The 57,671-nt window shown below is 67.0% G+C and carries 49 protein-coding genes, 1 tRNA gene and 1 pseudogene (1 of these 51 running past the window's edge); 30 read left to right on the forward strand and 21 right to left on the reverse strand.

All coding sequences use genetic code 11. From position 1 onward, the window contains the following. The first annotated feature begins 148 nt into the window (after positions 1-148). The 10 genes from ACWDTI_RS25340 to ACWDTI_RS25385 all read left to right on the forward strand — a co-directional run bounded on the left by ACWDTI_RS25340 (position 149) and on the right by ACWDTI_RS25385 (position 9,064). Positions 149-505 carry a hypothetical protein gene (locus tag ACWDTI_RS25340; protein ID WP_449740899.1) on the forward strand — a complete coding sequence of 119 codons (357 nt, stop codon included), beginning with the start codon at positions 149-151 and terminating at the stop codon, positions 503-505. Position 506: 1 nt separating this feature from the next. Further along, on the forward strand, positions 507-728 hold the full coding sequence (locus tag ACWDTI_RS25345) for a hypothetical protein (RefSeq protein WP_449740900.1): 222 nt from the start codon (positions 507-509) through the stop codon (positions 726-728). Further along, positions 725-1,084, forward strand: a complete 360-nt coding sequence (locus tag ACWDTI_RS25350; RefSeq protein WP_449740901.1) for a hypothetical protein — start codon at positions 725-727, stop codon at positions 1,082-1,084. The genes ACWDTI_RS25345 and ACWDTI_RS25350 overlap by 4 nt, the downstream gene beginning before the upstream one ends. Positions 1,085-1,862: 778 nt before the next feature. Then, on the forward strand, positions 1,863-2,186 hold the full coding sequence (locus ACWDTI_RS25355; RefSeq protein ID WP_449740902.1) for a hypothetical protein: 324 nt from the start codon (positions 1,863-1,865) through the stop codon (positions 2,184-2,186). Further along, positions 2,183-3,118 carry a hypothetical protein gene (locus tag ACWDTI_RS25360; RefSeq protein WP_449740903.1) on the forward strand — a complete coding sequence of 312 codons (936 nt, stop codon included), beginning with the start codon at positions 2,183-2,185 and terminating at the stop codon, positions 3,116-3,118. Before ACWDTI_RS25355 ends, ACWDTI_RS25360 begins: the two co-directional genes overlap by 4 nt. Before the next feature lie 454 nt (positions 3,119-3,572). Continuing rightward, positions 3,573-5,831 (forward strand): bifunctional DNA primase/polymerase, encoded by a 2,259-nt coding sequence (locus ACWDTI_RS25365; protein ID WP_449740904.1) that lies wholly within the window; start codon positions 3,573-3,575, stop codon positions 5,829-5,831. Between the two features lie 584 nt (positions 5,832-6,415). Beyond that, a complete protein-coding gene (locus ACWDTI_RS25370; RefSeq protein ID WP_449740905.1) occupies positions 6,416-6,691 on the forward strand; it encodes a hypothetical protein in 276 nt (91 codons plus the stop codon). 238 nt (positions 6,692-6,929) lie between these two features. Continuing rightward, positions 6,930-7,565 (forward strand): recombinase family protein, encoded by a 636-nt coding sequence (locus ACWDTI_RS25375; protein ID WP_449740906.1) that lies wholly within the window; start codon positions 6,930-6,932, stop codon positions 7,563-7,565. 1 nt (position 7,566) lies between these two features. Continuing rightward, the gene (locus ACWDTI_RS25380; protein WP_449740907.1) at positions 7,567-8,409 is read left to right on the forward strand and encodes a tyrosine-type recombinase/integrase; all 843 of its coding nucleotides are present in this window, start codon (positions 7,567-7,569) and stop codon (positions 8,407-8,409) included. A gap of 94 nt (positions 8,410-8,503) precedes the next feature. Further along, complete coding sequence (locus ACWDTI_RS25385) at positions 8,504-9,064, forward strand: tyrosine-type recombinase/integrase (protein WP_449740908.1); 561 nt, start codon at positions 8,504-8,506, stop codon at positions 9,062-9,064. Here ACWDTI_RS25385 and ACWDTI_RS25390 read toward each other — a convergent pair. The 3 genes from ACWDTI_RS25390 to ACWDTI_RS25400 form a co-directional block, all read right to left on the reverse strand. Next, positions 9,061-9,384: a hypothetical protein gene (locus ACWDTI_RS25390; protein WP_449740909.1), complete on the reverse strand. Its 324-nt coding sequence runs from the start codon at positions 9,382-9,384 to the stop codon at positions 9,061-9,063. The two genes, ACWDTI_RS25385 and ACWDTI_RS25390, sit on opposite strands and share 4 nt — an antisense overlap. Positions 9,385-9,647: 263 nt before the next feature. Then, complete coding sequence (locus tag ACWDTI_RS25395) at positions 9,648-10,670, reverse strand: hypothetical protein (protein WP_449740910.1); 1,023 nt, start codon at positions 10,668-10,670, stop codon at positions 9,648-9,650. A gap of 164 nt (positions 10,671-10,834) precedes the next feature. Next, a tRNA-Gly gene (locus tag ACWDTI_RS25400) sits at positions 10,835-10,905 on the reverse strand. A gap of 122 nt (positions 10,906-11,027) precedes the next feature. Between ACWDTI_RS25400 and dcd the strand changes: the two genes are divergently transcribed. From dcd to ACWDTI_RS25415, 3 genes are all read left to right on the forward strand, one after another. Further along, the gene (gene dcd / locus ACWDTI_RS25405) at positions 11,028-11,621 is read left to right on the forward strand and encodes a dCTP deaminase (RefSeq protein ID WP_449740911.1); all 594 of its coding nucleotides are present in this window, start codon (positions 11,028-11,030) and stop codon (positions 11,619-11,621) included. 86 nt (positions 11,622-11,707) lie between these two features. Then, positions 11,708-13,090 (forward strand): UDP-glucose dehydrogenase family protein, encoded by a 1,383-nt coding sequence (locus ACWDTI_RS25410; RefSeq protein ID WP_449740912.1) that lies wholly within the window; start codon positions 11,708-11,710, stop codon positions 13,088-13,090. Positions 13,091-13,127: 37 nt separating this feature from the next. After that, positions 13,128-14,255: a hypothetical protein gene (locus tag ACWDTI_RS25415; protein WP_449740913.1), complete on the forward strand. Its 1,128-nt coding sequence runs from the start codon at positions 13,128-13,130 to the stop codon at positions 14,253-14,255. Here ACWDTI_RS25415 and ACWDTI_RS25420 read toward each other — a convergent pair. Both ACWDTI_RS25420 and ACWDTI_RS25425 read right to left on the reverse strand, forming a co-directional pair. Then, entirely contained in the window at positions 14,238-14,993 is a 756-nt protein-coding gene (locus tag ACWDTI_RS25420) for a MerR family transcriptional regulator (RefSeq protein WP_449740914.1), read from the reverse strand. The genes ACWDTI_RS25415 and ACWDTI_RS25420 overlap by 18 nt on opposite strands. Before the next feature lie 30 nt (positions 14,994-15,023). Beyond that, positions 15,024-15,617, reverse strand: coding sequence for a TetR/AcrR family transcriptional regulator (locus ACWDTI_RS25425; protein ID WP_449740915.1), 594 nt, complete (start codon positions 15,615-15,617; stop codon positions 15,024-15,026). Positions 15,618-15,698: 81 nt separating this feature from the next. Between ACWDTI_RS25425 and ACWDTI_RS25430 the strand changes: the two genes are divergently transcribed. Then, positions 15,699-17,312 carry an MFS transporter gene (locus ACWDTI_RS25430; RefSeq protein ID WP_449740916.1) on the forward strand — a complete coding sequence of 538 codons (1,614 nt, stop codon included), beginning with the start codon at positions 15,699-15,701 and terminating at the stop codon, positions 17,310-17,312. On the opposite strand, the pseudogene ACWDTI_RS25435 reads toward ACWDTI_RS25430, so the two are convergent. Beyond that, positions 17,281-18,093: pseudogene (locus ACWDTI_RS25435) on the reverse strand (alpha/beta fold hydrolase); the annotation flags it as partial. The gene ACWDTI_RS25430 and the pseudogene ACWDTI_RS25435 overlap by 32 nt on opposite strands. 312 nt (positions 18,094-18,405) lie before the next feature. Between ACWDTI_RS25435 and ACWDTI_RS25440 the strand changes: the two are divergent. Both ACWDTI_RS25440 and ACWDTI_RS25445 read left to right on the forward strand, forming a co-directional pair. Then, entirely contained in the window at positions 18,406-19,287 is an 882-nt protein-coding gene (locus ACWDTI_RS25440; RefSeq protein ID WP_449740917.1) for a metal-dependent hydrolase, read from the forward strand. An 8-nt stretch (positions 19,288-19,295) separates the two neighbouring features. Then, positions 19,296-20,393, forward strand: coding sequence for a PDR/VanB family oxidoreductase (locus tag ACWDTI_RS25445; protein ID WP_449740952.1), 1,098 nt, complete (start codon positions 19,296-19,298; stop codon positions 20,391-20,393). A 41-nt stretch (positions 20,394-20,434) separates the two neighbouring features. Here ACWDTI_RS25445 and ACWDTI_RS25450 read toward each other — a convergent pair whose 3' ends face one another. From ACWDTI_RS25450 to ACWDTI_RS25460, 3 genes are all read right to left on the reverse strand, one after another. After that, positions 20,435-21,688 (reverse strand): pyridoxal phosphate-dependent aminotransferase, encoded by a 1,254-nt coding sequence (locus ACWDTI_RS25450; RefSeq protein WP_449740918.1) that lies wholly within the window; start codon positions 21,686-21,688, stop codon positions 20,435-20,437. Positions 21,689-21,779: 91 nt separating this feature from the next. Then, positions 21,780-25,226, reverse strand: a complete 3,447-nt coding sequence (locus ACWDTI_RS25455; protein ID WP_449740919.1) for a heterodisulfide reductase-related iron-sulfur binding cluster — start codon at positions 25,224-25,226, stop codon at positions 21,780-21,782. A gap of 216 nt (positions 25,227-25,442) precedes the next feature. Beyond that, positions 25,443-26,852 carry a WS/DGAT/MGAT family O-acyltransferase gene (locus ACWDTI_RS25460; RefSeq protein ID WP_449740920.1) on the reverse strand — a complete coding sequence of 470 codons (1,410 nt, stop codon included), beginning with the start codon at positions 26,850-26,852 and terminating at the stop codon, positions 25,443-25,445. A 190-nt stretch (positions 26,853-27,042) separates the two neighbouring features. Here ACWDTI_RS25460 and ACWDTI_RS25465 point away from each other — a divergent pair, with 190 nt between their 5' ends. After that, the gene (locus tag ACWDTI_RS25465; protein WP_449740921.1) at positions 27,043-27,648 is read left to right on the forward strand and encodes a SanA/YdcF family protein; all 606 of its coding nucleotides are present in this window, start codon (positions 27,043-27,045) and stop codon (positions 27,646-27,648) included. Here the strand turns inward: ACWDTI_RS25465 and ACWDTI_RS25470 are convergent. The 3 genes from ACWDTI_RS25470 to ACWDTI_RS25480 all read right to left on the reverse strand — a co-directional run bounded on the left by ACWDTI_RS25470 (position 27,614) and on the right by ACWDTI_RS25480 (position 32,207). Continuing rightward, complete coding sequence (locus ACWDTI_RS25470; protein ID WP_449740922.1) at positions 27,614-28,831, reverse strand: acyltransferase; 1,218 nt, start codon at positions 28,829-28,831, stop codon at positions 27,614-27,616. The genes ACWDTI_RS25465 and ACWDTI_RS25470 overlap by 35 nt on opposite strands. Before the next feature lie 147 nt (positions 28,832-28,978). Further along, positions 28,979-31,141: an acyltransferase family protein gene (locus tag ACWDTI_RS25475; protein ID WP_449740923.1), complete on the reverse strand. Its 2,163-nt coding sequence runs from the start codon at positions 31,139-31,141 to the stop codon at positions 28,979-28,981. Between the two features lie 43 nt (positions 31,142-31,184). Then, positions 31,185-32,207: an alpha/beta hydrolase family protein gene (locus ACWDTI_RS25480; RefSeq protein WP_449740924.1), complete on the reverse strand. Its 1,023-nt coding sequence runs from the start codon at positions 32,205-32,207 to the stop codon at positions 31,185-31,187. Between the two features lie 91 nt (positions 32,208-32,298). Here ACWDTI_RS25480 and ACWDTI_RS25485 point away from each other — a divergent pair, with 91 nt between their 5' ends. Next, on the forward strand, positions 32,299-33,234 hold the full coding sequence (locus ACWDTI_RS25485) for an oxidoreductase (protein ID WP_449740925.1): 936 nt from the start codon (positions 32,299-32,301) through the stop codon (positions 33,232-33,234). 5 nt (positions 33,235-33,239) lie between these two features. On the opposite strand, the gene ACWDTI_RS25490 is transcribed toward ACWDTI_RS25485, so the two are convergent. Next, a complete protein-coding gene (locus ACWDTI_RS25490; RefSeq protein WP_449740926.1) occupies positions 33,240-34,073 on the reverse strand; it encodes a helix-turn-helix domain-containing protein in 834 nt (277 codons plus the stop codon). A gap of 135 nt (positions 34,074-34,208) precedes the next feature. Here ACWDTI_RS25490 and ACWDTI_RS25495 point away from each other — a divergent pair, with 135 nt between their 5' ends. After that, positions 34,209-34,955 (forward strand): SDR family oxidoreductase, encoded by a 747-nt coding sequence (locus ACWDTI_RS25495; RefSeq protein ID WP_449740927.1) that lies wholly within the window; start codon positions 34,209-34,211, stop codon positions 34,953-34,955. A gap of 9 nt (positions 34,956-34,964) precedes the next feature. On the opposite strand, the gene mgtA is transcribed toward ACWDTI_RS25495, so the two are convergent. Together mgtA and ACWDTI_RS25505 are read right to left on the reverse strand one after the other, a co-directional pair. Continuing rightward, a complete protein-coding gene (gene mgtA / locus ACWDTI_RS25500; RefSeq protein WP_449740928.1) occupies positions 34,965-37,550 on the reverse strand; it encodes a magnesium-translocating P-type ATPase in 2,586 nt (861 codons plus the stop codon). Between the two features lie 14 nt (positions 37,551-37,564). Beyond that, positions 37,565-38,008, reverse strand: coding sequence for a MarR family winged helix-turn-helix transcriptional regulator (locus ACWDTI_RS25505; protein WP_449740929.1), 444 nt, complete (start codon positions 38,006-38,008; stop codon positions 37,565-37,567). Positions 38,009-38,072: 64 nt separating this feature from the next. Between ACWDTI_RS25505 and ACWDTI_RS25510 the strand changes: the two genes are divergently transcribed. After that, complete coding sequence (locus tag ACWDTI_RS25510) at positions 38,073-39,380, forward strand: MFS transporter (protein ID WP_449740930.1); 1,308 nt, start codon at positions 38,073-38,075, stop codon at positions 39,378-39,380. Between the two features lie 9 nt (positions 39,381-39,389). Here ACWDTI_RS25510 and ACWDTI_RS25515 read toward each other — a convergent pair whose 3' ends face one another. Further along, positions 39,390-42,689 (reverse strand): BTAD domain-containing putative transcriptional regulator, encoded by a 3,300-nt coding sequence (locus ACWDTI_RS25515; protein ID WP_449740931.1) that lies wholly within the window; start codon positions 42,687-42,689, stop codon positions 39,390-39,392. A 174-nt stretch (positions 42,690-42,863) separates the two neighbouring features. Here ACWDTI_RS25515 and ACWDTI_RS25520 point away from each other — a divergent pair, with 174 nt between their 5' ends. Both ACWDTI_RS25520 and ACWDTI_RS25525 read left to right on the forward strand, forming a co-directional pair. Continuing rightward, the gene (locus ACWDTI_RS25520) at positions 42,864-44,327 is read left to right on the forward strand and encodes a catalase (RefSeq protein ID WP_449740932.1); all 1,464 of its coding nucleotides are present in this window, start codon (positions 42,864-42,866) and stop codon (positions 44,325-44,327) included. 1 nt (position 44,328) lies between these two features. After that, a complete protein-coding gene (locus ACWDTI_RS25525) occupies positions 44,329-44,808 on the forward strand; it encodes an SRPBCC family protein (protein WP_449740933.1) in 480 nt (159 codons plus the stop codon). Here the strand turns inward: ACWDTI_RS25525 and ACWDTI_RS25530 are convergent, their stop codons facing one another. After that, positions 44,809-46,584 carry a glycoside hydrolase family 15 protein gene (locus ACWDTI_RS25530; protein ID WP_449740934.1) on the reverse strand — a complete coding sequence of 592 codons (1,776 nt, stop codon included), beginning with the start codon at positions 46,582-46,584 and terminating at the stop codon, positions 44,809-44,811. It abuts the gene before it with no gap. A 35-nt stretch (positions 46,585-46,619) separates the two neighbouring features. Here ACWDTI_RS25530 and ACWDTI_RS25535 point away from each other — a divergent pair, with 35 nt between their 5' ends. Genes ACWDTI_RS25535 through ACWDTI_RS25555 form a run of 5 tightly spaced genes read left to right on the forward strand, consistent with a single transcriptional unit; the run spans position 46,620 to position 50,481 of the window. After that, on the forward strand, positions 46,620-47,984 hold the full coding sequence (locus tag ACWDTI_RS25535) for a glucose-6-phosphate dehydrogenase (RefSeq protein WP_449740935.1): 1,365 nt from the start codon (positions 46,620-46,622) through the stop codon (positions 47,982-47,984). Between the two features lie 15 nt (positions 47,985-47,999). Then, complete coding sequence (locus ACWDTI_RS25540; protein WP_449740936.1) at positions 48,000-49,448, forward strand: MFS transporter; 1,449 nt, start codon at positions 48,000-48,002, stop codon at positions 49,446-49,448. A 4-nt stretch (positions 49,449-49,452) separates the two neighbouring features. Then, complete coding sequence (locus tag ACWDTI_RS25545) at positions 49,453-49,809, forward strand: DUF2834 domain-containing protein (RefSeq protein WP_449740937.1); 357 nt, start codon at positions 49,453-49,455, stop codon at positions 49,807-49,809. Between the two features lie 31 nt (positions 49,810-49,840). Continuing rightward, positions 49,841-50,068 (forward strand): ribbon-helix-helix domain-containing protein, encoded by a 228-nt coding sequence (locus ACWDTI_RS25550; RefSeq protein ID WP_449740938.1) that lies wholly within the window; start codon positions 49,841-49,843, stop codon positions 50,066-50,068. Between the two features lie 8 nt (positions 50,069-50,076). Next, positions 50,077-50,481 (forward strand): type II toxin-antitoxin system VapC family toxin, encoded by a 405-nt coding sequence (locus tag ACWDTI_RS25555; RefSeq protein ID WP_449740953.1) that lies wholly within the window; start codon positions 50,077-50,079, stop codon positions 50,479-50,481. 19 nt (positions 50,482-50,500) lie between these two features. On the opposite strand, the gene ACWDTI_RS25560 is transcribed toward ACWDTI_RS25555, so the two are convergent. From ACWDTI_RS25560 to uxaC, 4 genes are all read right to left on the reverse strand, one after another. Then, on the reverse strand, positions 50,501-50,734 hold the full coding sequence (locus tag ACWDTI_RS25560) for a hypothetical protein (protein ID WP_449740939.1): 234 nt from the start codon (positions 50,732-50,734) through the stop codon (positions 50,501-50,503). Positions 50,735-50,755: 21 nt separating this feature from the next. Then, on the reverse strand, positions 50,756-51,994 hold the full coding sequence (locus ACWDTI_RS25565) for a S8 family serine peptidase (RefSeq protein WP_449740940.1): 1,239 nt from the start codon (positions 51,992-51,994) through the stop codon (positions 50,756-50,758). A gap of 138 nt (positions 51,995-52,132) precedes the next feature. After that, a complete protein-coding gene (locus tag ACWDTI_RS25570; RefSeq protein ID WP_449740941.1) occupies positions 52,133-53,563 on the reverse strand; it encodes a glycoside-pentoside-hexuronide (GPH):cation symporter in 1,431 nt (476 codons plus the stop codon). Between the two features lie 69 nt (positions 53,564-53,632). Beyond that, entirely contained in the window at positions 53,633-55,054 is a 1,422-nt protein-coding gene (gene uxaC / locus ACWDTI_RS25575) for a glucuronate isomerase (RefSeq protein ID WP_449740942.1), read from the reverse strand. A 272-nt stretch (positions 55,055-55,326) separates the two neighbouring features. On the opposite strand from uxaC, the gene ACWDTI_RS25580 reads away from it, so the two are divergent. The 3 genes in view from ACWDTI_RS25580 to ACWDTI_RS25590 are tightly spaced (at most 11 nt apart) and all read left to right on the forward strand, a layout consistent with a single transcriptional unit that may run on beyond the window. Beyond that, positions 55,327-56,346, forward strand: a complete 1,020-nt coding sequence (locus ACWDTI_RS25580) for a LacI family DNA-binding transcriptional regulator (RefSeq protein WP_449740943.1) — start codon at positions 55,327-55,329, stop codon at positions 56,344-56,346. Next, on the forward strand, positions 56,339-57,319 hold the full coding sequence (locus tag ACWDTI_RS25585) for a sugar kinase (RefSeq protein WP_449740944.1): 981 nt from the start codon (positions 56,339-56,341) through the stop codon (positions 57,317-57,319). The genes ACWDTI_RS25580 and ACWDTI_RS25585 overlap by 8 nt, the downstream gene beginning before the upstream one ends. A gap of 11 nt (positions 57,320-57,330) precedes the next feature. After that, a protein-coding gene (locus ACWDTI_RS25590; RefSeq protein WP_449740945.1) for a UxaA family hydrolase crosses the window boundary here: on the forward strand, positions 57,331-57,671 show its beginning. The gene runs 1,189 nt beyond the window's last position; only the first 341 of its 1,530 coding nucleotides appear in the window; its start codon is at positions 57,331-57,333; its stop codon lies beyond the right edge, outside the window.

Genomic DNA, 57,671 nt, shown 5'->3' on the forward strand with positions numbered 1-57,671 from the left:
GTTGATCCTGAACAAATCGGATCATGCCCTGTGAGACAGGCACTTTCGCGTATCAACACGACGCCACAGCAAATCAGCACGAAAAATTCAGGCTAACGGCATTGAAAGCAAGTACGACTTCATTCCCAGTGCAAGCGCCCCGGCGTATTTGACCGAGGAGAACGTCGTCGGGCAGGTCGCGCCGGGCGAGTTCGGGGGGCTGGAAGTGCTCGGCAGCTGGGGACCAGCGTGGATCGTCCCGTCGTACTACTTGCCGGTCGGCTACGTGGCCGTGGTGGCGACCGGCGGACCCAACGCCGCCATCAATCCCGTGGCGTTCCGCCAGCACGCCAACCCGAGCTACATCGGATTGCGGCTGATCCCAGGCAGAGACCAGCGGTACCCGCTGCAGGACAGCTTCTTCCAGAGGTCGTTTGGGACGGGCGTCCGCTATCGTGGCGCAGCTTGCGTGGTGCAGATCAAGGCGTCGGGCAGCTACACCCCGCCAACGTGGAGCTGGAACTGACGTGACCAGCCCCGAATGGCTGCAGGCCAACGCCCCCGACTACGGTCCCGACGCGGGCGAGATGAGCTGGGGGCGGGGCCTCACGCCGCCCGGTCTGGAGGACGCCCCGCCGAGCCAGGGCGGTCGATATGGCGGTAGGACGCCCAAGGCGATCGATCCCGACGGTCTCCGCGCCCTGGCCGACGAACTCGACGAGCGGCACTCGCGGGGCGGCGGAACGTGAGCCGCGCATATCGCCGCGACCGCCGAGGCCGCTTCGCCGCCACCCCCGGCCAGAAGGTGACCGCTGCGCTCGGCGAGGCGCAGGCCGCGTTGAACCGCGCCGAGCAGGGTGTCGAGGAGATCGCCGCGAGCAAGCGGGCCACGACCAAGCGAGATCGGCGCACCGTTCGCCGGTCGGCGCTCGCGGGCGCGGCCGTCGGAGCGGCGATCCCAGCCCCGGCGAGCGTGAAGGTCAGCGCGGCGACCACCAACGCATTCGTCGCGGGAACCAGCGCCGCCGGATACAAGATCGGCAAGGCGGTTGGCGCTGCGAAGATCAGCCGGCGATCTGCCGCAGGCACGCGGCTACGGCGTTGACGCACCACCCGGTCGCCGGTGCGCCCACGGCCCCGCGTCGTCGCCAGGGGCGACGGCCAGCCCGATCTAAATGGCCTCCAGGCCACACAACTACACAAGCCCGGCGGGTTGAGCGCCCAACCCGCCACCCAGCAGGGACGTCGACGTGTCCGTCCCGAGTACTCGCGGTAGACGTACCGCGCGGGCGACGAGCGAGACGGCTCCGCCGGTAACGAAGCCTCTCGCTCACCGAGGTCCCGCAAGGGACCGAGGAACCCGAAACCCCGTCGAGTACCTGCCCTGGCACTCGGCGGGGTTTCGGTCTGTTCGGACTCGGTCACTGACGCGGGAACGATGGCTGTGACTTCCGTCACACAAGTACGCGGGTGAATCGGTTTTGAGGAAACGCCGTTGACTTCGTTTTGCCCACGTTCGTAGACCGTGGGCATTCCAAAGCGGCTCAGCGTTGAGCTCTGCTCGGAAATTCAGTCCGGTGGGTTGCGACTAGCAACTGAGTTTCGTTCGCGCACTGAGGGTATGGCGGCAACGTGTGTTTGCGCACCCCCGGCCCCCGGCCTACTGTTAACGGTGCACCGGCCAAGCGGTGTGGTTCTACCCGGAATAGCTGGGTCCTCCCAGGACAACCGTGATATACGCGGACAACAACAGGACGACCACTTGGACAGATTGGCTCCGGATTTGACTCAGAGATTTCTGCGCGATTACGCACGGCGGCAATGAGATAGCCGTCTCACTCACTCGGCAGAGCCTCCCATCAGATCCGAAGAAAGGTTCGATCATGTCCCAAGTGCGGCCCGCGACTATCGCGGCCACTCCACCTTCCAATCCCCAACGCGGTCGCGACGAGCGACCTCGGCGTCGCGTCATTCGCCGCGACGAACTCAACGATCTACCGACGATCATCGGGCGCGAAGCCGCCGTCCGATTCTGCAATGACGTTCTGGACGTGCCGATTACGTCGACGCGGATGCGACGGGGGATGGAGCGCCGAGAGCTACCCGTCCACAAGATCGCCGCGATGAACGGGGTTTCCGAGCGGGCGCTCTACGACTGGATCATGGGTATGCAGCGGCCCGCGATCTCGCAGGGAGGTGCGGCATGAGTGACTCTGAACCAACCCAAGGGTCCAATCCTGAATGGCTGGAATCGTTTCCGGCTGCGACCGATCCGAACCCCCACGAACTCGCGTACGGCGATCCGGTAGTTGACGCAATCCGCACAACGATGGGGCCGGATCACTTTCTGGCAGATCTCGAGAACGAACTGCTAGACGTGACAGTGACCGGCCCTGAGCGCCACGGCGTGACGTTCACCCCGTGGGAGCGGATGCCGCAATGCGTTGCCGATGAGATCACGAAGCTGATCCACGATCCAGGCGAGTATCGATTCTCGTTCCCGGAAGTAGAAGGGCGGGACGGATTCTTGAATGCGGTGCCGCTGGACTACTTGCACAGCGACTTACCCGCGCGAGGGGTGCTTCCCGCGAAGCCGAATGGGGCTGAGTACACCGCCAACGAACTTCGCGATGAGTTGGTGAATCGGGGGCCGGTGTCTCGACCGGCCAGCAAGCGGGCGGCGCTGGCTCGTCGCGAACGTCAATACATCCAAGAAGAGCTTGGCACTGCGATGTTGGGCGGAGGCAAGCGAGTGATGCTGTACGGACGCAAGATTCCCGGCAGTCCTACGAACGTCGCACGTGAACTTGCTGATCGTTACGGTGACCGTCCATCGGATGAAGTGATGAACGGCTTGCTATTTGCAGCGTTCCCGGTCCCGGTCGGGTACACGGCTTTCCGTGTCACCCGCATGTTGGCCGAGGAGTTCGCGGAATGGGGTTGTTGGTGGTGCCGTGACGAACCTCGTTCAGACACCGGCTGGAACAAGCTCCCGGTGATGCTGGTCAGCACCGGCGGATCGCTGCGTTGCTTTGTGACTTGCCCCGTGTGCATGGATGAGATCGGTGACGGTCCGGACTACTACCAGCCTGACGGCTGGGACGCCCGCCATGGCTATCCGTGCGAGAGCCGGCGATGATCGCCGGGTTGTTCTGGGTCGCTATGGGGGTGCTGCTGGGCGGCGTAACCGGGCCGCTGGGATGCCTTTTGGAGTGGCCTGAGCGGGCCGCTGGCCGCCGAGATGATGCGGCGCGGGTAACGGGCGCTGCCACCCAAGGTCAACCGCTGCTAGGCGACGTGGAGATCGCCGGCGGACCGCAGGCGACGCGCCGAGCTCTACCCGGCGCGCCTCACTCTGCTGGTGCGGCAGACGTCAGCCGTAGCTGACCAGTTAATCATACGGGTTCTGTTGCGGGGCAACGTGACCCATCTCAACGAGAGACGCCGCCCGATCTGTGGCAGGCGGGCGGCGTCCTCATCAGCGACACTTCGAACACCCCCGAGAAGGGCACTCAATGACTAAGTATAGCGGCGTTCCTGAGGCCGAACTATCACCAAATAATCACGGCAAGAGTAGATTACGAGTTCCAAGAGTGAACGGTCTCATCCCCGTAGAATCGGCCTTGGCTTACGCGGAGGCGGGCTGGTTCGTGCTGCCGGTCGCGCCGGGGAGTAAGAACCCCGGGAGTGTGGTCGGAGACGATTGGCAGCACAAGTCCACTCGCGACACCGAGCAGATCCGCAAATGGTGGAGCAGGAATCCCGACTACGGGATTGCCCTGCACCCTGGCCGCAGTGGAGGTGTCGTATTCGACTTCGACAAGCCGAGCTTCGATGTGCTGCCGCCCGCGTGGGCGGAAGAGCTGCGTCAGGGCGTGTGGCAGAAGTCGAGAGCCGGCGAGACCGATCGCGGGCATTACGTGTTCGCCAACGGGGGCGTGGACTACTCGGACCGAGCGAAAGCGTGGGGTCCGTACGGGGAAATCCGGAGTAAGGGCGTAATCATGGTGGCCCCCACGCCTCACGTCAAAGGGGACGGCGAGTACACCTGGATGGGAGAAGGTGTTGTGCCGCAGCTGCCAGACGTTCTTGCGGAGATTCTTCGGCACGAACCGGAGCACGCGCCGGACAACGAAGCCCCGGCTCTGACCGAAGGGGAGCTGAAAGAATTTCTGCAGAACCCCGAGCACGACCATCGCAGACAATCCGGCCGGATTAGTGGGCCGCAGAACTGGTTCCGTGCGCAAGTTCACGGCGGTGCGAGCATTCACAACAGCATTGTCGACGTATTGTGCTGGGCGCTACGCGAAGTGCGAGCCGGGGCATATTCGGTTGAAGACGTGATCGGTATGTTCCAAGATGAGTTTCATTCCGCGTTCCGATCGGAGAGTCGTAGCGCCGCCGACCGGGACACGCCGGGAACGGGCGAGTTCTACGGAGCGTTGGCATGGGCTGCGGCGCAGGTGAAGGACGAAGATCCCGAGGCCCTGCGCCAACGCATGGACCGCGACAAACACATCGACGAAGATGTTTTCTGGTCGGCTCGGCCAGAGTTGGCTCAGCTGAGGGACTTTGCCCGGTCGCGTCGGGTGGGTCCATGGTCGATGTTTGGTTGCGTGCTTGCGCGGGCGGTCGCGGTGATTCCGCCGTCGGTGGTTTTCGAACCGCTGGTGGGTGGGCACGCCGGGCTGAACATCTTTTCGGCGATAGTCGCGCCGTCCGGTGGAGGCAAGGGAGCGTCGGAGGCTGCCGCTCGCGAGTTCTTGATCACCGATCCTGTGGTGTACAAGGCGACGTCGGGTAGCGGCGAAGGACTCACCCGCGAGTACGCGTACAAGAAGAAGTCCGAACAGGTGAACCTTCGCAACTCGGTTATGTTCAGCGTGCCCGAGATCGACACCCTGGCCGCGTTGCTGGCCCGCAGCGGGTCCACGTTGGGAGGTGTGCTGCGACAAGCCTGGATGAGCGAGATGCTCGGGTTCGGCTACAAGGCCGAAGAGAACCGCTACCGGATTGAAGAACACCGCTACCGCATGACGATGGTCGTCGGTGTGCAGCCGGGGCGGTCGCGCACGCTCTTTGACGACGCCGACGGAGGGACCCCGCAACGATTTCTGTGGTTTCCGGTCACTGACCTGTCGTGCCCATCGGAGCACACACCGGACAATCCCGGGCCGCTGAAGCTGCCCCGATGGCCGGGCGGGGTGTTGGTCACCGATGTACGCGAACACACCGAACGGGATGGCGACCAGGGTGAGACGGTGATCTCGTTCGACGTCCAGGAACTCGCACTTGACACCCCGGCCGACGTGGACGCCTTGCATGTGGTGCGTGTCCCGCAAGACGTCGTCGACCTCGTCGACGCTGAACGTAAAGCGAAGCTCGCCGGCGATTTCGGCATCGAACTCGACAGCCACGCCACCATGACCCGGCTGAAGATCGCCGGGGCGCTGATGTGGCTGAATGGCCGGACCGAGGCCGTCACAGATGAGGACTGGGAACTCGCGGGAATCGTTATGGCCCTGAGCAATCGCACCCGCGCGGAGACGCTGGGGGTGCTGCGTGATCGGGCTGACGAGGCAAACACTGCTAAAGGTCGGGCGGAGGGCAAGCGTGAGGTCGCCAAGGCGGAGGTGGTCGGCGCAGCGGAACTCGAACGCGCGGTCAAGAATGTGCGCAAGCACGTTCAGAATGCAGGTCGCATGACGCGGCGCGACGGCGTTAAGAAGCTGCGCCCCGAACTGCGAGACCACTACGACGAAGCCGTGGATCGCCTTGTGGCAGCAGGAGTCATCGGCAAGGCAGGAGGCAGTCAAGGCAGTTACAGCGTCGTCTGGAAGGAGGTGGAGTAGCGGTGTGCGCCGTTGCCCGTAGGTGGGGTACATGGGGTACGTGTACCCCACCTGCCGCACCCAAACCCAACCCGACGTTGAGTCGACAAACTGTAAAAGACCAGGTAGCAAGCAAATTGGTCCACTCGCGGGTGGGCGCGAGGCCAAAACAGGGCGCAGGCGGTGGGGTACACGTACCCCAGTACCCCACCTGGCTGCATCTGGTACCCCGCCCGTCCCTACGCAAGGAACGATATAGACGAGAACGATTCCAACGCAGAGGAATTGAATGTCCGAGAACGCACGCCTTGGCGACAGGAAGAACGCAGCCCCGCGAACGATTCCAACGGAGGAAGGAGAAAACTGTGCGGAGCGCGAATCGCAAAAGCGCATAGGTCTGGGAGTCGGCCAGAGAATTCTCGGCCCCGGAGCCATAATACAACGGTTGGTACAAACAGTTCTGGACGAGGTGGAGCGCCCGTCTGGCCCCGATGGTCGGAACTGACCCCGATAGACGACATTTGACCGTCCCGCGTCCGGGGAACCGGAGCGCTCCGCGCGAGGCCAGTACACCGCGGAATTGATTCGAAACAAAGGAGATTGGAATGAGTAAACGCGAGAATGATTCGGGCCGTGAGGAAGTGGACCCCAACGCGCAGTGGATCGTCGACGAGATCGCGGCGATCCAGGCCGAGGACGCCGCCACCGCCCGCGCCGAACGCGAGGAGCAAGCCGAGCGATCACAGCGGGACGCCGCCGAGCCGACGGCTGCGGCGTCGCCGTCGGGCTTCCTTGACCTCGCGGACGCGCTGGACGAAGTACGGCGTACGTCGCCCATGCCGCCCGCTGCGCGCCGCGCCCGGCCCCGGCGCTGGGGATAGCCCGTTGGACCGGCCCCAGTGCCATGCACGCAGGCCGGGAGGGCGCGGCCCGCACCAGTACGCCCACCACGCCGCGTCAACGGCACAGCGCCGCTGGCGTGGTGGCTCACCTGGCGAATGGTCAAGTAAGACAACAGCACTCGGCATCACGAAAGCGGGCGCGCCGGTAGTGTTGGGGGTGCAAGGGGCGCGGGCAGGGCCGCACCCCTCGGACCACCTAGCAAGGGAGACAAGGCAAGTGAGAGTCATCGGGTACGTGCGAGTGAGTACGAAGGATCAGGGCGACAGCGGCCTTGGATTGGAGGCGCAACGGGAGTCGTTGGCGCAGTGGTGTTCTGTGCACGGTCACGAGTTGCTGACGGTCACCACCGACGTGGTCAGCGGAGCCAAGTGCGATGCGATGTACGGGCGCGAGGTCGCCATCGCCGCAGTGGAGTCGGGCGTGGCGCAAGGTCTCCTGGTCCGCGCCCTGGATCGCGTAACTCGCGACCAGCTGGACGCTGCACAACTGATGAAGCGAGCCGGGGATTACGGCTGGCGGCTCCTGGACACCGAAGGTGCGGACAGCGGCGACCCAAGCCAGCGGCTCGTCGCGGACGTACGCCTGGCCGTGGCAGCCGAAGAGCGCCGCAAGATCGGCACTCGCACTCGCGAAGCCTTGGACGCCAAACGGCGTAAGGGGCAGCCGGGTCTCATCAGCAAGGCGACCGAGCGCCGAATTCAGGTGCTCGCGGCGCAGGGCCTCGGCGCAAAGGCCATCGCCGGCCGATTGACCGCGGAGGGAGTCCCGACGGCGACGGGCGGCGACACGTGGTCGTACTCCACCGTGCGGCGCGTACTCGCACGGCTCAACAGCAATGGAAAGGCGGCCTGACGTGGCCTACTTGCGTAGTCACTCCACGACCCAGAAGGCCAAGGGCCGCAATACAAAACGCCACGAAGTGGTGTGGCGCGAGGCGGTCACCGACGAGCGCGGCCTACCGATCCCGGTGAACCCTGACAACCCCGAAGGCCGCAAGAAGTACCGCAGTCGGCAGAAGTCATTCACGGATCGTAAAGCGGCAGAGGCTTTTCGCGACAAGCTCAACGCAGACAAGCATCAACCGGGCGGCGTCAGCATTCCCCGCGACCAGCTGTTCGCCTACGCGGCGGACGCATGGCTGGCGAGCCGGACTGATCTGAAGCCAAGGACCCGAGGCGAGTACGAGAACCTGCTCAGCCCGAAGACGCGCGCCAGGAAGGACGCGAACGGCAACAGCACCGCCCACCTGTCGATCATCGCCACCTTCGGAGGTAAGGCGGTCGGCAGCATCACCCGGCAGCAGATCGCGGAATGGGTGCAGGCGCTCACCGCTGCGGGCAAGTCACCGTCGACGGTCCGGCACGCCTACTTCGTCGTGAAGATGGTGCTGGAGCAGGCCGTGGTGGACGGACTACTGCGCGACAACCCAGCCGATCACGTCAAGCTGCCCAGCGAGCGCACGGCGACCAGCGGCACTCCAGGCGTCGTCGACGACCCCGACATGTTTCTCACGGCAGAGCAGGTGTCGGCTCTCGTGGCCGCTACGCCCTGGCCATACAACGTGCTGGTGCACGTGGCCGCGTGGAGCGGCCTCAGAGCCGCCGAGATAGGCGGCTTGCAGGTGGGCGACGTGGAGCTACCCGGCACGGCAGGTCAACCCCAACGCGAGGCCGAAGCCGGGCCTCCTGCGGGTTGACCGAACCCTCAGCCCGCGACCTACGGGCGGCTACGACACCCCCAAGACGCGAGGGAGCCGGCGACGAGTCCCGCTGACCCCGGCGACGGTGGACGTGCTGCGGGACTACGTGGCCCTCCATCTTCACGGCCCCGGCAAGCCCGAGCACGATCCGACAGCGCCGTTGTTCCCGGCGTTCCGGCTGTGCGCCGAGCGACCTACCGGCGTCGCGATTGACCCCCACCGGACATCTCCCGAGACGGCGGAAGCCAAGGCGCAGCGCAACGCCGACGCCCTGGCCTCGCTCACCGTGGACGAGGCCGAGCAGCGCCTCGACCTGGACTGGTCCAACCCGGTACGACACCAGAACTTCTACAAGGCGGTGTTCCGTCCGGCAGTGCTGCGCACCGCCCGGCACGCCACCGACCAGCGGGGAGGCCGAGCGCTACCGCCCGCGCTGAAGTTCCACGCGCTGCGGCACACCTACGCGTCGCTGTGCGTTGCGGCCGGAATCAGCGCGCTGGAGATATCGCGATTTATGGGTCACGCCCGCCCGGTGACCACGCTCAGCGTCTACGCGCACCTTTTCGAGGACGACCACGCCGACGCCATGTCGGCCCTGGCCGCGATGTCGGCACCGGCGATGGCCGAGAACGTAGTGCGGCTGAGAGGTTAGCCGCGACGAACAAATCCATTCCACTCGTTTGGAACGCGGTTGACCTGAACATAGGCCGCATAGAGTCGAACTATCGTCGCCAAGAAAAGGACCGCGACGAACGTAAGAGTGACAGCAATGACGCTACTGAACCCTCTATTGATGGCGGGATTATCCGGGGCGGTCGGGAAGTTCATCGCGATTATGATCACGACTGCGGAAACGAGGCTGGCGAGCGCGGCCGTCAGGACGTGAGGCACCGCTTCGTCGAGGTTGCGTTTGGCCTGCTCTGCGGAGGTGTGAGCCTCGTCTCTGTCTGTAAGCTTCAGTCGTAGGGTCATGAGTACACCGGCTGTGCTGAGCAACCCGCCCATCAAGAGCGCGACCCCGGACAGGACAGCAGACGGAGCCGAGAACCTCCACTCGAAGAAGTACGACGCCCCTCCGACTGCGACTGGTGCCGCCCACATGACGGCACGCGCCGCCCAGTCGGGACCCGTATCGTTGGCGAGAGTGCGAGCATGCGCCCTCAGCACAGGTAGTGGATTCATCCGTGCAGTCATTCGGCACCCCCAAGGCGCTAACCTGTCGGGCTGGGTCTCCGTCAGGCAGACCCAGCAAATAGTTGGGGAAGGCCAGTGGGCCAGTCGTCTAAGTCTAAAGCCATCGTTCGTGCTAGCCCCAGGGATGCCATTTTGTCGTGCACCCTGCGGTAGAACTCCGTAGTTGCCCGCTGTTCGCTTCGGTTGTCGTACGTGAATAGCTCACTGTAGGCGTCGGGTCGGACATGTTGGACTTGTCCCTCGTGGCGCACTGAGATGTAGCAGTCATCGAAGTCGACTTCGGCGATCTGAGGCCCCACAAGCGCCCGAGCTTCGGCCAAGCCCTCAGCCTTGGTGAGGTTGGAACCCCCTCGTACCCACTTCTTGACTGTACCCATGACGGTCAACTCTTCGCGGACCGGCGCTGACAGGCGGTACTGGACTACGTCGGGTAGGCCGTTGCCCCGTGCCGCATGTTCGATGAGGACTATCTCTTCGGGTTTGCCGTCGTTGATTAGCGACGCCACTTGACCGCTATCGGTCATTTGGTTGAGCCGGGTGCGTGAGTAGTGCGAAGTGACGCCAATTTCCTTATCGGCCTTCACCAGCTCTTGAGACCAACGATTTGTCCATTGCTGCAGATACGACACCGGACAGGAACGGGAAATGACTTCCAGGGCGAGGACGCCTTCCGTCTGGCTCGGTGGCAAAACATAGACACCGCGGAATTGTCGTCGTGGCGCGAGATGCTTGATTGATTCATCTGGGGCGCCCTCAACGGCATTCATTGCGTCGATAAAGCCGTCGTTCTTGCCTGAAGAAAGCGCGAAGAACACTGACATGCCAGAACGTTTCACCCAATCCAAGCGAACGATGCGGCTGTTTGGATCGAGGGGCAATGGTCGACCATCGTCATCGAAGGCATCACGGGGATTCTGGTGCCATTTGCGGCCAGTCTGGCGCTGGTACGAGAGATCTAAGTGGTTGACAAAGTCGCCCCAGGTGGCGTCGACAAATGGAACTGGCGTGTTGCCAGTTCCATTCATTCGCTCCGTCTGGAAGATTCGGAATCCGTACTGCGCCACGTGGCCCTCGGCTCTCAGGTTGGCATCGTTCAGTCTGAGATTTATCACAGCGTGGTGCTACGTCCCGGGACGACACACCACCGCGCCGGGGTGGTGCCGGGGTGGAGGTCGCCAGGTTAGTTGCGGCGATGTGTGAAACGGCGCTCTACCTGTGGTGATGTGAGAGCCGATGACGGGAATCGAACCCGCGTATTCAGCTTGGGAAGCTGATGTTCTGCCATTGAACTACATCGGCGTGCGAGGTCGGTGACCTCGCGACGGCAAGATTAGCAAATGCTTGGGCCACAGTGCTCGACCGCCACCGGAAAACCTTCCGCTGAGCGCGGTCGGCCGGTCGCCGTCCGATAACCTCACACCGTGCTGCTCTCCGACCGTGACATCCGCGCCGAGATCGCCGACGGCCGACTGGCCCTCGACCCGTTCGACCCGGAGCTGGTCCAGCCGTCGAGCGTCGACGTGCGGCTTGACAGCCTGTTTCGCGTGTTCAACAACACCCGCTACACGCATATCGACCCGGCTCAACGGCAGGATGAGCTGACCACCCTGGTCGAACCGGCGGCGGGCGAGCCGTTCGTGCTGCACCCCGGCGAGTTCGTGCTGGGCTCGACGCTGGAGGTGTGCACGCTGCCCGACGACCTCGCGGGACGGCTCGAAGGCAAGTCGTCGCTCGGTCGGCTCGGCCTGCTCACGCACTCGACGGCGGGTTTCATCGATCCTGGATTCTCTGGCCACATCACGCTGGAACTCTCCAACGTCGCGAATCTGCCGATCACCCTGTGGCCCGGCATGAAGATCGGGCAGCTCTGTCTCATCCGGTTGAGCAGCCCGGCCGAGCATCCCTACGGCAGCGCGGCCGTCGGTTCGAAGTACCAAGGGCAGCGCGGGCCCACACCGTCGAAGGCATACCTGAACTTCACGCAGCCCGCGGAGCGGCCTCAGCGCTCGGACTGACGAGTTTTCGTCTGTTCACCACATCGATCGGCCGCCGTCACGTCGTCGTTGCGGCATCGCCGAAAACGCCACGTACCCATCGAGGCATGAAGATCACGGTGATCGGATGCGGATACCTCGGTGCGACGCATGCGGCGTGCATGGCGGAGCTCGGCCACGACGTCCTCGGCATCGACGTGGACGCCGACAAGATCGCCCGGCTGCAGTCCGGCGAGGTGCCGTTCTTCGAGCCCGGGCTCGAGGATGTGTTGCGGCGCAACATCTCCGCCGGGCGCCTGCGGTTCACCACCGACTATCATGAGGTCGCGGCATTCGCCTCGGTGCATTTCCTCGGCGTCGGTACCCCGCAGAAGGCCCGCAGTTTCGCCGCCGACCTCTCCCACGTCGAATCCGCGACCGATGCCCTGATCCCGCTCCTGCGCGGCGATCATCTCGTCATCGGCAAGTCGACGGTCCCGGTGGGCACCGCGTCGGCTCTGGCGCAACGGATTTCGGCACTCGCCGCACCCGGATCGCGGATCGAACTGGCCTGGAACCCGGAGTTTCTGCGGGAGGGTTTCGCCGTCGAGGACACGCTCGAACCCGATCGCCTCGTCCTCGGCACCGATCCGGGTGACATCGACTCGACCGCCGAGCGGGTCGTCAGCGAGGTCTATCGCCCGATTCTCGAGGCCGGCGTACCCTTCATTCGAACTGATTGGGCCACAGCCGAATTGGTCAAGGTGTCGGCGAACGCCTTCTTGGCCACCAAGATCTCCTTCATCAACGCGATCAGCGAGGTGTGCGAGATCGTCGACGCCGACGTGACGACCCTGGCCGACGCCATCGGATACGACCAGCGCATCGGGCGCCGATTCCTCAATGCGGGCCTGGGTTTCGGTGGCGGATGCCTGCCCAAGGACATCCGCGGATTCATGGCCCGGGCCGAGGAGGTCGGTGCGGCCGAGGCGGTCGGATTCCTCCGCGAGGTCGACTCGATCAACATGCGGCGTCGCGTCGCGATGGTCGAACTGGTGTCGCGCGCATGCGGCGGTCACGTTCTCGGGCGGAACATCGCGGTCCTGGGCTCGGCCTTCAAGCCCGAGAGCGACGACGTCCGTGACTCCCCGGCGCTCAACGTCGCCGCCCAACTCGCCCTGCGGGGTGCGTGCGTGGCCGTCTTCGACCCGAAGGCCTCGATCAACTCCCGGCGGATGTTCCCCATGCTCTCCTACGCCGAACGCGTGTCGGACGCGTGCACGGATGCCGACGTGGTCGTCGTCGCGACCGAGTGGGCGGAGTTCGTGCACATGACACCCGACGAACTCGCCGACACCGTCCGCGAGAAGGTCATCGTCGACGGCCGGCGATGCCTCGACGCCACGAACTGGCGCCACGCCGGGTGGCAATACCACGCGCTCGGCGGTCCGGTGAGATCCACCGCCCCACTCCGTCGCCACCCATTGCCGCAGGTCGACGTGCTACGTTGATACCCCGAATGTCCACTTGAGCACACTCGGGGAACTCGTGAGCACCTTGGATTCCACTCGCCTGGCCGATATCGCCGGCCGGCAACTGGAGTGTGGCGTGCCCGCCGACACACCGTTCCTGCTGGTGGACCTCGCCGACGACGGCATGCTGATCTCGGCCGTCGATCCCGGTGAGGGCGTCGTCGTCGACCAACGCGTGCTCTGGGGCGTGCATCCGCTGGCCCTCGACCAGTCTCTTGCCGAGCACCTGGTTCGCGTCGGGCGAGTCGACGCACCGCTGACCGACACCTGGTGGAATGAGCTCCTCGACCTCGCCGACCGCGGTCGAGTGCGCCTGGCCAGCGCCGACGGCACCTTCGTGATGGGCCACGGCGACGTCCCGTTCTTCCGGGTCGCCCAGCGGGACCTCGACGAGGCCACCGCGCCCGCGGCCGCCGAAGTGAGCGACGTGCTGCGGGAGATGAGCAACGACTTCGCCGCCACCTCCGTGTTCCTCGGCTACGACCACGCGGACTGGCCCGGACTCGCCCCGGTCCTCAGCAGATCGGTCGGACTGCCGGTCGTCGAAGCCCCCGTCGACCTGGCCGACGACGATCTCGGCGACATCGACCAGTCCGACGATGCCGCACAACCGTCCGAGCCCGCACCGTTGGCGACCACCGCTTCCGAGCCGTCGTACCTGCCCGAACCATCCGGGACACCCCGGACCGCAGACGCGCCGGCGCAAGCCAGCCCGCGCACCCGCGCAGCATCCGCACGCACGCCCGGGTCATCCACGCGCCGCCCGGGCAAACGCCTGCTCATCGCCATCGCGGCGGCAGCCGTGGTGATCGTCGTCGGAACCGCCACGGCCCTCGCCATCACCGGCGACGATGCACCACCGCCGATCACGGCACTCACCGAACCGTCGACGACCGTTGCTCCTCCGTCACCGACATACGCCGATCCCGCCGATTTCGCCGCGGCGCGGGTGCCGGCGGTGCACTACACACCACCGCCACCACCGCCGGAGACCTCCGAGACGACGACGGGCGGCGGTGGCCAACAGCAGCAGGGGGCGCCGCGACAGAATCGGCCGCAACCCGCCCCGCGCGGGCGATCCATCCCGAACCCGATCCCGGGCCTGCCGCCGATCGTGATTCCGCCGCTACCCGGTCCCGGCTGACCGCCGAGCCCGGCCCAGGTAATCCTCGAGCTGCCGCGCCAGATCGCGATCGAGCGCGCGATCGAGCGCATTGTGCGCCGAGATCGATCCGGCCTTCCGCATTTCACTGAGAAGTTCTGCCGCCCAATCGGATTCGGCTGTTGTCTGCGGGAGCCACCCGTCGGTGTGGCCCTCGGTGATGGCGCGCCGGCCGGCAGAGATCACCGTCTTGGCGACGGCGGCCATCTCGTCGTCGAGCTTCCCGTGCACGTCGAGGATGCCGCTGAGCGGTATCCCGAGTTTGACCAACCGGCCGTATGCGGACACCGTGTCGCGATCGAGGATCGTGTAGCGGTCCGGGTGGCCTGAACCCTTCGGTGCGATCAAACCGAACTCGATCAGCCGTTCGAAATGCGCCGGGTTGCCGGAATTGAGCAGCTCCCGGAGGTCGTCGGCGGACATCGTGGTCGATTTGGCCTTCGACCACGGCTCCGACACGAGCTCGCGCAACCCCAGGACGTCGGCCAGGTCGTCGCCGCGTTGCACGCCGGACAGGAAGTCGCCGATGTGCCGGATGGTGAAACCGCGGCGCAATAGATCGTTGATCACCTTGAGCCGCGCGAGATGGGCGTCGGTGTAGATCGCGATCCGGCCGCGGCGCACCGGGCGGGGGAGCAGCCCGCGATCCTGATAGCCGCGCACGTTGCGGGTGGTGGTGCCGGCGGCGCGCGCCAGATCATCGATCCGGTACTCAGTCACCGCGACATTCTCGCAGATCGCGGTGCCATCTCACGGCCGGATGCCCCGAGCGATCAGCTCGAGCAGATCCGCGTAGACGCGGCCGGGTTCGGCGGTCGGCGGGTACGACGAGGTGAGTTCCAAGGACACCGCGCCATGGACCCCGGCCCAGATCTGGGCGGCGATCTCCGCCGGGTCGCTGTCCCGGATGGTCCCGCCCGCCTGCCCGTATCGGACGATTTCGACCAGGGCCTCGAATGCGCGCACGGCCGTCTCGTCGTCGGGATGGCACTCGGTCGAGAACATCAGCGAGTAGAGCGTCGGGTTCTCGATCGCGAACGCGCGATAGCGGCGGCCGCTCTCCAGCAACCGGGCGGTGGGGTCGGCGTCGGTCACCGCGATCATCCGGGCGAACTCCGCGAAACCGTCGGTGACCAGCGCGTTCAGCAGTCCGACCTTGCCGTCGAAGTGGTTGTACACGCCCATCGGTGCGACACCCGCGTCGGCCGCCACCGCTCGCACGGTCAATGCGGCCGCCCCCTCGCGTTCGAGGAGTCGACGGCCGGCGGTGATCAACGCGGCGCGAACCTCGGTGGCAGGGGTGCGGGTGGACGCGGTGCGGGTGGACGAACGTGCGCGGGGCATATTGACAACCTACTAGAACAGTGTTCTTCTTGAGTAGAACAACGTACTACAACAGTAGATCACCGTCCTACGGAGGCTCTGATGATTCACCCGACTCGTAACTCGTGGGTGGCGTTGACCGCCCTCTGCTTTGCCGAATTGCTCGTGATGGTCGACAACACGATCGTCAATGTCGCGTTGCCCACCATGGCTCGCGACCTGAACGCCGGCATCTCCGGACTGCAGTGGATCGTCGACGCCTACACGCTGGTGTTCGCCGGTCTGCTGCTCACCGGCGGCTACCTCGGTGACCGGTTCGGGCATCGGCGCATGCTGCTCACCGGCATCGTCGGGTTCGCCGGCGTCTCCGTGCTCGCGGCGTCGGCGGGCGGACTCGGGCAGCTCATCGCGGCTCGTGCCGGTCTGGGAATGTTCGCCGCCCTCGTCTTCCCGGCCACACTGGCGCTCATCACCACGATCTTCGTCGATCCCCGACGGCGGGCCGCAGCGGTCGGCATCTGGGCGGCCACCTCGGGTGTCGCCGTCGCGATCGGCCCGGTGCTCGGCGGCTGGCTGCTCGAGCACTTCTCGTGGACCTCGGTGTTCTGGGTCAATGTCCCGATCGCCGCGGTCGCACTCGTCGCAATCGTCGCCGTCGTGCCGGCCACGCGGCCCGAGCACGTCGGTCGCTTCGACATGGTGGGTCTGGTGTTGTCCATCCTGGGTCTCGGCCTGCTGACCTACACCGTCATCGAGGGGCCGAACGCCGGGTGGGGTTCGCTGCGCACCATCGGTGGCCTCGTCTTTTCCGGGGTGCTCCTCGCCGCGTTCGTTCGTCGTCAGCTCGGCATCGACAATCCGATCCTCGACGTCCGGCTCTTCGCCAACCGATACTTCGCCACCGCGGCCGCGATGATCAGTGTCGCGTTCTTCGCCCTGTTCGGGTTCATCTTCCTGATCACCCAGTTCTTCCAGGCGGTCAAGGGTTACGGACCACTCGACGCCGGCATCCGGACCCTCCCGTTCGCGATCGTGATGGCCGCCTTGTCGCCGCTGGCGATGGCCTTGTCGCATCGCTTCGGGCCGCGGCCGATCGTGGCAACCGGGGCGCTACTGATGTCGGGAGGCTTTGCGCTGGTGGAACTCTCGTCATCGACGTCGACCTACTGGGGGCTGATCGTCTGGTCGATGTCGCTCATGGCGGCCGGCCTCGCATGCATCTCCGGTCCGTGCACCGACGTCATCATGGGTGCGTTGCGGCCGGAGCAGGCAGGTGCCGGTTCCGCGGTCAACGACACCACCCGTGAGATCGGTGGCACATTCGGTGTCGCCGTGCTCGGCTCCATCCTGACCTCGGTCTACGTGTCCGGCGTGGGGGATAGGTTGGGCCAGATCGGTGTCCCGCGGGAGGCCACCGAGATCGCCCAGCAGTCGGTGATGAGCGGGATCGCGGTCGCCGAGCATGCCCCGGCCGGTGTCGCCGACGTCGTCCGGTCGGTGGTGCAGGACGTGTTCATGGACGGACTGCACCACGCCGTGTGGGCGGCCGTCGCCGTCACCGCGGTGGCCGCGGTCAGCGCGTTCTGGCTGCTGCGGGATGTGCCCGCAGGAACTCCAGCGCCGTCTGCGCCAGATACTCGGGATGTGCCAGCGGCAACCAGTGCCCGGTCGGGGTCTCCCGCCGCGAATGCTGCGACACATGACGGTGGGTATTGACGAACAGTGGCGGTCGCAGCGCCACGTCACGGGTGTTGATCAGCTCGAGCACCGGGATCGCCGTCGGGCGCACGTTGGGTGTGCGCCGGCGGCGGCTGAGGTTGGCCCGGTAGTACTTCAGGCCGGATCGGGTGTCGCGCCGGAAGCTGGGACCCAACACGATCTGCGACCGCGGCACCCGTTCGGTCCGGGCGACGAATCGGGTCCACCGCTCCGGCGACAGCGCGGCGGGCACCAGTGCGTCGGAGACGCGGGGGATCTTGAAGAACCGGGCGTAGAGCAGACTCAGCTGCTGAGCCGTGTAGTCACGGACCTTGCGGAAGCTCGGTGGCCGCCACTGCTCCTTGAGCCATTCGTCGGCGTAGTCGAGGTTGGGTCCCGACACCGACACGAACGACGCGATCCGGTCCTCGGCGCCAGGTGTGGTCACCGCCTCCCACGACTGGATCGATCCCCAGTCGTGCCCGATCACGTGCACCGGTACCGCCGGACTGACCGCATCGGCTACCGCGAAGAGGTCACCCGCGAGCAGGTCGAGGTCGTAGGCGGCCACCGGATCGGGCCGATCGCTCTCGCCGTAGCCACGGGTGTCGTAGGCGAACACATCGCACGACCCGGCCAGGATCGGCGCCACGTGCGTCCACAGATGATGGGAATCCGGCCACCCGTGGACAAGCAGCACTTTCGGCCGGGTAGACGTCGGATCGTCGGCGGTGTCGGCGGCGAACACCGCCAAGCGCACATCGCCGCTCTGCACGAACCGCCGATGCCATTCCACCATCGCTGTGCTTACCCCTCAATCAAACCGTGTGATGTTTGTTACTTACGTATGGCAGGGTGTCCAGGGTCACGAAGGGAGGGTGTTCGCGTCCGTGCAGTTCATGCGTCATGACGCAGGCAAAACATTGTTCGCCGTGGGCACCGATACATCCATGGAACGGTGATCCAGGGTTGTCCCAACCCCCGTTCCGGATGGTATCCGTATACGACGAATGTAACGCGACGACCGATGTGAGCCATATGACCGCATGGTTGGGTAGTACGCGAGTGCGGGTCGGGGGCCGCGCGCGACGACGATAGTGGAGTAGCAGCGATGTCCCTGAACGAGTCCGTGGGTGACCCGGGCCCGGTGGCTATCCGGCCGCGCAATGTCACTTTCGACTGCACCGGCACACCCCTGCACTGGATCCCCGGGCACCCGGTCGCATCCAACTTCATCAGCTCGCTGAACCTGATGCTCCCGGAGGGCGAGCGATGGTTTGTAGAGGCGTTCGACGAGGCACTCCCGTACGTCGAGGACGACGACCTGCGCGAGGCGATGCGCGGCTTCATCGGTCAGGAGGCCAAGCACTCTAGCGTGCACGACAGTGTTCTGTGGGCGTTCTTCGGGAGCAACGAGATCGATCCCGCGCCATTCGTGCGGCAGGTGCACTGGATCTTCCGGCGGGTCCTCGGCCCGGGCTCGGGCCACTCGGCGCGGCGTCGGCGCAAGCGCCTGATCGCGCGGCTGTGGATGATCGCCGCCGTCGAGCATTTCACCGCCGTCTTCGGCCACTTCGCCCTCAACAACGCCTGGGACGAGGCCGGTGCCGATCCGGTGATGTGCGACCTCTACCGCTGGCACGGCGCCGAGGAGGTCGAGCATCGTTCGGTGGCCCACGACGTCGCCACCTACTTCGGCGACAGCTACTTCCGTCGGGTCTGGGCGATGGCCGCGGCCTTCCCACTGCTGATGTCGATCCTCGTGCGGGGTACCCACTACCTCAACCACCACGACCCGGATGCACCGACGTCGGAGATCGCGCTGTGGCGGGCCGGGTACGCCGACTCGCGGGCCGGGCTGCTGCCCGGGTTCGAGATCCTCGGTTCCCTGATCGCCTACCTGAAGCCCGGTTACCGACCGGCCGATATCGGTTCGACGGCGCAGGCGGTCGCCTACCTGGCGTCCTCTCCGGCCGCGCGGGCGGCCCTGTGAACGCCCGTATGTCGGTGTTCGGCCGACGCCCCGCACCCGAACACCTGTACGGCCGACCGCGCGTCGACTACGCGATGGTCTCCACCCGATGGCTCATCGGCGCGTGGATGCCGGTGTGGGAACGCGTGCTGCGCTACGAGATGCGTAAGCCCGGGTCGTCGACGATCGAGGTGGAGGTCGCCGAACGCACGGTGGTCGCCGACGACGGCAGCGTGGTGGAACTCGCCTTCCGGCCGACGGACCGCGACGGGGTCTTGCCGGCGTGGACGGCCGGCGCGCACCTGCGTCTGATGCTGCCGTCCGGTCGTATCCGCGAGTACTCGCTGTGTGGTCACGCCGGTGACACCGAGTGCTATCGCATTGCCGTCCGTCGCCTTTCCGACGAGGGCGCCTCTGCCGAGGTGCACACTCTCGGGATCGGTGACGTCGTGCGGATCACGCATCCGCTCAACGCTTTTCCGCTCGTGCTGCCCGGCCACGGGTCGACGGCCAAGCGCCTGCATTTCATCGCCGGCGGCATCGGTATCACCCCGATCCTGCCGATGATCGAAACGGCCGAACGTCTCGGGGTGACCTGGTCGCTGACCTATCTGTGCCGCACCGTCGAGTCGTCGGCGTTTCGTGACCGGCTCGCGGCGTACGGCGACCGGGTCCGGCTGCGCACCGACGATGTCGACGGCTTCCCATCCGCCACGGAACTGGTCGGCGAGATCGCACCCGACGCGGCGGTCTACTTCTGCGGACCACCCCTGCTCACCGACCGGCTGATCGCCGAACTCGAGGCGACCTCGACCGGCGCGGAAGTCCACTTCGAGCGCTTCGGCATTCCCGTCACCGGTGGCCGCGAGTTCACCGTGGTCCTCGGCGCCAGCGGGCGCAGCGCCCGCGTCGGCTCCGACGAGTCGATGCTGCACGCCGTCGCCCGTGAGGTTCCGTCGATCACCTATTCGTGCCGGCAGGGTTTCTGCGGCACGTGCAAGATCAAGGTCATCGACGGCGACGTCGAGCACGCCGACTCGGTTCTCACCGAGCACGAGCGTGCCGACGGCTACATGCTCCCGTGTGTCTCCCGCGCGGCCGGCGACACCCTGACCGTCGACCTCTGACGGTCGACCCTGACCGTCGACCTCTTAGGTCGACCTCAGGCCTACTGTCGATAGGACGCGAGGAAGTTGCCGATCCGGTCGACCGCGTTCCCAAGGTCGCGCGACCACGGCAGGGTCACGATCCGGAAGTGGTTGTGGTCGGTCAGATTGAAGCCGGTGCCCTGCACGACGAGGATCTTCTCCTGTAGCAGGAGATCCTGGACGAAGAGTTCGTCGTTGTGGATCTCGTGCACCTCGGGATCGAGCCGCGGGAACGCGTAGAGGGCACCCATCGGTTTCACACAGGAGACGCCGGGGATCTCGTTCAGCTTCTCCCACGTGACATTCCGCTGCTCGAAGAGGCGGCCGCCGGGTGCGACGAGTGCCTCGATGCTCTGATATCCGCCGAGCGCCACCTGGATCGCGTGCTGCCCGGGAACGTTGGCGCACAAGCGAGTTGACGCGAGAATGCCCAGGCCCTCGATGAAACCGCGCGCATGATCCTTCGGTCCGGTCAGCACCAGCCACCCGGCGCGATAGCCGCATACCCGGTAGGCCTTGGACAGACCGTTGAACGTGATGCACAACAGATCCGGGGCCAGCGACGCGACGTTGATGTGTTCGGCGTCGTCGTAGAGGATCTTGTCGTAGATCTCGTCGGCGAGGATCAGCAGCGAGTGCTCGCGTGCGAGGTCCACGAGTTGCTGCAGGACCTCACGGGAGTAGACCGCGCCGGTCGGGTTGTTCGGGTTGATGATGACGATCGCCTTGGTGCGATCGCTGATCTTGGCGGCGATGTCGTCGATGTCGGGGTTCCACCCGTTCTCCTCGTCGCAGCGGTAGTGCACCGGACGACCACCCGACAACGAGGTCATCGCGGTCCACAGCGGGTAGTCGGGAGCCGGGATCAGCACCTCGTCGCCGTCGTTGAGCAGCGCCTGCATCGTCATCGTGATCAGTTCGGACACACCGTTGCCCAGGATCACGTCGTCGACGTCGAAGTAGGGGAAATCGGGCAGCAGTTCGTAGCGGGTGACCACCGAGCGGCGTGCCGAGAGCACCCCGGCCGATTCCGAATAGCCCTGCGAATAGGGCAGTGCGTGGATCATGTCGCGCATGATCACGTCGGGTGCCTCGAACCCGAAGAGCGCCGGATTGCCGATGTTCAGCTTCATGATCCGGTGCCCCTCGGCTTCGAGGCGCGCCGCGTGCGCGTGTACCGGTCCCCGGATCTCGTAGCACACGTTCTGCAGCTTCAGGGACTGCTCGAGTGGCTTGAGGTTCTGGTTCAGGTGCGATACGTACGGTCTACTCACGAGTTCAATTGTGACAGCACACGGCAAACGAGTTTCTCATCGGTTGCGTTTCGCGCCGGGAGACCGACTCGAAACGCAACCGATCCGACGATCAGCTGTGGCCAGGTCGCTTCTTGCCGGCCGCGATGCCGAACCCCTTGGCCTTCGACGCGCCGGCCTCGGCGATCGTGCGGCCCGCCGACCCGTTGGACGACGGCTCGGGCTCGGCTGCGCCAGAAGCGGTTTCGGGCTCGCTCGACGGCGCCTCGGGCTCGCTCGGGGCAACCTCGGGTTCGGCCGAGGCGACCTCGGGCTCACTCGGCGCTGCTTCGGGCTCGCTGGAAGCGATCTCGGCCTCGCCGGCCGGGGCCGCCGCGGCCGGCGCGGCGCCGGCCTTGCCGATTCCGCCCGGCCGCTTCTTGCCCGCGGCCATGCCGAATCCCTTTGCCTTGGCGGGCTTTTCCTCGGTCACCGCGGCGGCTTGGGCCGGTGCGGCCTGACCCGGCGCAGCCTCGGGTGCCTCGGTCACGGGCTCGGCAGGTGCCGGTGCTGCTTCGGCCTCGGCGGGTTCTGCGGCCGGAGCGGCCGCTGCCGGAGCAGCCGCCGCCGCCTTCGGCGCCGATCCGACACCACCGGGCCGCTTCTTGCCCGCGGCCATGCCGAATCCCTTTGCCTTGGCGGGCTTTTCCTCGGTGACCGCGGCAGCGGCGGTCGTCGGCGCGGTGTCGGCGGTCGCCGCAGCGCCGGCGGCGGCCTCGGACTCGTCGACCTTATTCTCGGCCGGCGCGGTGACCCCGGCCTGCGGAGCCGCAGCTCCCGGCTTCTTCATGCCCGGACGCTTGGCGCTGCCCATCCCGAAGCCCTTGGCGGCCGGCTTCTTCTCCGCCGCAGCCGTTTCGACGGCTGAGTCCGCCTCGACGGCTGAGCTTGTCGAAGCCTCCGCGGTGGCCGGTGCCGGTGCAGCCTTCGCGGCCCCGGGCTTCTTGCCGCCCTTCATGCCGAAGCCCTTGGCGGCCGGCTTCTTGGCTTCGACGGGCTCAGCCGTCGCCGCGGACCCAGCCGCCGCGGCGGCCGGCGCGGCGGCGGGAGCGGTGTCGGTTTTCGCCGCGGCCCCCGGCTTCTTGCCGCCCTTCATGCCCAGCCCGACCTTCGGCTTGGCCTCGGTCGCCGCGGCAGTGGTGGCCGCTGCGGTCGCCACCGCAGCTGCCGCAGCAGCGGGTGCAGCCACCTTCTCGGCCGCCGCCGGCTCCGGCTCACCCGCGGGGACCGACGACGGATACAGGCGTTGCCCACCGCGAGTGACCTCGGGCAGTCCGCGCTTCACGGAATCGAGCAGCAACTGCGCGACGTCGACGACCTCGATCTTGCCCTCGTCCTCGGTGCCGCTGGTCCGCGCGGTGACCCCGTCGGTCAGCATCACCCGGCAGAACGGGCAGCCGGTGGCGACCTTCTTGGTCTCCTGCGTGACCCCCGACAAGGTGTCGAGTGCCTCGTCGACCCGGTCGAGGTTGATGCGCTTGCCGATCTGCTCTTCCATCCACATGCGCGCACCGCCGGCGCCGCAGCACATGGACCGTTCGCCGTGGCGCGGCATCTCGGTCAGCGTGGAGCCCGAGGCGCCCATCAGTTCGCGCGGGGCGTCGTACACCTGGTTGTGGCGTCCGAGGTAGCACGGGTCGTGGTAGGTGACGCCCTCGCCGATCGGCGCGACGGGCACCAGACGCTTCTCCCGCACCAGGCGGTTCAGCAGCTGGGTGTGGTGCACCACCTCGTACTTGCCGCCGACCTGCGGGTACTCGTTGCCCAATGCGTTGAAGCAGTGCGCGCAGGTGACGACGATCTTCTTCCGCTGCTCCGGCGCCGTGGAGAACACCTCGTTGAACATCTCGATGTTCTGCTGGGCCAGCATCTGGAACAGGAACTCGTTGCCGGCGCGGCGCGCGGAGTCACCGGTACACGTCTCGCCCTCGCCGAGGACCAGGAAGTTCACCGCCGCGATGTCGAGGAGCTCGGCGACCGCCTTGGTGGTCTTCTTCGCGCGGTCCTCGTACGCGCCGGCGCAGCCGACCCAGAACAGGTACTCGAAGCCCTCGAACGATTCGACATCCTTGCCGAACACCGGGATGTCGATGTCGACCTCGTCGATCCAGTTGGCGCGGGCCGACGCGTTCTGGCCCCAGGGGTTGCCCTTGTTCTCCAGGTTCTTGAACATGCCCGCGAGCTCGGACGGGAAGTCCGACTCGATGAGCACCTGGTAGCGGCGCATGTCGATGATGTGGTCGACGTGCTCGATGTCGACCGGGCACTGCTCGACGCAGGCGCCGCAGGTGGTGCAGCTCCACAGCGTCTCGGTGTCGATCACCGCGCCGAGTTCGCCGTCCTCGATCGTGCCGGACCCGGCGCTCTCGCCGACCAGCTTGCGGCCGGCCTCGGCGCGAGCAGCCGCCGGAATGGCGTTGAGCTTGTCCTCGAGCACGTTTCCGTCCGCGTCGACCAGCCCGACCTCGTCGCCGCCCATGTCGGTGCGACCACCGGCGATCAGATATGGCGCCTTGGCCTGCGCGTGATCGCGCAGCGACATGATGAGCAGCTTGGGGCTCAACGGCTTACCGGTGTTCCAGGCAGGGCACTGCGACTGGCAGCGACCGCACTCGGTGCACGTGGTGAAGTCCAGCCACGCCTTCCACGAGAAGTCCTCGGCCTTGCCCGCGCCGAACGCGTCGACATCCGGGTCGGCGGACTCCATGTCGAGCACCTTGCCGTTGCTCATCATCGGCTTGGCGGCGCCGAGGGCCACCCCGCCGTCCTGCTCGCGCTTGAAGTAGATGTTGAAGAACGCGGCGAACCGGTGCCAGGCGACGCCCCAGTCGATGTGGCTGCCCACCACCGCGAGCCACACCATGCCGCTCATCAGCTTCACCACAGCGGCGCCGGTGACCCAGTACTCGGAGCAGCCCTCGAAGAGCTGCGCGAAATAGTGGGTGAAGAACGACGTCCAGACCGGCGGGTCCTCCAGGCCGGAGGCGATCTTGAACGTCTTGACGAAGATCATGCCGAGGCCCTCGAGCAGCACGACCCACTCGACGAAGTACGCCGCCCCGAATCGAGAACCCGAGAACCGCGACAGGCGTTCGGGCACCCGCGGGTGATTGCGCTGACGAATGATCATCAGCGCGACGATGCCGATCACCGTGCCCAGCCCGAGCAGTTCGTCGGCGAGGATGTAGATGTTCCACGCGCCGATCACCGGCCAGTGGAACTCGGGGTCGAAGATCTGGCCGTAAGCCTCGAACCACAGCACGAAGCCGAGGAGGAAGCCGACCATCACCAGCCAGTGGGCCCACCCGACCGTGCGGAACTTCGCCATCCGGGTGTGGGCGATGAACTCCTTGAGCATCGTCCACAGGCGGGGGAAGAACGGCCAGAAGCGTGAACTGTCGACGCGCTGGCCCTGACCGATGGCGCGGACCATGGTCCACACCCCGCGCAGGAACAAGGCCCAACAGAACAGGCTGATGACCGCAGCAATCGTGCCGATGGCGATCGTCGTGGCATTCACGGCGTCCCGGCCCCTCTCTGGTCTCCTCGCCGACCCTGGGATCCGCGCAGGGCTGAGTGCGCAGAGTCGACGCGTGCTTGAAGGTAACCGTAATTCCTCACGGCACTCCGGCGCTGCCAAGGCTGACCTAAGTTGAGGCCGGCACAGACGTCAGGCGGCGCACCTCAGTGCAGTATCACCAGAGGAAAGCAGAATGCACAATTCTGCGTGGCCCGATCAGGCTGTGATCCCGGCTACTTTCTCCAGCTCCTCGAGCGCGGTGTCGAGGTGGGTGAGGAGGCGCTGGAGGCTCGGCAGCTCCTTGCGGGCACCGATCAGACCGAAGTTGACCTGGTCGGCCGTCGACGTCACGGTGATGTTGAGTGCGAGACCTTCCATCGCGATCGAGACCGGGTAGGAACCCTCGAGGCGCGCCCCGTTCCAGTACCGGGGTTCCTGGTGACCAGGGACGTTGCTGATGAACAGGTTGAACTGCGGGGGAGTGAACCGGACGAAGCCCGGCACGGTGGCCAGGGCGAGCGGGAGGGCGGCCGCCGCACCGAACGTGAGTGCCTGCAGTGGACTCAGTCCGCGGATCACCTCTTTGGACTTTCGCGTCGACCTGACGATGGTGGCGAGTCGGCGCTCGGGATCGGGCTGATCGGTGGCCAGGTTGGCCAGGATCACCGTCACGGAGTTGCCGGCCTCGTCCGACGCGTCCGTCCGGGTCGACACGGGTACCGCGGCGATCAGTGGCGCGTCCGGAAGAGCGTCGCGATCGATGAGGTACGCGCGCAGCGCCCCCGCGCACATGGCGAGGATGACGTCGTTGAGGGTGATGTCGAGTGCTGCCGCGGCGGCCTTGAGCCGGTCCAGCGGCCACTGCTGGGCGGCGAATCGCCGGGCGCTGCCGATCGACGCGTTGAGCAGCGTGCTCGGAGCCGGCACGAACGGGGACGTGAACGAGTCGTCGGTGACCGCGGTCCAGGCGATCTTCGCGATCGCCGGGCCGGCCCCGACGATCTGCTCGGTCACATTCACCGCCTGACCGGCCAGATGCACCGCTCCGGAGACCGTGCCGCGCAGCCTGCCCGTGGCCGCGGCGGGCGGCCGACGCCGTTTACGACTGAGCGCCGAGTCCCACATGGCGGTGCCGTTGCGGTCGTCGGGATCGGGTGACAGGGCGTCCTCCAGCAGTCGCATCGCCGACACCCCATCCATCAGCGAGTGATGGATCTTGGTGTACGTCGCGACCCGACCGTCCTCGAGGCCCTCGATGACATGCAGTTCCCACATCGGCCGGTTGCGGTCGAGGAGTGCGCCGTGATTGAGCGAGACGTACCGCAGTAGTTCGCGGATGCGGCCGGGACGCGGCAGGACCGTGCGGCGGACGTGGTAGTCGAAGTCGATGTCGTCGTCGTAGGTCCAGGCCAGATTGCCCATCAACGAGACCGGAGATGCCGGACGCCTGCGGAACAGCGATCGGACGTTCCGGCAGCCGTGGAAGTTGTCGAAGATCTCCTCGGCGAGCTCGGTCCCGCTTTGTCCCTCGCGCGGGATGAACAGTTGCAGGCCGCCGACATGCATCGGCTGCTCGCGGGTCTCCGCGATCAAGAACATCGACGACGTGACCGGCATGTATTCCATCCGACCAGTATCAGCCCGCGACCTGTGAGTCGGACGGGATTCTTCCAAGAACGTGACGAACGACCCACCGAGGCCCGCGCTTCGTCCTCCCGCTTTGCGTTCCTCCCCTTCCTGCAAGGGGTGGACGAACCCAAAGTCGGGGGGCGAACTCTCGTGACCCGGGGACTCGTTGCCCGCGTACGTTGAGGCGGTGCGTCTCCCGTCGTATCTCGTGCTCATCGGGTTGGTGGGTGTCGAGCTGATCATCACGATCGCGGCGACGTGGACCTTCGTCCTGGCTGCCGGGCGCACCGTCGAATCGGCTGCCGTCCCGCCGGGCTCCACCGCGCTGGTTCTCGGGTCACTGGTGCGCGACGGTGTCCCGGGCGACTACGTCCGGGGTCGCCTCGATACCGCACTCGAGCTGTATCAGACCGGGCGCGTCACGCGAATCATCAACTCCGGCAACGGTTCCGCTGAGGCCGGGGACGAACCGGCGGTGATGCGCAACTATCTGCAGACGCGTGGCGTGCCCGCCGCGGCGATCGTCGACGACCCCGGGGGAATCGACACCGATGCCAGCTGCGCTCGCACGCGGACGGTGTTCGGCGTTACGCGCGCGGTGATCGTCACCCAGGACTTCCACCTGTCGCGGGCCATCGCACTGTGCCGCGGCCATGGCGTCGACGCCATCGGGATGGCGGCGCGGTGTGACTGCCCGACGCTCACCGTGGTCCGCAACCATCTGCGCGAGCTCCTGCTCGCGCAGCCGCGCGCCCTGCTCAGCTCCGTAACGCCAAGCGGGGGCGTCCGGTGAGCCAGAGCGATCCCGGCAGCCGGCGCAGTATTTCGACGAGGAGCAGCGAGCCGGCGATCGTCGCCAGGTAGACGACGAGCGTGCCCCACGGCTGTCCCAGCGTCACCAGAATCCACGGTTGATCACCGGACTTCGGCCGCAGGATGAACCACAGCACGAGGACGTGCGCGAGGAACACGCCGAACGAACGGTTCGACGCGAACGACACCGCCCGGGCGAACCGCGGGGTGAACTCGCGCCACCGCTCACCCCAGTTCAGCGCCACCGAGTACAGACACGCGATCGCGACGACCAGGAACGGTAGAAGGGTCGGGTAGAAGGCGGAGTTGTTGTCATGGACGGGTTTACCCGCGAACCACACCCCGCCGAGATACACGCCGACGGCGAGGGTGCCCGTCGTGACGAGCGCCCCGAACAGCATCCAGCCCTTGCCGCGCAGCCAGTCGCCGATCGCCTCGCGGTGTACCGCGGCCACCGCGCCGTAGAGGATGAAGAACTGATACGGCACGAACGTCGCGTAGTTGTGCCACCAGTACTGCGCGACGACGCCCGGCGGATTCCAGTGGGTGATGGTGGACGCGATGGCCAGCTGCACAACGAAGCTGGCGACCAGCACCTGGAGGTGATGGCCCCGGGTGGCGCGCACCAGCCACAGCACCAGCGGGAACACCAGATAGACCTGCAGCATCACGAACAGGAAGTACATCTGGAACCCGGACAGCCCCCAGCTGAGCTTTCCGGCGAATTCGCCCAGGCTGCCGGGGATTTGGCCGAGCCGTCCGTTGGCCCACATGTCGGTGATCACCCAGTAGATGGCCGACCACGCCAGGTACGGGAAGATGACGAGCTTGATTCGCTTGCGCCAGAACGCGATTGTGCTGAAGTCGGCCTTGTCGAAGTTCTGGTACATCAGTACGAAGCCGGTCAGGGCGAAGAAGGTGTTGCGGGTGAAATGCAGCAGTAGGGCGGTGGTGTTGACGCCGAGGCTGGTGAACTCGTCGGTGGTGTTGGTGAGGCAGTGCACAAAGATGACCAGCGAGAACGTGGTCGCGCGAATCAGGTCGAGGTGATACAGGTAGGCCCGTCGACCGGTCTGCCGAACCGCATCCGTCGAGCGGCTGACGGTGCCGAGCACCGTCGCTGCTGCGGTTGCCTTGGTGTTCTCCGGCGCGATCGTGGTCATACGCGTGTCTCAGCCATCCCCTGTTCGACGAGAAAAGTCGTTTGCATGAGCAACCGAATCACCGTAACAGCCGAACCTTGAAGCATCCTGTGATGATCGCTGCACAGCGTCTGACCTGCGAGTTCAGCCCGTTTGGTGTGAGCGATCTCACCACCAGCGCAACGACGTCGAGAGGTCGTGGTCGAGCGCGGGGATCAGGCTGCGGACGAAGGTCGCCGTGAGGTGGTGGTAGTCATGCCAGAGCAGGATGTTCCCGACCACGGCCGGGCAATATGTCGCGGTGCACATGCCGTCGGAGTAGTCGAGGAACGACATGTTGGGGTAGTCTGCCGCGATGTCCGCCGCCGGATCGGTCGGTGCGAGGGCCTGTGCGCGCGGCACACCGCACACTTGCGGCTTCTTCCCCTCGGCCAGGCATTCCGGCGGCTTCAGCTTGCCGTGTGCCCAGGGGTTGTCGCGCACCGCGACCACCCGCTGGCCTCGATCCCGGAACTGATCGAAGATGTCCTTGTAGTCCTGGGGTACGTAGTCGCCGGGCCCCTGCTCCACCGGGCGGGTCGAGTTGGTGAACACCACCTCGGGTTTGTCGACGGCGAGCCGATCCATCACCCGCCGCGACCAGTCGTTGCACTGGTAGTACTTCTGGCCGAACCAGGTGAACACGTGACTGGTGGTGAGCGCGCATCCGACCTTCAGGTAGGTCGTCACCCGGAAGCCGTGGCGTTTGCCGATGTCGTCGAGCGCGGTGATCCAGTACTCGGCATGTGAGCCGCCCACCAGTGCGATGGTCCGGGTGGCGGTCGTGTCGCCGTACACCCCGACCTTGATCGACGGGTCCTTCCACCCGCTGATCATCGAGTCGTAAGAGGTGATCGGCCAATCCTTGTCCGCGACCTCCGGACTGGGCTGCGGGTCGACCTTCGGTACGGGTGCGCCGTCGAGGAAGGCGCGGGCCCCGGGGTACAGCCGCGGGTCGAGGTGGGCGGTGTTCACCGTGGCGTTGGCGGCGTTGCGCTGCCAGACGACGGCGGTCACCCCGGCGACCAGGCTGGTGATCACGATGACCGCGAGCAGGGCGCGGCGGTAGGCGGCCGGCAACGTCGTCGCCCGGCCGGACCGCATCGGCGCCTCGACGAACCGTGTCGTCGCCCAGGCCAGGACCACCGAGACCGCGAGGATCGCGGTTCCCTCGAGCCAGTTCACGTCGTCCTGGTAACGCCAGGTCAGGTAGAAGATCAGCAGCGGCCAGTGCCACAGGTACAGGGCATAGGCGATGGAGCCGAGCCACACCAGCCGTGGATGGGCCAGCGCGTTGCTGAGCCGGCCGGGACCGGCGGCGGTCACTGGGATGGTGCCGGCCTCGGTCATCGGAGCGGTCGCCGCCGCACCGGTCCAGATGATCAGCAGCGTCGCACCCACCGGGACCAGCGCCCATGCGCCCGGATACTGCTGCACGCCGGCGATCCACCAGCCGCAGGTGATGATCAGGGCGAGCGCGAGTGCGCCGAGCGCGTTGCGCAGCCAGGGGCGCAGCGGCAGGCGGGGCATCCACACCGCGAGCAGTCCGCCGGCCAGCGGCTCCCAGAGCCGTGACACGGTGTCGTAGTAGTTGAAGGGCTGATTCACCCCGTGCCGGTAATTGGCCCACGCGAACGACGCCATGGCCACGGCCAGCAGCGCGAACCCGACGACGCCGCGGATCGCCGACGGCGTGGCGAGCACCGTGAACCGGCGTGACAGGGCGCGCAGCAGCCCGCCCAGAGCAAATCCGCAGACGAGGGTGATGACGAAGAACTGGCCCTGCATCGACATCGACCACAGATGCTGCATCGGGCTGTTCGCCGAATCCGCGGCCTGATAGTCCTGCGAATCGAACGCCAGATGCCAGTTCTGGTAGTAGAGGGCGCTCGCCTGCACCTCCGAGCCGAGCGGACCCCAGCGGGTCTTCGGCATGATCAGCGCGATCAGCGCGGTGATGACCACCAGGACGACGGCCAGCGCCGGCAGGAGCCGTCGGGCCAGACGCCAGAGCCGCGGCCACGGGTTGACGGCCGCGGCCCACGGCACGCCGGCGGGCTGCGTCGCGATCACATGCTTGAGCAGTGATGCCACGAAGAAATAGCCGGACAGCGTCAGGAAAACGTCGACGCCACCCGATACGCGACCGAACCAGACGTGGAAGATCGCCACCAGCGCGATGGCGATCCCGCGCAATCCGTCGAGGTCGTGCCGATAGGGGGACGTGTTGCCCGTCGCCGCATCCTCATACGGGGTCGGATGACTCCCGGAAGGGGTTACGACGGTACTCACACGCAGCGATGCTACTGCGTGGACGCGACAATTCCGGCGCGGCTCACCCCAACTCGTCGGCGTGCGCGTCGTTGGCGATACGCGTGATCAACTCCACCACCTCGTCGAACGCCCGGCTCCTGGGATTGACGATCGACGAATGGGTCTGCCCCGGCAGGATGATCGCGCGTGCCTTACCGCCCGCGGCCCGGTCCGCCCGGACGTAGTCGGTGGCCAGCACATCGGGGACGGTGGTGTCGGCGGAACCGTTGATCGCGATCACCCCGATGCCCGGATCGAGATTCTGGATCGGGTCGACCGCGGCGTAGCGCTGGGGATATTCCTGCGGCGGCCCCCCGAGCGCACGCACGATGCGGGTGTCGCCGAGCGCCACCGCACGCCGCATGTCCAGCGGGCCGGCCAGCGAGATCACGTGCTCCGGGGTGAACTCGGGGTTCGATCCCAATTCGTGGTGGTCGAGCCGGTGCCGCGTCGCCGCCCACACCGCGAGCTGTCCGCCCGCGGAGTGCCCGACCACCACCGACTCGGCGATGTCGAGCTGAGGCAGTCCCTTGGCGATCGACGGCACCGTGTCGAGTGCGGCCGCGACGTCGGTGAACGTCGTCGGCCAGCCGCCGCCACTTCCGACGCGTCGATACTCCACGTTGAACACCGCCAGACCGCGTTCGGCGAGGTGGCGGGCGAAGGTGACGAAACTGTCGGCGCCGATATGGGACTGCCACGCCCCGCCATGGATCAGGACCACCACGGGTGTCGCGTCCTTGCCGGCGTCTCCGGGCAGGTAGAGGTCGATCCAGTTCTGTCGTGGGTCCGCCGGGCCGCTGGGGACGGAGTAGTAGTAGCGCCGCACGCCGATCGTCGACGACGCCGGCAGGTTACGCAGGTCTTTCATCGCCAGGCCGGGGCCCCCGCGGTGGGCTTGGGGCACCTGGCTCGACGACGCCGCCGAGGGTGCCGGCTGGGCTGCCGGTGAGCAGCCCACCGAGGTCAGGCCCACAGCGAGCATCATCGCCACGGCCGGCACGGTGCGGGTCGTGAGCCGACGGCAGCGGACCGCATTGCGCACCCGACCATTCTGCCTGCTTCCGGCTGGTGCTGTGGCACTGTGAATGCACCGTGCGCGGGGTGACCGAGGGGAAATGATGCCGGGGAAGAGAATGTCCCAGAAGGGCTGGTCGGCGGCGGATGCGCCGTCGATGGCCGGCCGGACAGCGGTCGTGACCGGGGCCAACTCCGGCGTCGGACTCGCCACCGCGCGCCATCTGGCGACGCTCGGTGCGCATGTGGTGATGGCCTGCCGAAACGTGGATGCGGCGGCCGACGCACGTGACGGCATCGTCGCCGGCGTGCCCGACGCAAGGCTGGAACTCGTCGCGCTCGACCTCGCCGACCTGGCGTCGGTGCGCAAGGCCGCCGCGGAGATCGCCGCCGCCCACCCCGCCATCGACGTGCTGATCAACAATGCGGGCGTGATGGCCGGGCATCGCGAACTCACCGCGGACGGCTTCGAAATGGATTTCGGCACCAACTTTCTCGGACACTTCGCCCTGACCGGGCTGCTCATCGGCTCGCTGTACGCAGCGCCCGCGGCCCGGGTGGTGACGGTGAGCAGCAATGTGCACGGTGCGGGTGTCATCGATTTCGACGACCTGCGCATGGATCGGTCGTTCAACCCCGCCAGGGCCTATGCCCGGTCGAAGTTGGCCCAATTGGTGGGTGCGATCGAACTGCAGCGGCGGCTCGCCGACCGTGGTCGCACCGGCACGATGTCGGTTGCCGCACATCCGGGTAGCACCCACAGCGGCGTGATGCGCAACCAAGGTCGTGTGCTGAGTTGGCTTTTCACCACGCCGTCGTTGCGGCCGATCCGCCGCACCTTCATCATGGACGGTCCCGAAGGTGCGCTTCCGTCACTTCGGGCGGCCACCGACCCATCGGTGCTCGGCGGCCAGTACTACGGACCGTCCGGACTCCTGGGATCGTCGGGACCACCGATCGTCGTCGCGCCCAACCGCAAGGCGTTCGATGCGGAGCTCGCAGTTACGTTGTGGAACAACGCAGAACAACTCACCGGGGTCGAATACGCACTCTGAGGTCCTCAGGTGCTGACCGCCGCGAGCATCGCCAGCTTCTGATGGCTCTCGCTGCCCGGGGTCGCGGTGTAGACCAGCAGTCCGTGGGTGGTGTCCGGGTCGAACAGGGTTTGGCAGTTCACCTCGATCAGACCGAGTTCCGGATGCAGTAGACGTTTGCGCTGATCGGTCAGACGGGTCGCGACGTCGTGCCGCTGCCAGAGGTCGCCGAACTCCGTGCTCTGCGCGAGCAGTGCGTCGGCGATCATCGCGGGACGCGACGATGCGCCCTGCCGGGTCACCGCATCCCGCAGCCGCGCCGTGTGCGCGCGAGCGTGCAGGTCATGGTCCTCCACCGGAAACCGTTGCCGGGTAACGGGATCGGTGAACCAGCGGTACGCGATGCTGCGGGAGAATCCGGTCAGATGCATCTCGTCCCCGACCAGCGCGACGGCGGGTGCGGTCTGCAGCAGCGTCTCCCCGGCGCTGTTGACCACCATCGCCGGGGTGTCGGCGAGCCGATCGACGATGCGCATCATCCCGGGACTGACATGATCGTCGCGGGAGATCCGATCGGGCGGATTCTGTCCGGCCAGGCGGAACAGGTGATCTCGCTCGTCGAGCGACAGATGCAGTGCCTGCGCGATGGCGGCGAGCATCTGATCCGACGGGTGTGGCCCGCGTTGCTGCTCGAGCCGGCTGTAGTAGTCGGCCGACATGCCGGCGAGCATCGCGACCTCCTCCCGGCGCAAACCTCGGGTACGCCGTCGAGAGCCGGAGGGGAGACCGACGTCGGCGGGCTGCAGTGCTTCTCGCCGCCGCCGCAGGAACTCGGCGAGTCCGGTGCGATCGGTCGTCATCCGTCCACTCTGCGGTATCCGGCCGACCGGATCCAGGGACTCGTGATCCGTGGATGACTGCTGCCTGGTGGCGCCCGGGCCCATCCGGTGAACTCGATGGTGTCCGACGATTCCAGACTCGAACAGGAGAAACCCGTGAAGCTCAGCGGAAACACCATCTTCATCCCCGGCGCGACCTCCGGCATCGGTCTCGGACTCGCGCTCCGGTTGCACGACGCCGGCAATCAGGTCATCGTCGGCGGACGCCGCACCGAGGTCCTGGAACAGATCGTCGAGGCCCACCCGGGGATCGCGGCCGTCCGGATCGACACGGCCGACGCCGACGACGTCGCCCGGGCCAGCGCCGACGTGCAGACCCGATTCCCCGACACCAACGTGGTGATCGCGATGGCCGGCATCATGCGTGCCGAGGACCTGAGCGACCCGTCGTTCCTCGACGCCGCCGTCGCCGAAGTCGAGACCAACATCCTGGGACCCCTGCGGCTGGTGTCCGCATTCGCCGAATTCCTTGCCGCGCAACCCGACCCGACGATCATCACGGTTTCGTCCGGACTGGCGTTCACCCCGATGGCAGGCACGCCGACCTACGGTGCCACCAAGGCGGCGATCCACTCGTTCACCGACAGCATGCGAACACAGTTCGCCGACAAGGGAATCGGCGTGCTCGAGCTCGTCCCGCCGGCCGTGCAGACCGATCTGATGCCCGGTCAGGCCGAGGCGGCGTGGGCGATGCCGCTCGACGACTTCCTCGACGAGGTGATGGCGTTGCTGCCCACCGCGACTCGCGAGATCCTCGTCGAACGGGTTCGCCCCCTACGGTTCTCCGAGTCCGACGGGACGCGCGACGGCCTCATGGCGCAACTGGCACATATGGGTGGCTGACGGGCCGGCTCAATGCGCGACGACGGTGAATCGGGAGGTGCGCCGCTCCAGATGATGCTCGTGTCCACGCCATCGCGGCGGTAGTTCCGGGCGAAAGGTGGTGCTCGAGTAGTAGACATGCTTGGCGAACTCGACGACCACAAGGTAGGCCACCACCATGACCACGACGAGCAGGTAGAAGCCGATCGGCAGTCGCACGAACCCCAGGGCGGAGGCCAGCGGCGTGAACGGCAGGACGATCCCGATCAGCAGGACGACGGTCACGGCCGCGACGAGTACCGGCGCCGCGCGACTGCGCAGAAACGGGATGCGGCGTGTGCGGATCGCGAAGACGATGAGTGTCTGGGTGGCCAGTGATTCCACGAACCATGCGGTGTGGAACTCGGCCGCCTGTGCGTGGAAGATGTTGATCAGGGCGGCGAAGGTCAGGAAGTCGAACAGTGAACTGATCGGGCCGAAGTAGAGCATGAAGCGCCGGATCGCCGCGATGTCCCAATGCGACGGTGACCGTAGGTTTTCCGGGTCGACCCGATCGCTCGGGATCGCCAGCTGGCTGCCGTCGTAGAGCAGGTTGTTCAGCAGGATCTGACTGGGCAGCATCGGCAGGAACGGCAGGATCGCGGAAGCGCCTGCGGCGCTGAACATGTTGCCGAAGTTGCTCGACGCGCTCATCTGGACGTACTTGATGGTGTTCGCGAAGGTGCGCCGGCCCTCGGCGACCCCGCGGGCGAGCACACCGAGATCCTTCTCCAGCAGAACGACATCCGCGGAATCCTTGGCGACGTCGGTGGCGCTGTCGACGGAGATGCCGACGTCGGCCCGGTGCAGGGCGAGTGCGTCGTTCACGCCGTCCCCGAGAAAGGCGACGGACTGCCCGTGCTGCCGCAGGGCGCCGACGATGTGGGCCTTCTGCTCGGGTGTGACGCGGGCGAAGACGGTGCGCTCCCGGACGATCCGGGTGAACTCGTCGTCGTCGAGGCGGGCGAGTTCGGGGCCGGTGATGCTGCCGCCGGAGGTCATCCCGAGGTCGGCCACGACCTTGTCGGCCACCACCACGTTGTCGCCGGTGGCGACCTTGACGGTGATGTGCAGGTCAGCGAGCTCCTTCAGAGACTGCGCCGCAGAGGTTTTCGGTTTGTCCAGGAATTCGAGGAAGCCGGTCAGGGTCAGGTCACGTTCGTCGCCGTCGCCGATCGTGTCGCGATCGTCCGGCATCTCGCGGGTCGCGAGTGCGACCACCCGGGAGCCCTGGGCGAACAGCCCGTCCAGGGTCGCCTGGGCGGTGGGCGCGATCGTGGTGCAGCGCTCCAGGATTCGCTCGGGTGCGCCCTTGACCACCAGCCGGTGTCGGCCGTCGGGTCCGACCGAGATCGCGGACGCCATCTGCCGGACGTGGTCGAACGGTCGTGTGGTGATCCGGCGGTAGCGCGACACCTGGTCGGCGACCGCCCCGGCGCCCTGCCACAGGGCCTTGTCGAGGTCGTTTCCACTGGTGACGCCCTCCGCCGCAGTGGAATCCGTGGACAGCAGGCCGGTCAGCAGGACGTGGTCGTCGGTGCGGCCATCGGGGCACACCGCCGCGATGAAGGCGATGCGTCCCTCGGTCAGCGTGCCGGTCTTGTCGGTGAGCAGGATGTCGACGTCGCCGAGGTCCTCGATCGCCACCAGGCGCTTGACCAGTACCTTCGCGGCGGCGAGTCGTCGTGAACCGGCCGCCAGGGCGGTGGTCACCACCGCGGGGAGGAGTTGCGGTGTGATCCCGACGGCGATCGCCAGCGCGAACAGCAGCGATTCGATGAGCGGGCGGCCCAGGATGAGATTCGCGATGATGATGAAGATCGTCAGCAGCACCGCCACCTGGAGGAGGAGCACCGAGAACTTCGAGAGGCCCTTCTGAAAGGCGGTCTGCGGCGGATCGTCTCCGAGTCCGGCTGCCACCGAACCGAACTCGGCGCGTTCCCCGGTGGCGACGACGACGCCCGCGCCGGCCCCGGCCTGCACCACGGTGCCCATGTAGGCGCAGTTCGTGCGCTCGCCGAGGGGAGTGTCGGCGGCAAGCGTGTCGAGCTGTTTGGCGACGGCGGCCGATTCGCCGGTGAGCACACTCTCGTTGCATTCCAGATCGGTGACCTCGGTCAGCCGGAGGTCGGCGGGCACGAGCTGGCCGAGCACGATGCGGACCATGTCGCCCACCACCAGGCCGGCGACGTCGACGGTCTGCGCTCGTCCGTCGCGAATCACCGTGGTGCTGTGGTGAACCCGATCGTGCAGCGCCTCGGTCGCCTTGGCTGCCCGGTACTCGTTGACGAATCCGCCGAGCACACTCGCGGTCAGGATGATGCCGATCACCACGGCGTCATTGCGGTCACCGAGGGCGAACGCCAGTACGGCGGTCACGATCAGCAAGACCATGAGGGCACTGCGGAACTGGTTGATCAGGATATGCCAGGGACGGGCCCGGACGGTCCGCAATGCGTTGGGGCCGTTTCGGGCCAGGCGTGCGGCCGCCTCGGCCTCGGTCAAGCCGTCCGGGCTCGACTCGGTGGCCCGCAGCACGTCCTCGACGCTCGCGTGCCACGCGGATGTCGTGGTCATACCGCCGGATTCTGCTATTTCGCGACCGTATCCGCAGCGGAGCGCCGAGACAATTCATCGAGTTGTCGGATGGCCGGCGTGGCGTCGAGCAGGGCGGTGCGCAGGTCGTCGGGAAGACGGGCGATCAGATCGCCGATTCGTTCGGTGCCCCGTTCCCGGCGTCGCGTCGAGTACTCGAGGCCGGCGTCGGTCAGTTCGACGAGCGTGGCGCGTCCGTCGGCGGGATCGTGGCGCCGGCGGACGTGGCCGGACTTCTCCAGTGAGCCGACGAGCGCGGTCATCGACGGCTGCGTCACGCCCTGGATACCGGCGAGTGCGGTGATGCGCTGCGGGCCGTGCATGCGCAGGGTCGACAGTGTCGACACCGATGTCAGGCTCATGTCCCGCGGCTGCTGTCGGAGGAAATCGGAGATCAGCGAGTACAGCGCGTCCGCGGATTCGTGCAGGTCGTCGTGCATGGTCTCAGTCTATTGGGTCACATCGGGGTTGCATAGAATATTTATATAAAGTATCTATGTATTTATGCCTTCCACGTCTTCCATCACCTCCGCGTTCCAGCAGCCCCGCGCCGTGTGGGCGGTCGCGTTCGCCTGCGTCGTGTCGTTCATGGGGATCGGGTTGGTCGACCCGATCCTCCCGTCGCTGTCGGCCCAGCTCGACGCCACGCCGTCGCAGGTGACCCTGCTGTTCACCAGCTACCTCGTGGTCACCGCGATGGCCATGCTCGTCACCGGGTGGGTTTCGAGCCGGATCGGCGCGAAACGGACGCTGATCGTCGGTCTGGTGCTGATCGTGGCCTTCGCCGCGGCCGCGGGCTTCAGTGGTTCGATCGCCCAGATCGTCGGCTTCCGCGCCGGCTGGGGACTGGGCAACGCCCTGTTCATCGCGACCTCCCTCGCGGTGATCGTCGGAGCGTCGAGCGGCGGATTCGCCGGCGCGATCGTGCTCTACGAGACCGCGCTGGGCGTGGGTATCGCGCTCGGTCCGCTGGTCGGAGGCCTGCTGGGCACCGTCAGCTGGCGCGGCCCGTTCTTCGGTGTCGCGGTGCTCATGTTGATCGCGCTTGTCGCCACCATCACGCTGCTGCCCGCCACGCCGACGCCGACCGAGAAATCGTCGATCATCGAACCCATTGCGGCACTGCGGCATCGGAGCCTGGCCATCACCAGCGTCACCGGCCTGCTGTACAACTGGGGCTTCTTCACCATCCTCGGCTACGCGCCCTTCCTGATGCACCTGTCGGCCCCCGAGCTCGGGTTCGTCTTCTTCGGCTGGGGTATCCTGGTGGCCCTGTTCGCGGTCTTCGGCGCCCCGATCCTCAAGTCGCGCTTCGGCACTCCCAGGACCCTGTACGGCGCGCTGGCCGGCATGGCCGTCGTCTGCCTGGTGATCGGCATCTGGTCGGACGACCGCTGGGTGGTCATCGGTGCGGTGATCGCGTCGGGCATCTTCGTCGGTCTCAACAACACCCTGGTCACCACCGCCGTCATGAGCATCGCGCCGGTGCCGCGCCCCGTCGCCTCGGCCACCTACGGATTCGTCCGCTTCATCGGTGGTGGACTCGCGCCGTTCGCCGCCGGAAAGCTGGTGGAACACTTCAACGCTCACGTCCCGTTCGTGATCGGTGCGATGGCCGTCGCCGTCGGAGCGGTGGTGCTGAGCACGGTCCACGCCGCACTCGAGGTCGCCGACCGCGAGGAGGCGTTGCCGGTGTCGTCCGAGCGGCAGCGTGCCGAGGACGCCGTGTCGCGGATCCCGGCGGTCGAGGAGGAGTCGATTCTCGCCGGGACGGCCCTCGCCGAGGACAAGCGGTTCGCGGACCGCGCGTGAGCGCGGAGGTCAGCCCATCCGCCCGACCTCGGCCAGCCCGCGACGGACCTTCTCCTCCACCTCGACCGCGATCTCGCGATGTCGGGCGGCGCCCCGGTGGTCGCCGATCAGTTCGGCCAGCTCGGCCAGCACGACATCCGTCGGACCGAAAGCCACACTGCCGGAATTGAGTCCGGCCACCGTGCCGGAGAACCCGGACAGCTCCGCATAGAGTTCCCGGCCTTCCTCGACCATGCCGAGGCGGACCAGTGCGCGGGCGTGAAACGCTTCCATGGCCGTCCAGTAATAGTCACGCTGTGGACGCGGCCGCTGCTCGGCGATCGTGCGGGCCTGTTCGGTCCGGCCGGCATCGAGCAGGCTGATTGCGTACACCCAACCCATCCGGTCGGGCGCAATTGCATAGAGCTCATCAAGCGCGTCCACGAGATGCGCGAACGACCCCCGGTACCACGACACCACGAGTTGCCCGACGACGCCGATGTTGGCGCCGTTCGGCAGGCCGGCCGACACCAGGTTCGCCGACACCGCGGCATAGCCACGCTCGGCCTGATCGAGATCGCCGCGCAAGACGTCGAGCACCGCGTTGTACGTGGACAGCACCACCACCAGTTCGCCGACGCGACCACTGTTCGCCGTCCGCAGCGCGAGTCGCATCTCGGCAACCGCACCGGGGAGGTCGACCCGCGCGTTCAACGCCTGGAACATGCCCCAATGCGCCGCCGCCTGGTAGGCGAAATTGTTCGACTCTTCTGCCGCACGGAGAAATTCGGCGGCGATATCCAGGAGGTCATGGTGCCTCTCCGGTCCCAGGGCGGTGAACACCCGGGCGTTCAGGGTCGCGCAACGCAACTCCGGATCGGCGATCTCGTGCGCCAGTTCGACGGCCTCCGCAGAATAGGCGGCCGCCCGGTCCAGGTCGTTGCCCTCGAACTCCAGCGCCGCCGTCACCAGCAACCGCGCCCGGTCCGCCCCCGATGTGGCCGGCAGGATCTCGAGCACCGCCGACGTCATGACCGGATCGGCATCACCCTGCGGACGAGTCGTCCAGATGTGCGGGGTACGCCAGCATGTCAGGACGTCGAGTATCACCGCACGGTCACCGAGCTCCTGCGCCAGTCTCAAGGCCTCGTTCCGGCGCGTCCGTGCCTCGGTGACGTCGCCCTTGTACGCCAGTGCCGTGACGAGGTTGCGCATGGCGTCGATCAGCGCGATCCGATCGGCGACGCCGGCGTCGGCGTGGTCGTGGCCGGCCATGAGATGCAGGTCGACGGCCGCCCGCCACAACGGCACCGAATCGGCCTTGAACTCGGTGTCGAAGCGTTGCCGCGCAACGGGTTCGACCATCGCCAGCGCCTCGCCGACGGTCGAGCTCCGCGCGCCGAGTGCCGCGTGGTGCGCGAGCTCCTCGGCGTCCGGGCGGGGCTGAGCCCGCAGCGTCTGCATTGTCTGCCAGTGCATCCGCCGTCGCCGCAGAGCCGGGATGGCGTCATAGACCGCGTCGCGGACCAGCACATGGTTGAACCGCACCCGGTCGACGGTCGCGGTCAGCAAACCCGCGACGGTCGCGGAGTCGATCGCGTCGAGCACGACATCCTCGGTGTCCGAACGGTCGTCCCCCGTCGAGGCCCACAAAGCCACCAGGGTGTCGATCTCCGCCTCACGTCCGCACACTGAGGCCAGCCGAAGCATCGACGCGGTATCCGCCGGCAGGCGGTCCACCCGGCGCAACAGCACGTCGCGCACCCCGACCGGCACCGACGTCATCGCTTCCTGCGGCCCGCGCGACGCGACCAGCTTGGCCAACTCCCGGACGAAGAGAGGATTGCCGTCGGTCCGGCGGCGCAGCAGGTCCAGGGTGGCCGGGGTGAGCGGCCACAGGCCGACCGAGCGCGCGAGATCTTCGATTCCGGCGTCCGAAAGTCCCTGTAGGGCAATGTTATCCGCGGTCACCGAGACCAGCGAGGCGCCCGAGGCCAACAGCTCCGAGCCGGCCTCCGACGCTCGGTAGGTGGCCACCACGAGGACCGGATGTCGTGACATCCAGGTGACCACCTGGCGCATCACCTGCAGCGTCGCGCTGTCCGCGCGATGCACGTCGTCGAGGACGATCAGCACGCTGGATCGGGTGGCGGCCTGCTCGACCGCGGTCACCACGAGTCGTGCCAGCCCGAACGCGTCGTCGGCATCCGGCGTGGCGCCGAGGCCGTGCAGGATCTCGCGCCACGCCCACGCCGACGGTGCACCGTCGACCTCGGGACAGTGCCCGGTCACGGTGGTCCAGCCCAGGGCGCCGAGGCGGTCGGCGAAGAGCTGGGCGAGGGTGGACTTTCCGCCGCCGGCCTCGGCGCTCACCCACACGATGCGCAGTCCGGTCTCGGTGGCGGTGGTCGCATGCTCGGTGAGCTTCTCGAGCTCGGCTTCGCGTCCCGTCGGCGGGTGGCGCAGCGGTGTGCGTCGGTCGGATTGCCCGGTGTCGCGTGCGTCGGGCGCGTCGGGGACCGCTGCCACCGGCGCGCGGCCGGTGAGCAGGGCCGGGTCGTGGCGCAGGATTGCCTGCTCGAGTTCCCCGATGGCGGGTCCGGGATCGATGCCCAGTTCGTTTGCGAGGTGAGTTCGCAAGGCGCGCAGGGTCTCCAACGCGTCGGCTTGGCGCCCCAGTTGATACTGCGCGTGCGCGAGCAGCCGGAAGAGTTCCTCACGTGTCGGGTGGGCGGCGCACAGGGCGGGCAACACCGCGGTCACCTCGTCGGGCCGGCCCAGGTCGAGGGCAGCGGCCGCGCGCTTCTCCAGCGCCACCATGCGCAACTCGTCGAGCCGGGCCGCCTCGGCCATCGCCCACGGCTGCGTGGCGTACGGGCCGTACGGCTCACCCGACCACAGGCCGAGCGCCGTGGACAGCCGACCGTGGCGGTCGGCCGGATCGGTCCCGGGGTCGTTGACCAGATGCTCGAACTGCCAGACGTCGACACCGTCGACGGGCAGTCGCAGCGCGTATCCGGGGGGTTCGGTGACGAGAATCCGCGCGGCCGCGCGCGGCGGACGATCCGGCTCCAGGACCCGACGCAGGTTGGAGATATGTGCCTGCAGGCTGGCCAGCGCTTTCGGCGGCGGTTCACCGTTCCACAGATCGTCGATGAGCCGGTCCGTGGACACCACGTGGCCGTCGGCCACCACGAGTCGGGCGAGAACGGCCCGCTGGCCGGGCGCGCCGAGTTCGGTTGGCTGCGAATCCATCGTCAGCGCGATGGGCCCCAACATGGACAGACGCACGACGGCGGGATTCGCCTGATCGTCGATGCGCACCGACATCGTTCTACACTCCTGGGGCTCTCTGCCTGACTCGCAGAGCCTAGCGCGCATGCCCGGTTTGTGGTCTTTGAACAGGCGTCGGGGCGCGCGGCTACAGTCGAGGACGGGTGCTGAAACAGTCCGGCACCGACATTCGTACGAAATAGACACCGGATCGACGCCGATGGAGGCGATATGTCCGAGAGCAACGATTTCTATACGACGAGGGATTCGGGAGCGCCGGCAGGCAGCGACGAACACTCGCTGACCGTGGGGGCCGCCGGCCCGATCGTCCTGCACGACCACTACCTGATCGAGCAGATGGCCCAGTTCAACCGTGAACGCATCCCCGAACGTCAGCCGCACGCCAAGGGCAGCGGCGCCTTCGGCACATTCGAGACCACCGGGGACGTCTCCGAGTTCACCTGCGCGGCATTGTTCCAGCCAGGGGTGAAGACGGACATGATGGTTCGGTTCTCCACCGTGGCCGGTGAGCGGGGAAGCCCCGACACGTGGCGTGACCCGCGCGGTTTCGCGCTGAAGTTCTATACCACCGAGGGCATCTACGACATGGTCGGCAACAACACGCCGGTCTTCTTCATCAAGGACCCGATGAAGTTCCAGCACTTCATCCGCTCGCAGAAACGCCGGGCCGACAACAACCTTCGCGACCACGACATGCAGTGGGACTTCTGGACGCTGTCACCCGAATCGGCTCACCAGGTCACCTGGCTGATGGGCGACAGGGGGATACCGAAGACGTGGCGGCACATGAACGGCTACAGCTCGCACACCTACATGTGGGTCAACGCCCAGGGCGTCAAACACTGGGTGAAGTACCACTTCATCAGCGATCAGGGCGTGGAGTTCATGACGCAGGACGAAGCCGACCAGATGGCCGGGCGCGACGGCGACCACCACGTGCGGGATCTGTTCGACTCGATCGCGGGCGGCGACCGGCCGAGCTGGACCCTCAAGGTGCAGCTCATGCCGTATGAGGACGCGCTGAGCTACCGGTTCAACCCGTTCGACCTCACCAAGGTGTGGCCGCACAGCGACTATCCGCTGCAGGTGGTCGGCACCATGACCTTGCACACCAACCCGACCGACAACCACGCGCAGATCGAGCAGGCCGCGTTCGAGCCGAACAACGTCGTGCCCGGCATCGGATTCAGTCCCGATCGCATGCTGCTCGGCCGCGTGTTCTCCTATGCCGATGCCCATCGTGCGCGACTCGGCGTGAACTACAAGCAGATTCCGGTCAACGCCCCGCGCAACGACGTGCACTCGTACTCGAAAGACGGTGCGATGCGGATCAATCCGGTCTCCGACCCGGTGTACGCGCCGAACTCCAAGGGCGGTCCCGCGGCGGTCTATCCGGGACAGCCGGAGCCCCAGTGGGCGGCCGACGGTGACATCGTCCGCAGCGCCTACGTCGACCATCCCGCCGACGACGACTGGGGTCAACCGGGCACGCTCGTCCGCGAGGTGATGGACGATGCGGCCCGGGATCGGTTGGTGGACAACGTCGTCGGACATCTCCTGGACGGGGTGACCGAGCCGGTGCTGGTGCGCGCCTTCGAGTACTGGACCCGCATCGATCCCGACGTCGGCGCCCGGATCAAGTCGGGTGTCACCGAGAAGGCCGGCGACTCGTAGCATGCCGGGCCCGACCCGCCGTGTGCAGATCGCCGACGTGTCGGTGGCGTTCCCGTCACCGCCGTCGGCCACCTTCGACTACCTCGCCGATCCGGGCAACCGGCCGCGGTGGCAGTCGAGTCTGCGCCGGATCGACGACCTGCACATGGTGGGGGAGGGGCCGGGCGAGGCCGGGACGGCGTGGACGGATGTCACTGCCGTGCCCGGTATCTCGCCGCGCATGGAGATCGTCGGGTCCGACGCGCCGCGCCGTTGGGAGGAGATCGGGGCGTGGCATCTCGTCGATGCCCGCCTGGTCCTCGACTTCGACGGGCCGTCCGACGGACCCACGCAGGTGCGCGCCCGGGCCTGGCTCACCGTGCCGATCGTGCTCGCCCCGGCGCTCATCGCCGTGCGCCTGATCGCGCCGTCGGCGCTGGCCGCAGACCTGCGTGCCGCGGCGAAAGAACTTGGCACGAAAGGTGATTCCGCGGTCCGGTGATCAGCCGACGGCGGTGGCGGCCAACGTATCCGCGGCGCGCACCATCGCCAGATGGGAGAACGCTTGCGGCACATTGCCGGCCTGCCGTTCGTCGTCGACGTTGTACTCCTCGGCGAACAACCCGACATCGTTGGCGGTCCCGCACGCGCGCCGCATCAACGCTTCCGCGTCGTCGCGCCGCCCGGTCCGCGCATACTGGGTGACCAGCCAGAAACTGCATGCGAGGAACGGGTGTTCGCCCCCGGCGAGTCCGTCGACGCCGGAGTCGGTGCGGTAGCGCATCACCAGCCCGCCCCGCATCAGGGTCCGCTCGATCTCGGCGACGGTCGCGAGCATGCGCGGATCGTCGTACGCGCAGAATCCGACCTGCGGAAGCAGGAGCAGTGACGCGTCGACCTCGTCGCTGCCCGCATACTGCACGAAGTACCCCGAATCCCGGTGCACGCCTTCGGTATCGATCTCGTCGCGCACGCGGTCCCGCAGTTCGGTCCAATGATCGGGAGAACCCTCGAGATGGTGCTCGACGACGGCGCGCACACCGCGATCGAACGCAGCCCAGATCATCGCCCGCGAATACGTGAACATCTGTGGTGCGCCACGCATCTCCCAGATCCCGTTGTCCGGCTTCTCCAGGTTCGCCTCGACGCGCTCGAGTAACGACTTCTGCAGCGACCACGACAGTGCCGTTTCGGCCAAGCCGGCCTCGCGTGCCGCCTCCAAGCCGACCATCACCTCTCCGATCACGTCGGCCTGATACTGCTTGAACGCCCCGTTGCCGATCCGCACCGGCGCGGAGGATTCGTAGCCGGGTAGGTTCTCGAGTTCCCGTTCGGGCAGATCCCGTTCGCCCGCAATGCCGTACATGATCTGAAGTTCGTCCGAGTTGCCCGCGATCGCCCTCAGCAACCACATCTGCCAGTGTTCGGCGACGTGCAGAAATCCGTGCCGGACAAGAGCTTCGAGCGTCAGCGACGCGTCACGCAGCCACACGAACCGGTAGTCCCAGTTGCGGCCGCCGCCGAACTGTTCGGGCAGCGACGTGGTGGCCGCCGCGACAATGCCGCCGGTGTCGAGATTACTCAAGGCGCGCAACACGATCAGCGACCGGATGACCTCGTCATGGTGTGGGCCGGAGTGATCGATGCGGCTCGACCATCGGGTCCACCAGTCGTGGGTATCGGTGAGCGCGGCGCTGACGTCGAGCGGCGCGGGCTCGTTCCGGTACGAGTGGTACCAGGTCAGCGTCAGATCCACGGTGATGGTCGGTTCGACGGTGAAGTAGCCGCGGTGGACGCTGCCCGCCGCATGGTGTTCGGCGCCCCGCACCACGATCGCATCCGGACCGGCGATCGCCCGCAGGCCCGGTCCCTTCTCGTCGCCGACCTGACGCACCCACGGCACGGCCCGTGCGTAGTCGAAACGCATGCGCAATTCGGACACGAACTCCACATGCCCGGAGACGCCGATCACCCGGCGCACCAGGTCGACCCGGCCGCCGTCGATCGGCATGAACTCGTGCACCTCGGCCACTCCCGTCGGGGTCTCCCAGCGGGTGACCAGGATCAGCGTGTCGCCGTCGTAGCGGCGGCTGACCCGGGCATCGGGATCGGTCGGGGCCAGGTTCCAATGGCCGTGTTCCTCGGTGCCGAGCAGCGCACCGAAGATCGACGCGGAGTCGTAGCGCGGGAGACAGAACCAGTCGATACCGCCTTCTCGGGAGATCACCGCGGCGGTCCGGCAGTCTCCGACGATGGCGTAATCCTCGATGCGAGCCATGTGCTCGATTGTGTCCGATGGGGTTACCGTCGTGCATGGGCGATACCACGACACTGTTCATCTTCGGCGCCAACGGGGACCTGACCAAACGCCTGCTGCTCCCGGCCCTGGGGCAGCTCCTGACCCTCGAACCCGAACGTCGTGTGCGTCTCGTCGGGGTCGGCCGGCGGGAGATCGCCGACGACGAGTGGCGCACGGAGGTGCGCAGCTGCTTCGGCGACGACGCCGGCCACACCGCCGAACAGGTCGCCGACGACTCCACCTTCCTGACCGCCGACGTCACCACCGCGGACGGCTTGCGAACGGTGTTCGACGCCGCCGACGGACGCGCGGTGCTCTACTTCGCGGTGCCACCGAGCGTCGCGCTCGCCTCGTGCACCGCCATGCAGGACGTCGACATCCCCGCGGGCACGATCCTCGCGCCGGAGAAGCCGTTCGGCACCGACGAGAAGAGCGCCCACGAGTTCAACCAGCTGCTGACCGGTCTGGTGCCGGAGAACCAGGTCTTCCGGGTCGACCACTTTCTCGGACAATCGGTCCTGCTCGACCTTTTCGGGGTGCGCTTCGCCAACCGGGTGTTCGAACCCATCTGGTCGGCCGAACACATCGAATCCGTCGTCATCCGGTTCGACGAACCACTGGGCCTCGAAGGGCGTGCGGGCTACTACGATTCGTCGGGCGCACTCGAGGACATGCTGCAGAGCCACCTATTGGAACTGTTGGCGGTGATCGCAATGGACCCGCCGGCGTCGTTGGGCGAACGAGACCTGCGAGATGCCACGGCCGCTGCACTGCGGGCGACCCGCGTGTGGGACGACGATCCGGTCGGCTCATCCCGGCGAGCGCGCTACACCGCCGGCCGGGTCGGCGACAGGCAACTGCCGTCATACGTCGACGAGGACGGGGTGGACCCGTCGCGCGAGACCGAAACCCTCGCCGAGGCGACGTTCGAGGTGCGGACGGCGCGCTGGCAGGGTGTGCCCTTCACGCTGCGATCGGGCAAGGCACTCGAGCCGCCGAACAAGGAGATCGTGCTCACGTTCCGGCCGGTGCGACACATGCCCGCCCAGTTCAGTGGTGACCGGTCGCCGAACCGGCTGCATCTCCAGTTCGCCCCCGACCAGATGACCCTGTGCGTCAATGTGCACAGCGGGACAAAGCCTTTCGAACTGACGCGCGCCGAGGTCAGCACCGACCTCGGTGTGGGTTCGGTGCACGCCTACGCGGAGGTGCTCGCCGGAATCCTCGACGGCGACGCCACCCTGGCGGTGCGCGGCGACGCGGCCGAACAGTGCTGGCGTATCGTCGCCCCGATCCTCGACGCGTGGCGCGCCGGGAAGGTTCCGTTGGACGAGTACCCCGCGGGGTCGGCCGGCCCCGCCGACTGGCCGACGATCTGATCGCGGCGGCGCGACGTGTCTGGTGTGTCGGTCTCCTCGCCCGCCGGGCGATGGCTGATCGCCGGAAGCGTGCTGGGTTCCGGTGTCGCATTCCTGGACAGCACCGTCATCAACGTCGCGCTGCCCGCGCTGGCCCGCGAGCTCGACGCCGGATTGCAGGGGCAGCAATGGGTTCTCGACGGCTACCTGCTCACCCTGAGCGCCCTGATCCTCGCGGGTGGCGCCGCGGGTGACCGGTACGGCCGCCGGCGCGTGTTCGTGATCGGACTCGGGCTGTTCGCCGTCGCGACCGTTGGGTGCGCGCTGGCCCCCACGACCGGCTGGCTGATCGGCGCGCGCATCGTGCAGGGTGTCGGTGCCGCCGCGGTGGTTCCCGGCAGCCTGGCCTTGATCGACGCCGGGATCGTCGAGTCCGAGCGTGGGCGGGCCATCGGACTGTGGGCGGGGATGTCCGGTGCGACAACGGCATTGGGCCCATTCGTCGGCGGTTGGCTGGTGGACACCGGGTCGTGGCGATGGGTGTTCTTCCTGTCCGTGCCGGTCGCGCTCGGCGCCATGTGGATCGCGGTGCGGCACATCACCGAGTCGCGAGATCTCGCCGACTCCGGGCGGCTCGACATCGTCGGAGCGGCCGCGATCACCGTCGGCCTCGCCGGCCTGGTGTACGCCCTGATCGAGGGCCCGTCGCAGGGGTGGGACGCCCGAACGATCGTCGCCGCGGTGCTCGGTGCCGCCGCGATCGTGTCGTTCTTCGTGATCGAATCGCAAAGCGCGGCACCGCTGTTGCCCCTCGGGCTGTTCCGGTCGGCGCAGTTCACCGGCGCCAATCTGACCACCTTCCTGGTCTATGCCGGGCTCGGGGGAGCCTTGTTCCTCCTGGCGTTGCAGCTCCAGCAGAGCATGGGCTACTCGGCCCTCGAGGCGGGGCTGGCGACGTTGCCGTTCACCGTGATCATGCTGTTCGGGTCGCCGCTGTCCGGCAGGCTCGCCGGCCTCACCGGGCCACGCCTCCCGATGACGATCGGTCCGTTCGTCGCGGCAACCGGATTGGCCTTGCTGGCTCGCGCCGTGCCGGGCGCCGGGTACCTCGAGGCGGTGCTGCCGGCCGTCGTCGTGTTCGGCCTCGGCATGACCATCACCGTCGCGCCCCTGACCGCCGCCGCGCTCGGTGCGGTCGACGCCGCACGTTCCGGCATCGCCTCGGGTGTCAACAACGCGGTGGCCCGCGTCGCGAGTCTCCTGGCGGTCGCCGTGTTGCCCGTCGTCGCCGGCCTTCACGCAGGTCCGGGCCAGCCGCTCGGTCCGGGATTCTTCACGGCCATGATCATCGCAGCGATCTGTTGCGCAGCAGGCGGATTGGTCGCTGCCGCCACCATCCGCTCCGGCGTGGGACCGCGGCCGCACGTACAGCCGTCGATCAGTCACGCGTGTCAGCCGCCGGAGCCGGCCGATACGCAATACTGAACCGATGACCACACCCGAAATCCCCACGCAATGGCGACAGCGGTCGCTGCTCGCAATCTTCCTCGCCGCGTTCGTCACCCAGAACGCCATCGCCGTGCCCTACGTCCGTGAGAACGGATGGCGTTCGACGGCAGACTTCTTCGGCGGTGACATCCTCAAGACCACACCCGGCAGGTTCGCCATGGTCGACCTGACGTACGTGGTCATCGGGTTTCACGTGTGGGCGTTCGCGGAGGCCAAGCGGCTCAACATCCTTCGTTGGTGGGCCGCATCGGTCGCGATGACGTTCGGGGTCGGTATCGCCACCGCGATCCCGTTCTTCTTCCTGGCCCGGGATCGGGCGCTGGTGGCGGCACGCTGAATTTGTTCGACTCTTGGGTATGCTGGCATACGTGAAACGGACGACGGTCAAGATCCCCGATGACCTCGACGCACGTCTCCGGCATGAGGCGCGCCGACGGAACATGACCATCTCGGAGGTGAGTCGTGAAGCGCTCGAGGCCTATCTCGGTGTTCCGGGTGGCCGTCGGCGGCTCAACGCTGCGGCAGCCGGCCGGAGCGGGCGTAGCGACGTTTCCGAACGCATCGAGGAGATTCTGGCTGCGGAGGTCGCACGATAGCGGCCATCATCGTCGATGCAGGTCCGCTGTATGCCTACGTCGACGCGGACGACGCACACCATCGATCATCGCTCGAGCTTCTCGAAACCCACCCAGGCCCACTGATCGTTCCGACGCTCGTCATCACCGAGGTGGTCTACCTACTGGGTACCCGGCTCGGCGTCGAAGCCGAAGTGAGATTTCTCGGTGACCTTGCCGATGGTGCGTTCGTCATTGAGCCGGTGGCAACGGGAGATTGGTTACGGATCGCCGAACTGGTGGTGCGATACCGGGACCTGCCACTCGGCACGGTGGACGCCTCCGTGGTGGCCGCGGCAGAGCGAAACGGCATCGATGAGATCGCGACCGTCGACCGCCGGCACTTCACGGTCGTCCGTCCGAGTCATGTCGAGGCCTTCACGCTCCTTCCGTGAATCCGCCTGTCCAGGTGGATCACTGCGTCGGAGAATCCGGCGGCGGAACCCGGAATGTCTGGCCGACCTCCACGGCGTCGACGCCGTCGAGTTCTCGCAACGTGGGTGCACACCCGTCGGGGGCCGACCCGCAGATGACGCCGACCTGATCGAGGACCTGGTCCACCTGCATCCCGGCGGCTCGGGCCGCCGCCGCGATCTCGGTGATCTTGCCCATGTGGTCGTCGGCCACGGTGAGCGTGACAACGTGCATGGGTTCAGGCTAACCCGAGGATCAGGGCGCGAGGCACAATCCGCTGCCCACATCGGTGGACGCGGCGGTGAGTCGCTGGGCGTGCTGGACGATCTGTGTCCACAGGTCGCGGCCGGTGGCGCCGGTCTGCTGATGCCAGAGCGCGGCGAGCCCGGCAACGTGCGGCGTGGCCATGCTGGTCCCGCTGATCGTGTTGTACCGCTGCGGCATCAACCACGACGAGTACACGTCGACGCCGGGACCGGCCACGTCGATCTGGCCGCCCTCGACTGCCGTGCCGGCCGCCGAGAACGTCGCGACACGCATCGTGTGGTCGACGGCGGCGATCGCCATGATCGACGGACTGTTGGCCGGCACACCGACGAAACCGGGGTCGGCAGGTCGGTTGGCGTTGTTCCCGGCGGCCGCGACGATCAAGGTCCCGGCGGTCAGCGCCCGCGACCCGACCCGCTCGTAGGCGACCGACGGCGTTCGGACGTCGGCGCCCAACGACATCGAGATCACCTGACAACCGGACGCTATGGCCCAGTTGATGCCGGCCAAGATGCCCGCGTCCGTACCGGATCCGTCGTTGCCGAGCACCTTGCCGACATGGATCTCGACGTCGGGTGCCACCCCATAGCGTCGGGTGCCGTCCGGATGTGCCGGTCCGGCAACGGTTCCCACGCAGTGGGTGCCGTGGCCGTGTGCGTCGCGGGCATCCTCGCCGGAGATGAACGATCTGGAGACGATCGTCCGGCCGGCGAAATCGGGGTGGTCGAAGGTGAAGCCGGTGTCGAGCACCGCGACCTTGGTGCCGGTCCCGGTCGCCGTCGTGCGGTCGGCCCCGGTCGCCTGCAGCCCCCACGTGTACGCGTCCGTGTCGTCGTACATCTCGCGCATTCCGGGAATCCCGATGTCCGGCACGAGCCGTGCCGACAGGTCGGCGACACCATCGCGATAGCCGCGCACGTAGTCGGCCGACTCGGGCGACTCGATCGCGTAGTAGACCCGCTCGGGTTCGACGGCCAGGATCACGCCGCCGTCGACGGCGCGCAGCGCGTCGGCCTGATCGGCGTCCGCGGCGACGACGGCCACGCCGAGCTCGGCGAACAAGGTGGCGTCGGCCGCCGACATGTCGATGACCTGACCGTGAAAGTCGGCCGTGCTGGCCACCTCGGAGATCCCGGCGATGTCGCGCAGCACGGCGGCCGGGTCGGGCACCTCGGCCGGCTCGCCGAACACGACGATCACCCGGCTGATGGATTCCGTGCTGGTCACGTCGGTACCCCCTGTTGTCCGTCGATTCACGCTCGGTCGTCTCGTCACCGACCTTACGACGCGAGTCCGACAGTCTCGCCGACGACAAGGCCGCGGTCGTATCACGACCACGGCCCTGTCGATCCGGAGGACGGCGTCCTACCGCGGCGACATCCCGGACGCCGGCGTTGCTGTTCCGGCGCCGACCACCGCGGTGGACTCGAGGGTCTGGTCGGGGTCCTCGACGTCGGCGATCTGCTCTCGGGCATGGAGGTCGTCGACGATCTGCGCCTGACGGCGGTCGGTGAGCGAGTACAAGAAGATCAGCACGGCTGCGGCCAGGAAGAACGCCACCGCCGGGTAGAGCGTCTGCAGCGCCTTGATGCCGAGCAGCGTGCCGGAGCTCTGGCTGGCGTGCGGGATGTAGCCGATCATGGCGAGACCGAATCCGGCGAGCGCGCCGGCGATCGACTGGGCGATCTTGCGGGAGAAGTTGAACATCGCGTACGTGCTGCCCTCGCGGCGGCGGCCGGTGCGCCAGTGGCCGAAGTCGATGACGTCGGAGACCATCGCCCAGGTGATGCCGTTGGGGATCGCCACCCCGATGAACGACAGGGCCAGGAGCACCGTGAACAGCACCGTGTTCGACGGCAACAGGAAGTTCAGCAGGTCGGCCGAACCGGCCAGGAGGAATCCCATGATTGCGGTCTGCTTCTTGCCGAATCGTCGAACCAGCGACGGCATCGAGACGATGCCGATGACCGAGGCGCCGATCGCGATGAAGTTGACGTAGGGCAGGACGCTCGCGTCGTGCAGGTAGTACTGCGTGTAATAGATGACCATCGCCGTCTTGATGTTGTACGCCGAGATGGAGAACACGGTCATCAGGATCAGCACGAGCAGCGGACGGTTGGTGCCGATGGTCGCCGCGAAGTCACGTGGGGTGATCCGGGCGCGATCACGGGCCACCACGATGTGCTCGCGGGTGCCGCGGAAGCAGCCGAAGAACGCGATCAGACCGCACGAGGCCATCACGCCGGCGGCGACCGGGAACCCCACCCGGTCGTTGTCGAACGCGTTGACGATGGGCATGAATGCCACGCCGGTGATCAGCAGGGCACTGACCGAGCCGGCCTGGCGGAACGAGGCGAGCTTGGCGCGTTCGGTGGAGGCCTGGGTCATCACCGATGCCAGGGAGCCGTACGGCACGTTGGTGAACGAGTACAGCACTCCCCAGGCCATGTAGGAGCCGTAGGCGAAGACGAGGTTGACCCCGTGTGTGCCGCCGGGAGTCAGGAAGGTGAAGACCGTCAGGACCGCCAACGCGATCGACGAGTACATCATCACCGAGCGGAACCGGCCGTAGCGGCCGATCTTGCGGTTGCCGTCGACGAACGATCCGGCGATCGGGTCCATGAAGGCGTCGAAGATCTTGGTCAAGAGGAAGACGGTGCCGGCGGCGGCCGCGGGGATACCGGCGACGTCGGTGTAGAACATCAGCAGGTAGGCCTGGCCGAGGTCGAACATGAACCCGTTGCCGAAGTCGCCCAGGCCGTAGGAGACCCGCTCACGCAGGCTTAGTCGGGACATGATGGTGCTCCTTTGATGAAGACTGTAGGCCGGGGATCGGTGCTACCGGCCGGTATGGGGATGGGTGGGTCAGCTGCGGGCCGCGTAGGTCTGCTTGGGAAGGTGGTAGGCGAGGTCGAAGGCGGTTTCGACGGCCTCACCCTCGTCGAGTCGGTGCTCGACGACGAGTCGCGCGAGATGCCCGGCGTCGATGCGCCGGGCCAGATCGTGGCGGGCGGGGATGGACGCGAACGCCCGGGTGTCGTCGACGAAGCCGGAGGTGTTGTAGAAGCCGGCCGTTTCGGTGGCCTGCTCCCGGAACCGTCGCATCGCATCGGGGGCGTCGAGGAACCACCAGGGCGCGCCCAGCCGCACCGACGGGTACGCGCCGGCCAGCGGGGCCAGCTCGCGTGAGTATGTCGTCTCGTCGACGGTGAACAGCACCATTCGGAACGCGGGATCGTGGCCGAAACTGTCGAGGACCGGGCGCAGGGAGCGGGTGAATTCGGTGGCGATCGGGATGTCGAAGCCCTTGTCCGCACCGAAGGTGCGGTGGATGCCGCCGTGGTGATCGCGACAGACCCCGGGATGCAACTGCATCACCAGGCCGTCCTCGCACGACATCTCGGCCATCACGTAGAGCATGTGAGCCGTGAACGCTGCGGTCTGTTCGGCGGTCACGGTCCCGGCGAGGGCCGCGGTATAGATCCGCTGCGCTTCCTCGGCGGGCAGTGGGGTGGTGTCCGCGCTGGTGTGTCCGTGGTCGGTGGCCAGCGCACCGGCCGCGACGAAGGCCAGTCGGCGCAGACGTAACGCGTCGACGAAACCGGCATAGTCAGCCGTGTCCACGCCCGCGAGAGCGCCGAGCGCCGCGACATCGGTGCGCCACCCCGGACGGTTCAGCGCGAACATCGCGTCCGGCCGGAAGGTCGGGATCACCCGGCCGCCCAGGCCGTCGGCCGTCAGCCGGGCATGGTGGGTCAGCGTGCTCGTGGCCGGATCGGTGGTGGCCAGCACCTCGATGCCGAACCGCTCGAGCAGGGCACGCCTGCGGAACTCGGGCGCCGCGATGGTGGCCGCCATCTGGTCGTAGATGGCGTCGGCGGTCTGTGCGCTCGGCCGTTCGGTGACTCCGAAGACCTCGACGAGCTCATGCTCGAGCCAATACCGCGACGGGGTGCCACGGAACAGGTGCCAGTTGCTGCAGAAGAGCCGCCAGATCGCGCGTGAATCGGTCTCGACCTCGCCGCCGTCGACACGCGGGACGCCCAGGTGCTGCGGGGCAATTCCCTGGGAGACGAGCATGCGGGTGACGTAGTGGTCGGGCACGACCAGCAACTGGGCCGGGTCCGCGAACGGTTTGTCGTCGGCCAGATCTTCGGCTTCGACGTGACCGTGCATGCAGACCAGGGGCAGCGACGCGGTCTTCTGATAGATACGCCGTGCGATCTCACGGATCTGCGGGTCGGCGGGCAGCGCGCGATCGGGGTGCAGGGACAGGGGCTCGGACATGTGGGGGATCTCCTTTGCGCGAATCGTCGCCGGGCGATTTATCAGCGGGGCGCGATGGATGACAACGTTTGCACACCCCGAGGTGAATAGCAAGATATTTTTGTGGAGCAGCTCACTCCACGTCGAGAGAATCGATCACGATCACACGTATTCCCGTGGTCATTTCCTGCGGAAATACCGACTAGTCGGCTGCTTGAAGCTCTTGACTTTGCGTGCAAGCGATTGCATGATGGTCTGCAACAGAAGGTCGAGTTCGACGAAAGGAGGCCGCCGTGGGAGTGACGATCTCCGACGTGGCCAAGGCCGCCGGAGTGTCCGCGTCGACCGTGTCGCGGGCCATCAGCCGGCCGGACAAGGTCGACGAGGCCACCCGGTCGCGCATCTTCGAGCAGGTCGATCGCCTTGGCTACAAGCTCAACCGCGCCGCGAGCGGGTTGGTCACCGGACGGACCGGCAACATCGGCGTCATCGTCTCCGATCTGGCCAATCCGTTTTTCCCGGACATCGTCAAGGGTGCGCAGCGACAGGCGCACCAGCACGACTTCACCACGCTTCTCGCCGATTCCGGCGAGGACCCGGCCGCCGAGGCAACTCTCGTCGGGGCACTGTCGCCGCAGGTCGACGGCATCGTGGTCTGCGGTTCCCGGCTATCCGACGAGGAACTGCAGGCGCTACCGGTGACCGTGCCCCTGGTGCTGGTCAACCGTACCGTCGCCGGTATCCCGTCGATTCCGGTCGACAACGCCGGCGGCATGCGGCAGGCGGTGCGGCACCTGCGGGCCCTGCGTCATCGTCGGATCGGCTATCTGGGCGGTCCGCAGGCCAGCCGCTCTCATCAGGCGCGAATCGCGGGGGCGCGCGACGCGGCCGCCGAAGCCGGACTCGAACTCGTCGAATTGGGCAGTGTCGAACCGACATTCGCCGGCGGCGCCTCGGCCGCCGACACCGTGCTGCTCGCCGAGGTGACCGCGGTACTCGCCTACAACGACGTCATCGCCATCGGGCTGATGCACCGTCTCGCGGACTACGGCATCGCGATCCCGGATGAGATCAGTGTCATCGGTTTCGACGACATCCCGCTTGCGGAGATGACGTATCCGCCGCTGACCACGGTCTGTTTCCCGCGGCGCGAGGCGGGCGAGGCGGCAGTGGAGTTGCTGCGCCGGATCCTCGACGACCCCGACAACCAAAACGACACCGTGCCAGACCTTTCCACCGAACTGGTGATCCGACGATCCACCCGTCGGATCACCGCCGTCACCCCTACCCTGCAGGAGGACTCCGATGCCTGAACCCACCGATCTCGACGTCCTGGTGATCGGCGAGGTGCTCGTCGAGGTCTCGAGCGCCGGGCCGATCGGCGAACGTGCGGCCACGACGCTCGACTTCTCCGGCGATGCGCTCAACGTGGCGTGCGCGGCGGCGTCCGCGGGCGCTCGGACCGCGCTGTTGGCCCGCATCCCCGAGGACGACCTGGGCGACGCGATCGTCGACAAGCTCGACCGTTTCGGTGTCCGCACCGACACGGTCATCCGCGGGAGCGGTCAGCATGGTCTGTACCTGAGCCACGGCGATCCGACCGGGGAGCGCGAGTTCACCTACCTGCGTGGCGGCAGCTTCGGGTCCACGCTCGCGCCGAGCGACCTTGACGCCGATCTGCTCGCCGCGACCCGGATCGCCACCGCCTCGGGTATCGCGACCGCGGTATCCGCCAGTGCGGCAGCGCTTGTCGAACGTGCGGCGCAGAGTGCTCGCCGATTCGTCTACGACCCCAATCTCCGGCTTCGGCTGACCACGGCCTCGGATGCCGGCGACGCGCTGATTCGTCTGCTCCCGCACTGTTCGGTGATCACGCCGTCGTGGCCCACCGAGATCCGGACGCTTCTGCAGTTGTCCAACGATGCAACCGAATTCGATGCCATCGCGCGGCTGCGAGAACTCGGCGCCGACGACGTGGTCCTGACCCGCGGCGCGCGTGGTTCCCTTGTCGCCGACGGCGGGACGATCACCGACGTGCCGGTGATTCCCGCGCCGGCGGTCGTCGACCAGACCGGTGCCGGCGACTGCATGACCGGGACTCTGTGCGCCCGGCTCGCCGCCGGGGACGACCTCGTCGACGCGGTCCGTCTCGGCGCTGCCGCAGCGTCGTTGTCCGTCGGCGGACTCGGCGGCACCGGTGCGATCGCCGGACTCGACCGGATCCGCGCCCACAGTTCTGCACACTCCCGTACCACCCAGCCGGTGGCCGCCGGCTCCACCTCCTGAGGAGATCCCAGATGCCTTCCGACATCCTGCAATTGCGCGACGGCGACGACGTCGCCATCGCGCTGCATCCACTGCCCGTCGGCACCAGACTCGGCGACGTCGCGACCACCGGCGACGTGCCGGGCGGCCACAAGATCGCGCTGCACGACCTCGCCGAGGGCAGCCTGGTGCACAAGTACGGGCACGTGATCGGTGTCGCGAGCGCCGCCATCCGCGCCGGTGACCACGTGCACACCCACAACATGACCATGCCGGAGAACCCGACCGGACTCGCGACCGCCGACCCGTCGGACGCGACTGCGGCCGATCGACCGACAGTGCCTGCGGATCTGCCGCGTACCTTCGACGGAAT

The organism is Gordonia sp. NPDC003424 (genome assembly GCF_053588655.1).

What these genes read in the sequence shown, in the direction of transcription:
- ACWDTI_RS25390 (WP_449740909.1), bottom strand. Translation starts at nt 9,384, where the DNA reads ATGACCCTACGACTGAAGCTTACAGACAGAGACGAGGCTCACACCTCC.
- ACWDTI_RS25570 (WP_449740941.1), bottom strand. Translation starts at nt 53,563, where the DNA reads ATGTCCCGACTAAGCCTGCGTGAGCGGGTCTCCTACGGCCTGGGCGAC.
- ACWDTI_RS25530 (WP_449740934.1), bottom strand. Translation starts at nt 46,584, where the DNA reads ATGGCTCGCATCGAGGATTACGCCATCGTCGGAGACTGCCGGACCGCC.
- ACWDTI_RS25515 (WP_449740931.1), bottom strand. Translation starts at nt 42,689, where the DNA reads ATGTCGGTGCGCATCGACGATCAGGCGAATCCCGCCGTCGTGCGTCTG.
- ACWDTI_RS25440 (WP_449740917.1), top strand. Translation starts at nt 18,406, where the DNA reads ATGTCCCTGAACGAGTCCGTGGGTGACCCGGGCCCGGTGGCTATCCGG.
- ACWDTI_RS25545 (WP_449740937.1), top strand. Translation starts at nt 49,453, where the DNA reads ATGACCACACCCGAAATCCCCACGCAATGGCGACAGCGGTCGCTGCTC.
- ACWDTI_RS25535 (WP_449740935.1), top strand. Translation starts at nt 46,620, where the DNA reads ATGGGCGATACCACGACACTGTTCATCTTCGGCGCCAACGGGGACCTG.
- ACWDTI_RS25470 (WP_449740922.1), bottom strand. Translation starts at nt 28,831, where the DNA reads ATGACCACGATCGCGCCGGAGAACACCAAGGCAACCGCAGCAGCGACG.
- ACWDTI_RS25485 (WP_449740925.1), top strand. Translation starts at nt 32,299, where the DNA reads ATGTCCCAGAAGGGCTGGTCGGCGGCGGATGCGCCGTCGATGGCCGGC.
- mgtA (WP_449740928.1), bottom strand. Translation starts at nt 37,550, where the DNA reads ATGACCACGACATCCGCGTGGCACGCGAGCGTCGAGGACGTGCTGCGG.
- ACWDTI_RS25355 (WP_449740902.1), top strand. Translation starts at nt 1,863, where the DNA reads ATGTCCCAAGTGCGGCCCGCGACTATCGCGGCCACTCCACCTTCCAAT.
- ACWDTI_RS25510 (WP_449740930.1), top strand. Translation starts at nt 38,073, where the DNA reads ATGCCTTCCACGTCTTCCATCACCTCCGCGTTCCAGCAGCCCCGCGCC.
- uxaC (WP_449740942.1), bottom strand. Translation starts at nt 55,054, where the DNA reads ATGTCCGAGCCCCTGTCCCTGCACCCCGATCGCGCGCTGCCCGCCGAC.
- ACWDTI_RS25425 (WP_449740915.1), bottom strand. Translation starts at nt 15,617, where the DNA reads ATGCCCCGCGCACGTTCGTCCACCCGCACCGCGTCCACCCGCACCCCT.
- ACWDTI_RS25445 (WP_449740952.1), top strand. Translation starts at nt 19,296, where the DNA reads ATGTCGGTGTTCGGCCGACGCCCCGCACCCGAACACCTGTACGGCCGA.
- ACWDTI_RS25505 (WP_449740929.1), bottom strand. Translation starts at nt 38,008, where the DNA reads ATGCACGACGACCTGCACGAATCCGCGGACGCGCTGTACTCGCTGATC.
- ACWDTI_RS25520 (WP_449740932.1), top strand. Translation starts at nt 42,864, where the DNA reads ATGTCCGAGAGCAACGATTTCTATACGACGAGGGATTCGGGAGCGCCG.
- ACWDTI_RS25430 (WP_449740916.1), top strand. Translation starts at nt 15,699, where the DNA reads ATGATTCACCCGACTCGTAACTCGTGGGTGGCGTTGACCGCCCTCTGC.
- ACWDTI_RS25585 (WP_449740944.1), top strand. Translation starts at nt 56,339, where the DNA reads ATGCCTGAACCCACCGATCTCGACGTCCTGGTGATCGGCGAGGTGCTC.
- ACWDTI_RS25360 (WP_449740903.1), top strand. Translation starts at nt 2,183, where the DNA reads ATGAGTGACTCTGAACCAACCCAAGGGTCCAATCCTGAATGGCTGGAA.
- ACWDTI_RS25490 (WP_449740926.1), bottom strand. Translation starts at nt 34,073, where the DNA reads ATGACGACCGATCGCACCGGACTCGCCGAGTTCCTGCGGCGGCGGCGA.
- ACWDTI_RS25410 (WP_449740912.1), top strand. Translation starts at nt 11,708, where the DNA reads ATGAAGATCACGGTGATCGGATGCGGATACCTCGGTGCGACGCATGCG.
- ACWDTI_RS25560 (WP_449740939.1), bottom strand. Translation starts at nt 50,734, where the DNA reads ATGCACGTTGTCACGCTCACCGTGGCCGACGACCACATGGGCAAGATC.
- ACWDTI_RS25460 (WP_449740920.1), bottom strand. Translation starts at nt 26,852, where the DNA reads ATGGAATACATGCCGGTCACGTCGTCGATGTTCTTGATCGCGGAGACC.
- ACWDTI_RS25525 (WP_449740933.1), top strand. Translation starts at nt 44,329, where the DNA reads ATGCCGGGCCCGACCCGCCGTGTGCAGATCGCCGACGTGTCGGTGGCG.
- ACWDTI_RS25370 (WP_449740905.1), top strand. Translation starts at nt 6,416, where the DNA reads ATGAGTAAACGCGAGAATGATTCGGGCCGTGAGGAAGTGGACCCCAAC.